62 protein-coding genes and 1 tRNA gene are annotated in these 55,803 nt (G+C 42.6%); 6 read left to right on the top strand and 57 right to left on the bottom strand.

Features of this window, described 5'->3' with window-relative positions; genetic code table 11:
- From ACEYV4_RS01880 to recX, 7 genes are all read right to left on the bottom strand, one after another.
- A partial coding sequence (locus ACEYV4_RS01880) for a galactofuranosyltransferase (RefSeq protein ID WP_373841747.1) occupies window positions 1-906 on the bottom strand: 906 nt, incomplete at its 3' end.
- Between the two features lie 5 nt (window positions 907-911).
- Window positions 912-1,460 carry a chain-length determining protein gene (locus ACEYV4_RS01875; protein WP_373841746.1) on the bottom strand — a complete coding sequence of 183 codons (549 nt, stop codon included), beginning with the start codon at window positions 1,458-1,460 and terminating at the stop codon, window positions 912-914.
- 86 nt (window positions 1,461-1,546) lie between these two features.
- Complete coding sequence (locus tag ACEYV4_RS01870) at window positions 1,547-2,743, bottom strand: hypothetical protein (RefSeq protein ID WP_373841745.1); 1,197 nt, start codon at window positions 2,741-2,743, stop codon at window positions 1,547-1,549.
- A gap of 32 nt (window positions 2,744-2,775) precedes the next feature.
- A complete protein-coding gene (locus tag ACEYV4_RS01865) occupies window positions 2,776-3,708 on the bottom strand; it encodes a glycosyltransferase family 2 protein (protein WP_373841744.1) in 933 nt (310 codons plus the stop codon).
- Window positions 3,709-3,724: 16 nt separating this feature from the next.
- Complete coding sequence (locus ACEYV4_RS01860) at window positions 3,725-4,483, bottom strand: DUF4422 domain-containing protein (protein ID WP_373841743.1); 759 nt, start codon at window positions 4,481-4,483, stop codon at window positions 3,725-3,727.
- Window positions 4,484-4,495: 12 nt separating this feature from the next.
- On the bottom strand, window positions 4,496-5,149 hold the full coding sequence (locus ACEYV4_RS01855) for a sugar transferase (RefSeq protein ID WP_373841742.1): 654 nt from the start codon (window positions 5,147-5,149) through the stop codon (window positions 4,496-4,498).
- Between the two features lie 63 nt (window positions 5,150-5,212).
- Complete coding sequence (gene recX, locus ACEYV4_RS01850; protein WP_373841741.1) at window positions 5,213-6,013, bottom strand: recombination regulator RecX; 801 nt, start codon at window positions 6,011-6,013, stop codon at window positions 5,213-5,215.
- Window positions 6,014-6,115: 102 nt separating this feature from the next.
- Between recX and ACEYV4_RS01845 the strand changes: the two genes are divergently transcribed.
- Together ACEYV4_RS01845 and ACEYV4_RS01840 are read left to right on the top strand one after the other, a co-directional pair.
- Window positions 6,116-6,328, top strand: coding sequence for a hypothetical protein (locus ACEYV4_RS01845; RefSeq protein WP_373841740.1), 213 nt, complete (start codon window positions 6,116-6,118; stop codon window positions 6,326-6,328).
- Between the two features lie 25 nt (window positions 6,329-6,353).
- On the top strand, window positions 6,354-6,593 hold the full coding sequence (locus ACEYV4_RS01840; RefSeq protein WP_373841739.1) for a DUF2922 domain-containing protein: 240 nt from the start codon (window positions 6,354-6,356) through the stop codon (window positions 6,591-6,593).
- 72 nt (window positions 6,594-6,665) lie between these two features.
- Here ACEYV4_RS01840 and ACEYV4_RS01835 read toward each other — a convergent pair whose 3' ends face one another.
- From ACEYV4_RS01835 to map, 3 genes are all read right to left on the bottom strand, one after another.
- A complete protein-coding gene (locus ACEYV4_RS01835; RefSeq protein ID WP_373841738.1) occupies window positions 6,666-7,556 on the bottom strand; it encodes a YihY/virulence factor BrkB family protein in 891 nt (296 codons plus the stop codon).
- Between the two features lie 136 nt (window positions 7,557-7,692).
- Window positions 7,693-9,204, bottom strand: a complete 1,512-nt coding sequence (yjeM, locus tag ACEYV4_RS01830; protein WP_373841737.1) for a glutamate/gamma-aminobutyrate family transporter YjeM — start codon at window positions 9,202-9,204, stop codon at window positions 7,693-7,695.
- Between the two features lie 384 nt (window positions 9,205-9,588).
- Window positions 9,589-10,443 carry a type I methionyl aminopeptidase gene (map, locus tag ACEYV4_RS01825; RefSeq protein WP_373841736.1) on the bottom strand — a complete coding sequence of 285 codons (855 nt, stop codon included), beginning with the start codon at window positions 10,441-10,443 and terminating at the stop codon, window positions 9,589-9,591.
- 131 nt (window positions 10,444-10,574) lie between these two features.
- Here map and ACEYV4_RS01820 point away from each other — a divergent pair, with 131 nt between their 5' ends.
- Window positions 10,575-11,030 (top strand): flavodoxin, encoded by a 456-nt coding sequence (locus ACEYV4_RS01820; RefSeq protein ID WP_373841735.1) that lies wholly within the window; start codon window positions 10,575-10,577, stop codon window positions 11,028-11,030.
- Window positions 11,023-11,460: a GtrA family protein gene (locus tag ACEYV4_RS01815; protein ID WP_373841734.1), complete on the top strand. Its 438-nt coding sequence runs from the start codon at window positions 11,023-11,025 to the stop codon at window positions 11,458-11,460. The genes ACEYV4_RS01820 and ACEYV4_RS01815 overlap by 8 nt, the downstream gene beginning before the upstream one ends.
- Window positions 11,461-11,492: 32 nt before the next feature.
- Here the strand turns inward: ACEYV4_RS01815 and wecB are convergent, their stop codons facing one another.
- From wecB to ACEYV4_RS01795, 4 genes are all read right to left on the bottom strand, one after another.
- Window positions 11,493-12,623, bottom strand: coding sequence for a non-hydrolyzing UDP-N-acetylglucosamine 2-epimerase (gene wecB / locus ACEYV4_RS01810; protein ID WP_373841733.1), 1,131 nt, complete (start codon window positions 12,621-12,623; stop codon window positions 11,493-11,495).
- A 97-nt stretch (window positions 12,624-12,720) separates the two neighbouring features.
- Window positions 12,721-12,793 (bottom strand) — tRNA-Arg (locus tag ACEYV4_RS01805).
- A gap of 58 nt (window positions 12,794-12,851) precedes the next feature.
- Window positions 12,852-14,159: a DEAD/DEAH box helicase gene (locus ACEYV4_RS01800; protein WP_373841732.1), complete on the bottom strand. Its 1,308-nt coding sequence runs from the start codon at window positions 14,157-14,159 to the stop codon at window positions 12,852-12,854.
- A 12-nt stretch (window positions 14,160-14,171) separates the two neighbouring features.
- Window positions 14,172-15,191 (bottom strand): Gfo/Idh/MocA family protein, encoded by a 1,020-nt coding sequence (locus tag ACEYV4_RS01795; protein ID WP_373841731.1) that lies wholly within the window; start codon window positions 15,189-15,191, stop codon window positions 14,172-14,174.
- A 161-nt stretch (window positions 15,192-15,352) separates the two neighbouring features.
- Between ACEYV4_RS01795 and ACEYV4_RS01790 the strand changes: the two genes are divergently transcribed.
- The gene (locus tag ACEYV4_RS01790; protein WP_373841730.1) at window positions 15,353-15,715 is read left to right on the top strand and encodes a DUF4828 domain-containing protein; all 363 of its coding nucleotides are present in this window, start codon (window positions 15,353-15,355) and stop codon (window positions 15,713-15,715) included.
- 36 nt (window positions 15,716-15,751) lie between these two features.
- Here the strand turns inward: ACEYV4_RS01790 and ACEYV4_RS01785 are convergent, their stop codons facing one another.
- The 12 genes from ACEYV4_RS01785 to ACEYV4_RS01730 form a co-directional block, all read right to left on the bottom strand.
- Window positions 15,752-16,327, bottom strand: a complete 576-nt coding sequence (locus ACEYV4_RS01785; protein ID WP_373841729.1) for a TIGR00730 family Rossman fold protein — start codon at window positions 16,325-16,327, stop codon at window positions 15,752-15,754.
- Window positions 16,320-17,249, bottom strand: a complete 930-nt coding sequence (locus ACEYV4_RS01780; protein ID WP_373841728.1) for a malate dehydrogenase — start codon at window positions 17,247-17,249, stop codon at window positions 16,320-16,322. Before ACEYV4_RS01780 ends, ACEYV4_RS01785 begins: the two co-directional genes overlap by 8 nt.
- An 88-nt stretch (window positions 17,250-17,337) precedes the next feature.
- Window positions 17,338-18,873 carry a glutamate--cysteine ligase gene (locus ACEYV4_RS01775; RefSeq protein ID WP_373841727.1) on the bottom strand — a complete coding sequence of 512 codons (1,536 nt, stop codon included), beginning with the start codon at window positions 18,871-18,873 and terminating at the stop codon, window positions 17,338-17,340.
- Between the two features lie 91 nt (window positions 18,874-18,964).
- The gene (locus ACEYV4_RS01770) at window positions 18,965-19,777 is read right to left on the bottom strand and encodes an EAL domain-containing protein (RefSeq protein WP_373841726.1); all 813 of its coding nucleotides are present in this window, start codon (window positions 19,775-19,777) and stop codon (window positions 18,965-18,967) included.
- On the bottom strand, window positions 19,770-21,077 hold the full coding sequence (locus ACEYV4_RS01765; protein WP_373841748.1) for a glycosyltransferase family 2 protein: 1,308 nt from the start codon (window positions 21,075-21,077) through the stop codon (window positions 19,770-19,772). Before ACEYV4_RS01765 ends, ACEYV4_RS01770 begins: the two co-directional genes overlap by 8 nt.
- A gap of 15 nt (window positions 21,078-21,092) precedes the next feature.
- Entirely contained in the window at window positions 21,093-21,599 is a 507-nt protein-coding gene (locus tag ACEYV4_RS01760; RefSeq protein WP_373841725.1) for an ABC transporter permease, read from the bottom strand.
- A 104-nt stretch (window positions 21,600-21,703) separates the two neighbouring features.
- Window positions 21,704-22,372: a type 1 glutamine amidotransferase gene (locus tag ACEYV4_RS01755; RefSeq protein ID WP_373841724.1), complete on the bottom strand. Its 669-nt coding sequence runs from the start codon at window positions 22,370-22,372 to the stop codon at window positions 21,704-21,706.
- Between the two features lie 116 nt (window positions 22,373-22,488).
- Window positions 22,489-22,794: an MGMT family protein gene (locus tag ACEYV4_RS01750; RefSeq protein WP_373841723.1), complete on the bottom strand. Its 306-nt coding sequence runs from the start codon at window positions 22,792-22,794 to the stop codon at window positions 22,489-22,491.
- Window positions 22,787-23,164, bottom strand: a complete 378-nt coding sequence (locus ACEYV4_RS01745) for a hypothetical protein (RefSeq protein WP_373841722.1) — start codon at window positions 23,162-23,164, stop codon at window positions 22,787-22,789. Before ACEYV4_RS01745 ends, ACEYV4_RS01750 begins: the two co-directional genes overlap by 8 nt.
- Before the next feature lie 63 nt (window positions 23,165-23,227).
- On the bottom strand, window positions 23,228-24,166 hold the full coding sequence (locus ACEYV4_RS01740) for a nucleoside hydrolase (protein WP_373841721.1): 939 nt from the start codon (window positions 24,164-24,166) through the stop codon (window positions 23,228-23,230).
- Between the two features lie 105 nt (window positions 24,167-24,271).
- Entirely contained in the window at window positions 24,272-25,375 is a 1,104-nt protein-coding gene (locus tag ACEYV4_RS01735) for an AAA family ATPase (RefSeq protein WP_373841720.1), read from the bottom strand.
- A gap of 591 nt (window positions 25,376-25,966) precedes the next feature.
- Window positions 25,967-27,124, bottom strand: a complete 1,158-nt coding sequence (locus tag ACEYV4_RS01730) for a CPBP family intramembrane glutamic endopeptidase (RefSeq protein WP_373841719.1) — start codon at window positions 27,122-27,124, stop codon at window positions 25,967-25,969.
- A gap of 465 nt (window positions 27,125-27,589) precedes the next feature.
- Between ACEYV4_RS01730 and ACEYV4_RS01725 the strand changes: the two genes are divergently transcribed.
- Window positions 27,590-28,336: a sulfite exporter TauE/SafE family protein gene (locus tag ACEYV4_RS01725; RefSeq protein ID WP_373841718.1), complete on the top strand. Its 747-nt coding sequence runs from the start codon at window positions 27,590-27,592 to the stop codon at window positions 28,334-28,336.
- Window positions 28,337-28,434: 98 nt separating this feature from the next.
- Here the strand turns inward: ACEYV4_RS01725 and ACEYV4_RS01720 are convergent, their stop codons facing one another.
- From ACEYV4_RS01720 to rplR, 31 genes are all read right to left on the bottom strand, one after another.
- Window positions 28,435-28,995 (bottom strand): TetR/AcrR family transcriptional regulator, encoded by a 561-nt coding sequence (locus ACEYV4_RS01720; RefSeq protein WP_373841717.1) that lies wholly within the window; start codon window positions 28,993-28,995, stop codon window positions 28,435-28,437.
- Window positions 28,988-30,310, bottom strand: a complete 1,323-nt coding sequence (locus tag ACEYV4_RS01715; protein WP_373841716.1) for a hypothetical protein — start codon at window positions 30,308-30,310, stop codon at window positions 28,988-28,990. The genes ACEYV4_RS01720 and ACEYV4_RS01715 overlap by 8 nt, the downstream gene beginning before the upstream one ends.
- Window positions 30,311-31,048: 738 nt before the next feature.
- Complete coding sequence (gene rlmD, locus ACEYV4_RS01710) at window positions 31,049-32,425, bottom strand: 23S rRNA (uracil(1939)-C(5))-methyltransferase RlmD (RefSeq protein WP_373841715.1); 1,377 nt, start codon at window positions 32,423-32,425, stop codon at window positions 31,049-31,051.
- Window positions 32,426-32,679: 254 nt separating this feature from the next.
- On the bottom strand, window positions 32,680-33,687 hold the full coding sequence (locus tag ACEYV4_RS01705; protein WP_373841714.1) for a diacylglycerol kinase: 1,008 nt from the start codon (window positions 33,685-33,687) through the stop codon (window positions 32,680-32,682).
- A 15-nt stretch (window positions 33,688-33,702) separates the two neighbouring features.
- Window positions 33,703-35,127: an Asp-tRNA(Asn)/Glu-tRNA(Gln) amidotransferase subunit GatB gene (gene gatB / locus ACEYV4_RS01700; RefSeq protein ID WP_373841713.1), complete on the bottom strand. Its 1,425-nt coding sequence runs from the start codon at window positions 35,125-35,127 to the stop codon at window positions 33,703-33,705.
- Between the two features lies 1 nt (window position 35,128).
- Window positions 35,129-36,601, bottom strand: a complete 1,473-nt coding sequence (gene gatA, locus ACEYV4_RS01695) for an Asp-tRNA(Asn)/Glu-tRNA(Gln) amidotransferase subunit GatA (RefSeq protein WP_373841712.1) — start codon at window positions 36,599-36,601, stop codon at window positions 35,129-35,131.
- On the bottom strand, window positions 36,601-36,918 hold the full coding sequence (gatC, locus tag ACEYV4_RS01690; protein ID WP_373841711.1) for an Asp-tRNA(Asn)/Glu-tRNA(Gln) amidotransferase subunit GatC: 318 nt from the start codon (window positions 36,916-36,918) through the stop codon (window positions 36,601-36,603). Before gatC ends, gatA begins: the two co-directional genes overlap by 1 nt.
- 136 nt (window positions 36,919-37,054) lie before the next feature.
- On the bottom strand, window positions 37,055-38,170 hold the full coding sequence (locus tag ACEYV4_RS01685) for a CamS family sex pheromone protein (RefSeq protein ID WP_373841710.1): 1,116 nt from the start codon (window positions 38,168-38,170) through the stop codon (window positions 37,055-37,057).
- 3 nt (window positions 38,171-38,173) lie between these two features.
- Entirely contained in the window at window positions 38,174-40,216 is a 2,043-nt protein-coding gene (gene ligA / locus ACEYV4_RS01680; RefSeq protein WP_373841709.1) for an NAD-dependent DNA ligase LigA, read from the bottom strand.
- A 17-nt stretch (window positions 40,217-40,233) separates the two neighbouring features.
- Window positions 40,234-42,498: a DNA helicase PcrA gene (gene pcrA / locus ACEYV4_RS01675; RefSeq protein ID WP_373841708.1), complete on the bottom strand. Its 2,265-nt coding sequence runs from the start codon at window positions 42,496-42,498 to the stop codon at window positions 40,234-40,236.
- 131 nt (window positions 42,499-42,629) lie between these two features.
- Entirely contained in the window at window positions 42,630-43,802 is a 1,173-nt protein-coding gene (locus ACEYV4_RS01670) for an ATP-grasp domain-containing protein (RefSeq protein ID WP_373841707.1), read from the bottom strand.
- A 16-nt stretch (window positions 43,803-43,818) separates the two neighbouring features.
- Complete coding sequence (locus ACEYV4_RS01665) at window positions 43,819-44,394, bottom strand: xanthine phosphoribosyltransferase (RefSeq protein ID WP_373841706.1); 576 nt, start codon at window positions 44,392-44,394, stop codon at window positions 43,819-43,821.
- A gap of 20 nt (window positions 44,395-44,414) precedes the next feature.
- Window positions 44,415-45,041 (bottom strand): glucosaminidase domain-containing protein, encoded by a 627-nt coding sequence (locus ACEYV4_RS01660; RefSeq protein WP_373841705.1) that lies wholly within the window; start codon window positions 45,039-45,041, stop codon window positions 44,415-44,417.
- Between the two features lie 171 nt (window positions 45,042-45,212).
- Complete coding sequence (rpsI, locus tag ACEYV4_RS01655) at window positions 45,213-45,614, bottom strand: 30S ribosomal protein S9 (protein WP_373841704.1); 402 nt, start codon at window positions 45,612-45,614, stop codon at window positions 45,213-45,215.
- Between the two features lie 7 nt (window positions 45,615-45,621).
- On the bottom strand, window positions 45,622-46,065 hold the full coding sequence (rplM, locus tag ACEYV4_RS01650) for a 50S ribosomal protein L13 (RefSeq protein WP_373841703.1): 444 nt from the start codon (window positions 46,063-46,065) through the stop codon (window positions 45,622-45,624).
- A gap of 109 nt (window positions 46,066-46,174) precedes the next feature.
- Window positions 46,175-46,930 carry a tRNA pseudouridine(38-40) synthase TruA gene (gene truA, locus ACEYV4_RS01645; RefSeq protein ID WP_373841702.1) on the bottom strand — a complete coding sequence of 252 codons (756 nt, stop codon included), beginning with the start codon at window positions 46,928-46,930 and terminating at the stop codon, window positions 46,175-46,177.
- Window positions 46,917-47,738: an energy-coupling factor transporter transmembrane protein EcfT gene (locus ACEYV4_RS01640; protein WP_373841701.1), complete on the bottom strand. Its 822-nt coding sequence runs from the start codon at window positions 47,736-47,738 to the stop codon at window positions 46,917-46,919. The genes truA and ACEYV4_RS01640 overlap by 14 nt, the downstream gene beginning before the upstream one ends.
- Window positions 47,731-48,594 (bottom strand): energy-coupling factor transporter ATPase, encoded by an 864-nt coding sequence (locus ACEYV4_RS01635; RefSeq protein WP_373841700.1) that lies wholly within the window; start codon window positions 48,592-48,594, stop codon window positions 47,731-47,733. Before ACEYV4_RS01635 ends, ACEYV4_RS01640 begins: the two co-directional genes overlap by 8 nt.
- The gene (locus ACEYV4_RS01630; RefSeq protein ID WP_373841699.1) at window positions 48,570-49,397 is read right to left on the bottom strand and encodes an energy-coupling factor transporter ATPase; all 828 of its coding nucleotides are present in this window, start codon (window positions 49,395-49,397) and stop codon (window positions 48,570-48,572) included. The genes ACEYV4_RS01635 and ACEYV4_RS01630 overlap by 25 nt, the downstream gene beginning before the upstream one ends.
- Before the next feature lie 217 nt (window positions 49,398-49,614).
- The gene (gene rplQ / locus ACEYV4_RS01625; protein ID WP_373841698.1) at window positions 49,615-49,998 is read right to left on the bottom strand and encodes a 50S ribosomal protein L17; all 384 of its coding nucleotides are present in this window, start codon (window positions 49,996-49,998) and stop codon (window positions 49,615-49,617) included.
- Window positions 49,999-50,030: 32 nt separating this feature from the next.
- Window positions 50,031-50,975 (bottom strand): DNA-directed RNA polymerase subunit alpha, encoded by a 945-nt coding sequence (locus tag ACEYV4_RS01620; RefSeq protein WP_373841697.1) that lies wholly within the window; start codon window positions 50,973-50,975, stop codon window positions 50,031-50,033.
- A gap of 82 nt (window positions 50,976-51,057) precedes the next feature.
- Window positions 51,058-51,447, bottom strand: a complete 390-nt coding sequence (rpsK, locus tag ACEYV4_RS01615) for a 30S ribosomal protein S11 (RefSeq protein ID WP_373841696.1) — start codon at window positions 51,445-51,447, stop codon at window positions 51,058-51,060.
- A gap of 25 nt (window positions 51,448-51,472) precedes the next feature.
- The gene (rpsM, locus tag ACEYV4_RS01610; RefSeq protein ID WP_373841695.1) at window positions 51,473-51,853 is read right to left on the bottom strand and encodes a 30S ribosomal protein S13; all 381 of its coding nucleotides are present in this window, start codon (window positions 51,851-51,853) and stop codon (window positions 51,473-51,475) included.
- Between the two features lie 30 nt (window positions 51,854-51,883).
- Window positions 51,884-52,003: a 50S ribosomal protein L36 gene (gene rpmJ / locus ACEYV4_RS01605; RefSeq protein WP_003714521.1), complete on the bottom strand. Its 120-nt coding sequence runs from the start codon at window positions 52,001-52,003 to the stop codon at window positions 51,884-51,886.
- A gap of 43 nt (window positions 52,004-52,046) precedes the next feature.
- Window positions 52,047-52,265, bottom strand: a complete 219-nt coding sequence (infA, locus tag ACEYV4_RS01600; RefSeq protein WP_003664537.1) for a translation initiation factor IF-1 — start codon at window positions 52,263-52,265, stop codon at window positions 52,047-52,049.
- Window positions 52,266-52,398: 133 nt separating this feature from the next.
- Window positions 52,399-53,055, bottom strand: a complete 657-nt coding sequence (locus ACEYV4_RS01595) for an adenylate kinase (RefSeq protein WP_373841694.1) — start codon at window positions 53,053-53,055, stop codon at window positions 52,399-52,401.
- On the bottom strand, window positions 53,052-54,371 hold the full coding sequence (gene secY, locus ACEYV4_RS01590; RefSeq protein WP_373841693.1) for a preprotein translocase subunit SecY: 1,320 nt from the start codon (window positions 54,369-54,371) through the stop codon (window positions 53,052-53,054). Before secY ends, ACEYV4_RS01595 begins: the two co-directional genes overlap by 4 nt.
- Window position 54,372: 1 nt before the next feature.
- Window positions 54,373-54,807: a 50S ribosomal protein L15 gene (gene rplO / locus ACEYV4_RS01585; protein WP_373841692.1), complete on the bottom strand. Its 435-nt coding sequence runs from the start codon at window positions 54,805-54,807 to the stop codon at window positions 54,373-54,375.
- 32 nt (window positions 54,808-54,839) lie between these two features.
- The gene (gene rpmD, locus ACEYV4_RS01580) at window positions 54,840-55,022 is read right to left on the bottom strand and encodes a 50S ribosomal protein L30 (RefSeq protein WP_047767366.1); all 183 of its coding nucleotides are present in this window, start codon (window positions 55,020-55,022) and stop codon (window positions 54,840-54,842) included.
- 14 nt (window positions 55,023-55,036) lie between these two features.
- On the bottom strand, window positions 55,037-55,546 hold the full coding sequence (gene rpsE, locus ACEYV4_RS01575) for a 30S ribosomal protein S5 (protein ID WP_373841691.1): 510 nt from the start codon (window positions 55,544-55,546) through the stop codon (window positions 55,037-55,039).
- Between the two features lie 22 nt (window positions 55,547-55,568).
- Window positions 55,569-55,803 (bottom strand): 50S ribosomal protein L18 (rplR, locus tag ACEYV4_RS01570; RefSeq protein WP_373841690.1); only part of this gene is annotated, 235 nt, incomplete at its 5' end.

Genomic DNA, 55,803 nt, shown 5'->3' with positions numbered 1-55,803 from the left:
CAATTGCTGATCAAGATTTTCTAAACTATCAACTGCAATTCCTAACTGATTTTGAACAATAAATGACGCTTGCGCAGCTTGTTTCCAAATCATCACTGGTAAACCACTGCTTAAATATAAGGAAACTTTATGTGGATCGTTATAACGCATATAATTGCCAAATTTTCCACCACAGGTATCTAAAACGTCACCATCCCAAACCAAGCCAAAATCCTGTGTCAAATGTTTGGGTAATTCCTCTGGGGTAAACTGGCCAAGATACTCGACTCCCCGATGATAATGAGCCTTAGGATGAGAACCAAAAATCTGAAGTTTACCTTTCGCTAATTCTAGCTTATCCAAAAATGCTGATTTATTAAGGTTACCAGCGTAGCAAATTTGTTGTCGATAAGCAGTATCGGTATTAATTTTCTGCGGATTATGGTAATCAAAAACCTCTAATGAAATCATTGGTACTGTTACACCATTAGCACGCAACCACGTGGCCATCTTATCATTATGAACAATCAAACCATCAGCACTATTAAAAAGGGCTCGTTCCCCTCGCCAATAGTCAGAATCATTCGTAAAAAGACGTAATGATTCAACATCATGGATTACAAAAAACAGTTTTTTTGTATTATTTTTTAACTTAGGTACTAGTTTCTTCATCAAAAAACTAGAATACGTCGGATATTGAAAAAGTAATTCATCAAATTTATTAGGTAAATGGCTAAATAAATGAGGAATCGTCCAATAATAATCTTTTAGCTTCTGAACTTTGGAATGAACCTGAAACCGTTGATGAACGACTTGAAAGCCTTCTTGAGCAAGAAAATAATCAATGTCTGTCTTTGCCTTAGGTCCAGCATTATTTTTATCAGTACCATTATATTCATTAACGGTAAAAACAATTTTTTTCATCATAACACCTATTTAATAAAGTTCTTAATTGTGACCCCAATAAATGAAATAATCAATCCAAGCAGGCCCCCTAATGCAATGCCAACCACCGCATACTTCTTAGTACTAGGATGAGTCGAACTGCTAGCGTCACTCACGGTTGCCTTTTGCAGCATAGTTACCTTTCCAGAACCCGGTTGAAGTTTTGGCAGCTTTTGTTGCATTGCCCGAGCAGTACCATTAACAATGGCTACTGAATCCTTAGCAGAACTCGTCTCAGCTTTTAAATCCATTACTAATGATTGAGGGGTTATTTTAGCATTAATAGCACTTTTAATATCGCTTGTTGAATACTTAGATCGTAAAGACTTAGACAAATTATGTCGAGTAGCAGCAGCAATAGTGCCATTCTCAGCAATATCTTTATAGGTTGGCATTAAATTGACATCTTCATTAACCAAGGAATCTTGATTATTGCTTTGATTGGCACGATATTCCTTAACAATGTTATGAGAAATAACGATACTACGTGTTGCGGTATAGGTAGTTGTCTTCTTATGTTTAGCTTCTAATCCCATACCCACACCGCCAATCAGCGCAAAAATTATAATGATTAAAATGCTCCTACCAAAAGTATGCATAAATTTATTTAACGTATAAGTTTTCAATGTTGCTCCTCCAATTTTATTTCTCTTCGTTGTAGATAACAATTAGCAAATATGGCTAATAGAAATGGATCATAACCAAAATCAAATAACCGTTGTTCAACAACAGCACTAATAGTCACAATTACCATAACACTAGCTAGTGCAAAGTCATGGTTAGCGATCGACCGCCATGAAATAACAGTCATGGTTATAACTACTAGCAATAATACTATTGCTCCATAAAGAATAAGAGTCCGTACAAACGATGAATCAACATAAAAATAATTAGCATCATTCACCGTTGCAAACTTTGCACCATAACCTAACCCATTTTCATGCATTCTTTGGCCAAACAAAGTCAATGAATGCTGCATTAATCCGGTATGTCCATAGTACAGCCTACCTGATAAAAGGCTATTAACGTGTTCTAGGAAGTTGTTCCCTGGTTTATATAAATAAGTAATTAGAAGAATCACGTATGCAAGTACTGAAGGAACCATCCAATAGAACGATGCTAATTTTCTACATAAATTGTTCTTTTTTTGAGCATATTGGCCAATAATCATTACTGGAATTAAAAGAATTAACGAGTAAGAACTCAAACGAGCATTGCAAAATTTGCTTAGAGCATAAGCAATCATGATAAAGACAACATAACTTTGCCACCCGATCCTCTTAAAATACAAATAACAATAAGCTATTACTAAATATAAAACATGAGCGGCAAAATCGGTAGGGTAAATAATGCCAAATGAACGGCGAATAAGGCCGTTTCCACGGTGAAAAATCAAGTCTTTGGTTAACCCTACTAATGACGTAAAAAAGATAAAGGACAATAAAATCGTGCCAAGAACCAAATACAGGTATATTATTCGTCGAAAGTCAACATTTCGTGCCCCTAAAATAAAGATACCCATAGGCAACAAAATGTATTCACCAGACGTCCGCCAAGTAATTCCTAGCAATGCTAAAACGAGTAAGTTAAATAATAATGTTCGTTTATTTAGACGGTCTAATAAAAAGATCTTACATAATACCATTGCCAATGGAATAAATGATAATTCATGCAAAAAATTACTTGGAAAATAATCTATATACGTCGATGTTTGAAAAAAAGCAATTACAAAATAAAAGGAGAACGCGATTTCATAGATAGTTGGACCATCTAACCGCACTTCCCCTATTCTTTTGCCTTTGTTCATTAAAGATGTCAATTTTTTCTCCCCTGTAGCAAAGTGTTACCAAACTACTTTTTCTCTTTCACAATGTAAATTGGTCGCTTCTTCACTTGCATATAGATTCGACCAATGTAACGACCTACGATACCGAGGCCTAATAACTGAACTCCACCTAAGAAAAGCATAATGCAGACTAGTGAGGCCCAACCAACGGTGCTACTACCCGGATCAACGAAATAACGCACAATCACAACAATTAAACCGATTACCGCAATAAAGGCAGTGATACCACCAATCCAGGTAGCAATTGCCAAGGGAGCTTCAGAGAAATCGGTAATCCCGTCGATAGCATACCGGAAAAGTTTCCAAGTAGACCAATCCGTTGTCCCGGCAACCCGTTCCACATTCCGGTACGGTAGGTATTTAGTCTTAAAGCCGACCCAGTTAAAGATTCCTTTTGAAAAACGATTGTATTCCTTAAGAGAAAGGACAGCATTAACCATTTGCCGGGTCATCATCCGGTAATCACGCGCTCCTGAGACAATTTTCGTATCCGAAATTCGGTTAATAACATTATAAAATTGATCACTAAGGAAGGACTTAAATTTAGCTTCTCCCCTGCGATCAGTCCGTCGCATCCCTACACAATCATACTCACCCGTGGCAATATACTTATACATGATTGGCAAGTATTCAGGAGGGTCCTGAAGATCAACATCCATGACAACGACATAGTCACCCGTGGCTGCTTCCAAGCCGGCATAAAGGCCTGCTTCCTTGCCAAAGTTTCGGGAAAAGGAAACGTAATGAACTCGTTTCGGCGCAGCTTGGTGAAGTTTCCGTAGTTCAGCTAGGGTCTTATCCTTGGAGCCATCATTGATAAACCAGTATTCAATTTCAAGAGACATCTTCTGTACAACTTTTTCTACTGCCGGATAAAAAAGTGGGATTGCTTCCTGCTCGTTATAGCAAGGAACAACAATTGATAATTTCTTTACCATTTTATCCCCCCATTTGCTAGTGACCAATGACCTTCCGCTTCAAGAAGTTACCACCCTTCTTAAGCCAATTAGTATGTTCCATGAAAACATAGTTAACTTCAGTCGTTGAATATTCGGGATGTTGGTCTAGCCAAACATCTAATAAAGGTTCACTAAGGAAACCATAAACTCGTTGTTCGTAGGTTGAATAATTGCTGATGTCAATTCGTTGTTCCACTTCACCTAAAACAGCAAACAACCATTTACAATATTCGTTAAGCGGTTCCCGTTTCATAATAAACATATTGAACATATGTGCCCAGGTTCGTCCCATCACCTTTTGATAAGATGACAAATACTCAGGATACTTTTGAGTAATCACCTGCCCTAACACCTCAAGTGGTTTATGCTTGTGAGAATGTAAGTAATGGGATTCAATTGTTTCAATGTAGTAGCGCCGCTTGGGAGGCAAAATAATATCATGATTTTTTAAGAGCGCTACCGCCTGCGACCGTGACAAAACATCGTCCAAGGACTTTTTATGGTTCAAACTAAGGTAACGACGGTAATGTACCAATCCCATGGCATCAAGGTCCAGATTCTTCCATCCCCAGTAGATCGCCGTCAATTCATTATAGTAAGGATTCTTTTTAGAAATGTTATTTCCCGTATTGTCTCCTTGAAAGCTATGATTGACGTTCGGGTGGATCGCCTTACCAACAAAAACCGGTAAATACAAATTATCCTTTGGCATTGCATAATTCTTATGCGCCGCAACAAGTACTTTTACTTCCACTGCTCTTCTCCTTTAGTATGCACCATTGGGCTTAATCATAATTTTGACAGTCTCAAACATAATTTTTAAATCAAGCCAAATAGACCGTTCTTGGATGTAAGTCAAATCGAGCTCAACCATTTCAGCAAAGTCAACGTCGTTTCGACCACCCACCTGCCACATTCCAGTAGCACCAGGTTTAACCATCAAGCGTTGCTTATCATAATCGGTATATTCCGCGACCTCACTGACCAGTGGCGGTCGGGGACCCACAATACTCATCGACCCACCGATCACGTTCACTAGTTGGGGTAGTTCATCCAAGCTATACTTACGAATTACGCGACCGACCCTGGTAATCCGGGGGTCATTTTTCATTTTAAACATTGCCCCATTGACTTCATTCTTTGCTCTTAGCTTTTCAAGTAGTTCGTCCGCATTAGTTACCATCGACCGGAATTTAAACATCCTGAAGTGCCGACCATCCTTACCTACCCGAATCTGCGAATAGAAAACGGGGCCAGTAGGATCATCGACTTTAATGCAAATTGCAACGATTAGAAAAACGGGGCTCAAAATTACAATGGCAATTAAAGCAGCGATAATGTCAAATAATCGTTTAATTGTGCGATAAGCATACTGATGATTCAGCTTCTGCTCATCAACATAAATTTTTTTATTTTCCATTGTTCATTCTCTTTAGTCTTAAAATTTAACCATATCTTATATATAATAACAAGATTTCTCTCATTAGGGAAGATTTTCCTCATGCTCATCCAACCAAGCTTGAACTCGATCAAGGTCAAAGCCCCGACGATACATTCCCTGCTTAAAGTGCTGAACACGCTGGTAGCCACGATAACGTCGATAATGATGCCAAAGCTTGGCGGCCTGGTGAGCCAATAATTTATCCTGGCGTTGCGGATCAGCTGCCGGTTCAATGCTGGCCTTAATTTGGTCAAACATGGTACTGGCATAGCCCTTAGTCATTAAGCCCTGACGAACTTTTTCTTCTTGTCGACGCTGTGGTTGGTTACGATAACGCCTAAACAGCTTTTGTGCTAATTTAGTTGCGTTAGCTTCCTGCCGTTCTGGTGTAAATTGGGCTAAAGCTGCTGCAATATCATTTTCACCGACCCGTTTTTGTCGTAAGTACTGGCGAATCCTTTGAGGGCCCTTCAAGCTAGTAACCATTGCCGTTCGCACGTAGCTTGCCGCATATTCATGATCATCAACTAAGTGCTGGGCACGTAATTTTTGCAAAATCGGTACGACGAATTGCTCCGGCGTCCCAAGATCATGCATTTTTTCAATGACTTCATGTTCTGTTCGTAACCGGTGAGCCAGATAATCCAGTACCTTTGAATAGGCACGGGCCTGTTGGTCGGCCGTCGTAATAGCAGCAACCTGGGCTTGGGTCACTTCCATCCCCCGCATCAAGCGAAATTGAACTAAGACACTTTCGGCGACTGGGAAAGCGTAGTGGCCATCAAGATAAATATTATAGCGCCTCTGCCGTTTCTGCGCTTCAATTTTAGAAATTTTTGCCATTTCTTAATTTCCCCTTTACTTTTATCACGCCCATTCGTCTGTATAAGTGTAAGCAGTGGCCACCGCTTAACAAATCAAACTTACTAAAGGAGCGTGCTCAATATGGGTATGGTACGTAAATTTAAGTCTTCTAAGGTCCAATTAACAATGATTGGTGACCAACATCCGAAGGGAATCAACCGTCTCTTCAATAATGTCATCGAACACGTTAATGATGACCAATTGACTAACTTAGCAAAAGCCATCGAAATCTTGACCAGCGAAAAGTGTGATGGTTTCAACATCATCGACACCGAACACGTCACGAACGACTAAACCTAGTAAAGGAAGGTAATCTAATATGAAATCACTCAACATGACATTTAAAGGTGCCACTGGCAAGAAACACTTACTAAAGCTCAGTTACGCCAATGATAATCTCGATGCAAAGACTGTCCGCCAGGCCATGGATCAAATTGCCTCTGCTGGCATGTTCGTCAAGGATAATGAACAACTCTATTTAACCCCTGTCGCAGCAAAATACGTCGATACTGTTTCCAACGTACTATTCAACGATGAAGAAACGGCCCCACAAGCATAATTAATTGTTATTCCTCCGTTAAACTAAAGGCGAGGCTGGTGAGAAGAAATTTCTCACCAGCCTTTTTAGTAATTAATCTGGCCGGTGCTTTTTATCTTTGGAGGGATACTTACCACGGCTCATGACCTGCCAGAAGTGCTCCCGTTCACGCAGCTGGCCTTCATGAGCCTCCTGCAAGGTAGCATTGAGGACCGCCCCAAACATGATGACATAACCGGAAAAATCCAGCCAGACCATCATGGCGATGAAAGCTCCAATGGTCTTATAGGAAATTACACTATGACGAAAGATCACTGCATAAAAAGAAAAGAGTCGCGATAAACCCATCCACAGCAGGGTAGCTAAAAAGGCACCAGCAATGGCGTACCGCAACCGCACCTGGGCGTTGGGAACAAAGTAATAAAGCAGGATTAAAGCCACAAATAAGACCGTAAAAGTTACCGGCCAGCGAAGTGAACTAAATAGGTAAATATACTTACGTGGGAAATGAAAGACTGGTTGGGCTCCCTTTAGAAGCTGCTCACCAATTCCGTAAATAAAAACGATCCCAAAAATGATCATCAAAACGACAATCATCCAGATGAAAGAAATCGCCCGGTTACTGACTGGATTCTGATTGCGTGCCACCCCATAGGTTAGGTTAACACTACGTTGAAAGGCAGCGATCCCCTGACTAGTCGACCAAAGAGCTATTAAAGCCCCCGTCGTCAGTAAGCCACCATTTCCCTGCTTCAGGAAGTCATAAATGAAGGGCTGGATAAAACGATAGACCGCATCCGGAATTGCCGTTTGCAAGTAAGACAGAACTGTCCGGGCATTTAATCCGACCATGGGCAGCAAGTTGCCGACCACCAGCACTGCCGGAAAAATCGACAGTAAGGTATAGTAAGCTAGTACCGCTGCTGAACTTGAAAGCTGAGCCATTTGGAAGTGACGCAGCAATAGCAGCATAAATTTTTTCATTTTACTTGGCTCTTCCGTCGTCCTGACCCCCTGTTAATATAGGATTAATTATACCAGACTGACGCGAAAAAATAAGACCCGCTAACAATTTGTTAACGAGTCTTAATGGTCATAAGATAATTTCACCTTAATTTAATTACTTTTGCGTAATGTGGTGACGCTTGGAAGATGCCTGATAGAAGATCCAGGCAATCAATGCAAAGAAGACAGGACCAGCAATTGTCCAGAAGGCCGTCTGCCAATCGTGTTCCAACATTGGTTGAATGAAGGTAAATAGGATCCCAATGATCAGGATAATTTCAACAAACCATACCAGAACATCTGTCCAGAAGCGGTTCTTGAAGACTTCAAATGGCCGCTTCAAATCCTTACGACGTTTAAAGAATGGGAAGGCACCGACTAAGAATAGGTATGGGAAACAGGTTGAAACGTTGGCCATATCGGTCAGAATGGTGTAGAACTTCTGAGCAGCGGAACCACCGAAGGCTACCAGGAAGATGATGATGGAAACGATCGTCACCTGTAGCCACATAGCATTAGCAGGCATTCCCGCCTTATTCAACTTAGTCAGTTTCTTTGGCCATAATTCTGGGTTAGAACCTAGGATAAAGGCCTTGATTGGTGAGTACATCAGAACGAACAGAGCACCTAAGAACCCAAGAGCCTGAGAGAAGGCCACGATCCGGGTCATAGCAGCACCCCAGGCAAGGGCAGTGGCATGAGAAAGTCCTAAGGCCAAGCCAAGCTTAACCCCTAAAATGTTAAAGAGAACATAGGTAGCGTTCCCTAGGTTAGTTGTGGAAACTGCAAAATCATGGTTGTAGTTAGCAAACCAACCAGCCATCAGGATCATGACAACATAAGCACCAATGGTAAAGATTGAAGCAATGATCAGGCCACGAGGGAATGTTCGTTCAGGATTCTTCATAGAATCAGTAACGGAACCCAAGGATTCCATCCCACCGTAAGCGAAGATCGCATAAACAATAAACGAAATAATAGCAATTGGTGTCTGAAACTGTGGGTTAGGTGACATGATCAAACTCTTAGCACCATGGAACGGTTGGGCCAAGGCACCACGATTGGCGATTAACACAATAATTGCAGCAATCAGGTAAATAATGTTGACAATCACGGTGAAGATCCCCCCGAGGGAACCAACCCGGGCAATCGCGGTCATCCCACGGGAACTGAAGTAAGTACATAAAATCATTAAGATAATTCCAAGGACCCCAATGACTTCCGTCGAACTTAAGCCCATGAAATGCCATTGTTGGGTAGTATCCTTACCAAAGATCAATGCGGAAAAGGTAATCCAAATCCGTGAAGCCGTGGAAACCATCCAGACAATCCAGGATGCTAACCAAACGAAGGTTCCAATAAAGGCCAGACGTTCACCGATTGAGCCAGCCAGCCAGGAGTAAATACCACCCTTGGCATCCTTAAAGGCAGACCCATATTCGGCCATCATTAAGCCACACGGGAAGAAGAAACAAATTCCCGCTAAGGCATACCAGATAATACTACCGTAACCCATTTGCAAGTAAGCGTTTGAAACATTACCGAAACCGAAGATAGCGGTAATGATCATCGTCACAAGGCCAAAGGTAGTAATCATCTTTTTATTATTACTACTTTGCTCATCCAATGTAATAAGCCTCCAAATATTTAAATTCTTAAATAAAAATAAGAATTCATTTAATAATTTAAGTATAATCCTTTATTTAAAAAATAAAAGACTTCTTGGCTAATTCTAATATTATTCTAACGCAAAATATACACTCAGCTATGCATATTTCTTTTCTTTTATGCATATTAAACGGTATTTAAGCATTTTATACATTATATTGTTTTCTATTACCACATTTAGAGTGCTTTGTCCCGGCAATATTTATGCTGAATATTTTGTTTAAAAATGAGAAAATACACTATAACTTGATTTTATTTTGCTATTTAGCAATGCTAAATTTAAAAAAAGCAGCTTGAACACAGAATCATTCTGTACTCAAGCTGTTAACTACTCTTTGATTATTTACTTAAATTGTTGGGCAATCTTACGAGCGATGGTGCCATAATGATCTAAGTACTTGGCATAATTATCATCGTAAAGATACTTAGCATCAGCCTTAGGATCCTGAGAAGTCAGAATCTTTGGCCCATCATTAGTGATGACCAGGGTGTGTTCATATTGACAAGACCAGCCACCATCAGCAGTCTTAGCTAACCAGCCACTTGGATCGGACGTATCGGCTTCCCAAGTCCCGGTGTTGATCATTGGTTCCACGGTGATGGTCATGCCATTGCGAAGACGCAGGCCCTGACCGTGTTCACCATAATGTGGAACCATTGGATCTTCATGCATTGTTGGCTGAATGCCATGGCCAACAAATTCCCGAACATCACCGTAACCATTTTCATCTTCAGTGTAGTGCTGAATAACGGCACCAATATCACCGATTCGGTTACCAGGAACACACTGGTCAATTCCCATGAAAAGGGCCTTCTTAGTAACATCCATCAGCTTAGCAATCTCTGGTTTAACTTCACCAACTGCATAGGACCAGCAAGAATCGGAGAAGAAACCGTCGACACTAACAACGGTATCAACCTTGACGAGGTCACCCTTCTTCAAAATTAATTTTTTACGTGGGAAGCCGTGGCAGATCTCATCATTAACACTGACGCAGGTAGCGTACTTATAACCTTCAAAGCCGATCTGTTCGGCCTTGGCACCGGCAGCCTTGAAGTACTTGCGGGCAAATTCTTCAATCTTCCAACTAGACATTCCTGGCCGGATAAATTCACGAATACCGAGGTGCATACCAGCAAGGGCTGCTCCAGACTTCTCCATCGCTTCAATTTCACGCGGTGATTTTAATGTAATCATTCTAAATGATATCTCCTTTTCTTGACATATCTACCTTTCATAGTATACCACTTGTTCCCCGGTCCTGACGAAACCATGCTATACTATGAAATTGAACTAAATTAATGATAATTATATTGGAGGAAATCAAAATGAAAGCACTCGTGGTTTATGCAACGATTACCGGTAATAATGAGGACGTTGCCGATATTATCACCGACGCTCTCGAAGATAACAACGTTGACGTTGACGAAACCGAAATTACGATGGCCGACCCGGCTGACTTTGAAAATGTCGACATCTGTGTTGTCTGCCCATATACGTACGATGAAGGTGCACTGCCCGACGAAGGTCTTGACTTTTACGACGACCTTAAAGCCGAAAAGTTAACTGGCAAGGTTTACGGAGTGGCCGGCTCCGGAGACACCTACTATGGTGATGACTTCTGTGTAGCCGTCGACAAATTTGGTGAGGTTTTCGCTAAGACTGGAGCCACAAAGGGTGCAGAAAATGTTCATGTTAATCTGGCACCGGATCAAGATGACATCAAAAAACTTGATGCTTTCACCAAGCAACTCGTAAAAAAGGCGGCTCAAATTAATGATTAAACTCATTAAAAGATACCGCTCCATCATTGCCTACCTTTTTTGGGGTGTGGTTACTACCATCGTTAATCTGGGAGTTTTCCAATTCCTTAGTTCTGGTGTCCATTGGAACTATCAATTAGCGAATGTTATCGCCTGGTTTCTTTCGGTCCTGGTCGCCTACTTCACCAATAAGGTCTGGGTCTTTGGCTCACACTACTCGACCGTCAAGGCCTTCCTCAAAGAGTTCTTCTGGTTTTACTTTTATCGGGCGCTAACCCTGGTGATGGATGTGGCGATTATGTATGTCGGAGTTACGCTCCTCAAGTACAACTCACCTATCCAACAGTTCATCGTCAAGATTATTGATAACGTGGTCGTCGTGATTGCCAACTATATTTTCTCGAAGTGGTTAATTTTCCATGACAACCGAAAAATCGTTAATAAAAAATAAGGAGTTTGTGAATCGTATTTTTCACAAGCTCTTTATTTTTGACTTAAATACTGATCGATAATCTTTAAGATCTGTTCACTAGCATGACCATCGCCAAAGGGGTTTGGAGCATTTGCAATTTTTCGATAAGCACGATGATTATGCAAGAGTTCAAAGACCGCCTGTTGAATAGTTGTCGGGGCCGTACCAACAATTCTAACAATCCCTAAGTCAACTGCTTCTGGTCGTTCCGTTTTCTCACGCAAGAGTAGTACCGGCTTATGCAAGGCTGGTGCCTCTTCTTGAATTGTTCCTGAATCGGTAATAATCAGGGTACTTCGGGCCGCCAGATTCAAGAAATCACGGTGCGGCAATGGCTGAACTAGGTGAATTCGTTCCTGGTCTCCTAAAAGGCTGTTAGCTAAGTTCATGATTTCGGGATTGTTAGCTACCGGATAAATCAGCTCGACATCGGGATTAGTCTGAACAATGTCTCGCATCGTTCGAAAGACACGCCGCATTGGCGCCCCAATGCTTTCGGGACGTTGCATTGTCAGGATAATCACCCGGTGATCCGCCGGTAATTGATCTAACAGGGAACTATGAAAATCATTCGATAGGCAGGCCCGGACAGCATCGATTGAGGTGTTACCAGTAACATAAATTTGCTGAGCTGGATGGTGTTCTGCTAACAGGTTATTCCGAGCCTTGGTCGTAGGGGCAAAATAAAGATCGGCCAGGTCATCGGTCAATCGACGGTGCATCTCATCGGGAAATGGCAGGAATTTATCATAGGTTCGCAGCCCCGCCTCAACGTGGCCTAACGGCAAGTGACGATAAAAACTAACCAGACTAGCAGCTAGACTCGTCGTGGCATCCCCGACCACCAATAGCATGTCTGGCTGACTGGCTTTCATAACATTATTAAGGTTATGGAGGAGACGACTGAGTTGCTCAACTAGGTCATATTCTGGTGCATCAGCTACATCAAGGTTAAAGTCCGGCTGGATGTGTAAGCGCTCAATTGCTTGCCAAAGCTGCGAACGGTGCTGTTGCTGGGCCGTTGTTACAATTGATAATTGCCACTTAGCCGGATCGACCCGCATTAGCTTAATAATCGGAATCAATTTCAAGGCTTCCGCCCGGGTCCCGAATAGCAACATGATTTTGTATGGTGCCTGCACGTTAAATAATCTCCTTCCTTAATTGGCTAATTTCTATTTTATAACAAAAGAGTCGCAACATAAGGCCGCGACTCTTTTGTTATCACCAATTTTACAATGATCCCATCCGGACTTGAACCGGAATCGACCGCTTAGGAGGCGGATGTACTATCCAATTATACTATGGGACCAAACAAGAATATTATCGCATTTTCCAAGACATTGGTAAAGACGATAATATTCATTTTTTTACTTACTAGCATTTTTATGCCGGTGTCTGAATCGAATTCCCTTATTCTTGCGGTTCTTCTTATGGCGACGGCGCTTCTTCGGCTTAGTAAAGCTTGCCAACGTCTTATGCACTCGTTTATGAAGATTTCCTTCATCATGCTGCTCTACTTGCAGATGATGGCTAAATTTACGCTTGAGCGAGACGGTCCGCTTGCCCTGAACCGGTCTCTGATCGGTTAGCTGGTCATGATTAATATACATATGCGTTAGTTTAACACCGGTTTCCTTAATAACCTTCTTCAGGTCGCGGATATCGTGATCATCCCCAAGACTTAAAACAACTCCTGGTTCACCTTGCCGACCGGTTCGACCAGCCCGGTGAATATAAGTATTGGTCTTTTGGGGAAGATCAAAGTTAACTACGCCGGGTAACTTAGGAATATCTAATCCCCGTGCCGCCAGGTCGGTTGTTAATAGGAGCTTAATCTGTCGCTTGCGGAAAAGTCGCATTGCCTTCGCACGCTGGGTCTGTTTCTGGCGGCCACCCAAGGTACCAATTTTGACATGTTCATGGCGTAACCGGCTCGCCGCATAATTTAAAGTCCGAATACTGTTGAAAAAGACCAGCGCCCGAAAATCTTTGATACTAACCAGGCGCCGCAATGTTGCCGTCTTTTGTTGGCTTGTTCGCGCAATCAGGTAACCATGCTTAACTGGTCCACGAGAATGATCGGTATCCCGAACATCAAAGGTAACAATGTCACGGCCAAACAGCACATCAAGGTCTTTAAATACTGGTGATACGGTTGCCGAGAAAAAGGCCAATTGGGTACTCAATGGAGTGGCGCGTTCAATATCCTCAACCACTGCTTGAGTATCATCCTGGAGTAAATCATCGGCTTCATCAATCACCAAGGTCTGTAAATGTTTTAGCTTCAAATGACGGTTGTCCAACATATGAAGGATCCGACCCGGTGTTCCGACTACCACGTCTGGATGTTCATGCAATTTTTTAACTTGACGGCGTAAATTAGCACCGCCAGTCAACGATTGAACCTTTACGCCAATAATGGTCGCCCATTCGCGCATCACCCGAGCAGTCTGTAAAGCTAATTCCTGGGATGGTGACAAAACTAAAATTTGTGTTCCGGCACCAGGCGTGACTCTTGGCAGGAGTGGCAAGGTAAAGGCTAAGGTTTTCCCTGAACCCGTGGGAGCAATCCCCAGCACAGACTTGCCTGCTTGTAGCGCATCAGCAACCGCTGACTGGATAGCGGTTGGTTCCTGGTAACGTTTATCAAAGTGTTCCTGAAATTGTTTGATCAATTAAATATCACCCTATTCTTCATCTTTATCGGCTGGGAACTTTAGATCAGCAGATTGCCGTAGTGAATACATCACGGAGTTAACTGTTCGAGCCAGGTCTAACCAGTGCTGGTACTTCTTCACTTCTTCCTCATCTTCAGGATTATTAAAGAGATCGGCAAAATCATTCATTTCATCAGTCATTGAATTCTTAGCCACTGGTGCATCTAAAACGTGAGCTTGTTTATTGGCATCGTAATAGGTGACCTTCTTAGTATCAAAGATGCTATCAAACACCAGGGTATCCTTGAGACCATATACTTCAGAATCAAGGTGAGAGTTAGCTGTCTTACCGAAGTTCAATGTTACTGAGAAGTCCTTATAATTCAACAAGGCAACTCCCTTGGCATCAACGCCGGTCTTGGCCAAAGTTGGGAAGTAAAGGACGGAAGCCGGTTGACCGAATAGAGTCACGGCACCATAAACAGCATACACACCGAGATCCATCAATGCCCCACCGGCAAACTTCAGGGTAAAAATGTTTGGATAAGGTTTGTCATCGGCTAAAACCTTGTCATAACGGGAAGAATATTTCATCACAGTAATTGTCCCACCCTGACAATGATTCTTCTTCATTTCGTTAAACTTAGCCAAAGCCTGTTTATAAAGTGGTGTGTGAATATGCCGTGCTGCTTCTACTAACCGGGCCTTTGGGTGAGCAGCCAGCAAGGATTCAATGGCTTCAAACTGGCTAGGATTAACGAACGCTGGCTTTTCGACAATGATGAATTTATCATTTTCAATCGCCAGCCGAACCTGCTGATAGTGAATACTATTCGGTGAAGCAATGTAAACTACGTCAAAATCGCCATCTTCAAAGAATTTATGGAGATCATCATAGTATTCGGTTGCCCCATACGGCCTACCATATTCTTTGGCCCGCGCCATTGTCCGTGAATAAACGGCTGTCAACTGGTACTTACCGGTTGTCTTAGCGGCGTCTAACATCTGATCAGTAATAATGTGAGTTCCAATAATTCCAAGCTTAAGCATTTTTTCGTCTCCCTTTACGCAGATTATTTTGCTTACACTTAATTCTAACAATTATTTCGTGATTTTAACAGAATTGAAATCTTCTCATAATAGAAATGTGTGTATAATATTGGTGACGTTAGGAATTATCACATAATTAATAATAAGGAGACTGAGGAAATATGAAAAAAAAGGGAATGTTGCTTTTTGGTGCGGGACTCATGGCTGGGCTCAGCAGTACTTTTGGGTTCAGTCATGCTAAGAAAAGCAACAATTCGACCGCGTTGCCAATTTTTTACACTGGTACTTGGCAATATTATGATAAGGAACGCGACCGATCCCATAAAATTACCATTTCTCCTGATTTAAAATTGGTCATCGACAACCAACCGATTCCGGCTACTGTTCAGCAAATCAAAGCTGACAAGTTGGTTTTTCTCGATAAGTTCGGCTACCATATTACTATTCGTGCTAATGAAAAACGCCCCGTCTCTTTAACAGACGAGGCTGATGATCAAATTTACACTATTCAACCGCTACAATAATCCGTGCGCCAACCTGTGGCGCTTTTTCTTTTTAAATTATTTTGACTGATACTGGCGACGCAATGGGGCGTGGTAGTGATTCATAAAATCAAGGATCTGGTCAAAATCAGTACCAAAATAAAGGCTATCAACATAGCGCTGTTCCAGGAAACCGGCTTGATTCATTTTAACTAGCAGGCCTTGTAAGTGGTCATAATAGCCGTCGAAGTTGTAAAAAGCAACTGGCTTAGGATTGTTACCTAAAGTCATCCAGGATGCTGCTTGACTAATCTCTTCTAGAGTACCCAAACCACCAGGTAGAGCCAGCATTCCATCTGCCAAGTTCATCATTGTTTTCTTTCGTGTATCCATATCTGGAACCACTTGCAGGTCGGTCAATTGGTCAAAGCCGACACCACGACCAGCTAATTGCTTAGTGATCACACCATAAACATTGCCTTGGTGCTCCAATACACCTCGAGCAACGGCGCCCATTAAGCCATAGCGGCCGCCACCATAGACGAGGTCGATCCCCTTACTGGCCATCTTAACGCCAAGCTGTTTAGCAACTTGTTCATAGTGAGGGTTTTGTCCATCACGGGCCCCACAGTATACTGCTAATTTCTTAATCATTTATCTTATCCATCCTTTGCAATGCCGCTATTTGCTGTTTAATCGTCGTAGCGGCGGTTTTAACTCCGGCCCTTTCAACCGGATAAAGTTTCAATAATAAAAGATTGCCAATTCCTTGCCGACCAATTAAAGCCGGAAAACTAACATAAGTTGAATATTGAGGTTGGTAAATTGCCACCGGTAAGCCTAGTTGCTCATTAGTCATGATGGCATTAATAATCCGCTGTGTCCAAACGCAGGCAGCGTGCGCATCATAGCCCATTCCATGGAGTGTATACCAATTACTGAGGTCGGCATTAATCTTAAGCTGCTGAACATCCAAGTGGTGACCATTAATGGTTGCATCCAGGGGTTGACCATTAACCCGCACCGTCGACCAGGCAAAGACCTGCTGACCATCATGCTGGCCATAAACAAAGCCAGCCACGTTGGCCGGTGATAATTTAGCCGCCGTTGCAATGGTGCGGTGTAAGCGAGCGGTCTCTAAGACAGTCCCAATTCCCAATACTTGTTTAGTTGGCAATTTTACTTGTTGTTGTAAATAAGCCGTGATGGCCTCATTAGGGTTTGCCAGGTTAATGATAATCCCGGTAAACCCGCTCTGGTGTAATTGGGGAGCAATCTGATTCACCATTGTGTGATTAATTGTGAGTTCAGCCATTAAATTCTGCTGGCGACGCTGACTGTCCCCTGCTGCAATCACCACTACCTGAGCATCCGCAAGAGCCAAATAGTCCTGAATAATAATCCGTGGCTGATTAGTCAAGGCCGTTGCCGCATCATTTAAATCACTTTGTAACCCTAATGCAAGTTGGTTATCACGGTCAATGAGTACTAGTTCGTCCACCGCCATAGTCACTAATAATTGATGGGCCAATAGACGACCAATATGACCTAAGCCAATAATTCCAATTTTACGCATCTTTAACCCTCTTTTTATTTCCCAGGAAATAAAAAGGCACCGCGATTACTAATCACCACGGTGCCTTTATTCCTGCTTATATTAAACACTACTGTTTCTCCTGAAACGCTCGTGCCTCCGGAAATGCTTTGAGAACAAACTCCCGAACATTTTGATTAGTAAAATCCAATTGTTCGTTAGGCTGGTAAATTTCTTGATGATCTTTGACTTGTAAAATCACCTTATCATCTTCTAGATGTATTAATATACCCAGCTCAATGGCAGCCCGAATTAAACGTTGAACGTCATCAGAATAGGTGTCGCTAATTGCTTGCAACGGGTGGTGATAACCAATATCGGCAGTATAACGGTCATTAGCAATCTTCAACCCATACGATAGAAGATTGCCATTTTCAATTTGATCAGCTAATTGGCCACTGATCGTCAAAGTAGGATCATCAATTCGGCGTTGAGCAAAAGTCAGGGCAAGCCGATATTCTCTTGGCGCATTAAAGTCAGCCACGAAGGTTTGCAATTCGACCATCAATTCATTTGCCGCCGTCTTCATCCAATCGGCTTCCTCTTGTGGCTTTTGTAAGGCTACTTCATTATTACGTTTACGAGCCTCAACCAGGTGGTGAGCTAGGTTATCTGGTAATGGTGATACCAGACTATCTAACAATAACAGCTCCAAGAAATTAAGCGTATCATCACTGATTCCCGTTCGTGACAGCGGATCAAGATCAAAATTCCGAAATTCAATGTAGTTAATACCTTTTTTAAGCAAACCCAATAAGTCATTATTGTCATGATTGTGGCGACGCATCCGAACCGGGCCAAAAAATTCTTTTAAATTATAAAATGAACCATTGTCAATGTAATTTTGCAGTTCTTGGAAATGTTCTTCTAATGAACTGTAGGTGACCTGTTCGGTAGCCAGGTTGTCATCCCCATAGTTACTGCACCGCAAGCTCCGGACCGGTAATTTCAAATCATTTGGGAAGCTATGAGGCATATCCTCAGTAACTGGACTGGCACCAAAGAGGTAAGTGAATAACCATTGATAAAGATAGAAGCGCTGCGCTAACTTAAAGTAGAGGTGGTTCTGGAAATCGGTCAGGCTATCATAACGATCCTGGTAAAAGTGCTTATACAATTCCTTGATAAGGTGATTGTTAAGGCTGACATTGACATGGACATCGCCCAAGATTTCCTGGGCAATCCCGTATTTTTTGCCCAAATAATCATGCCGTGCTTGTGCCCAAGGCTTGGTAAAGTCAGTTTTTAAAAATTCAAGGTCATTTTGGTAAAGTGGTGCTGGAGCCATACTCAATGGCCATAATCGCTCATCACTATGCAAATGGGCAATCATGATTTGCTCTAGCATCTTTAAATGCTGAACAGCCCGCTTACTCCCTACAAGTGGTGCCGTTTCAAAATCAATCATGTCATCAGTATAGCCTGAATTCAAATATAAGTTATACTGCCGAGAACGCAGACTAGCCGGATATGGATAGCGGCTCGCCCGTCCATTCGTCAATACCCGGTGTTTTTTTACTTCTAGCCCAAAACGACAGGCAAACATTTGGGCATTCAATGCCGGTTCCTTTAATGCCGCCTTAATCGCATCGTATTTTTCAGTCATCGCCTTCACACCCCCATCTTTTAATCTCGCAATTAACTCTAACACTTTTGGGACATAATGAGCAAGATTTTAATCAAATTCACCCGTTCTTTTAGTTGCCATTTGAGTGACTAATGTCTCGTGGATGATCATAAAAATAACCTTGTCGATACGGAATCTTCAATTGATCAGCTAATTGATCTTGTTGTGATTCTTCAACTTGTTCCAAAATCATTTGAAGATGGTACTGGGCCGCTTGCTTCTGCCAACCACCCAGGGTTACATCAATCCAATGATCATGCGATTTATTGAAAGCACTGGCCTTAAACTTAAGGTATTGGACATTGGGAAGAAACTTCCGCAAAACTTGATAAGTTCGTAATGAAGAATCAATATCTTCAATAATCACGGAAACACCTAAGTCGGCAATGACTTTTAATTGATGATTCAAACGATGTTGCTTAAAATAACTGCTCTGCAAAATTTCTTTGGCTCCTAATTCAAACCTGAGCTGTCGTTTACCCAGTACGTTTTGAGCCCAATTGATAAAATGATCCATTCGAAAATCCAAAACTTGGCTAACAGTCACGTTCAAAGTAATAAATTTAATTGAAGGCTCCAAATGAGGTACCAGTTCATGGATAACCATAATTACCCGACTAAGTGGAAAATCAGTTACGTGTTCTGGTAAATGCCACTGATGGGTTTGTGAATCATATTCCCGCAAAAGTAGAGCATACCCGACTACCCGTGAGTTTTGATCACAAATTGACTGGACAAAATAGCGATATCGTTGCTCCAGGTCATCACCTGTGTCAATCCCCCGTTTGCGATGGTAACGAATATATGCTTCGATACAGCAAGCAATTGCCACCAAGGTAAAAATGACAAAAATCCACCATAAGAAAATTGCTAAACTACGCATTACCATTTCCCCTTCTCTTTGGACTACTCCAGGTCCCACTGCCATGGCCTAAAATTGTTTTCACGGCTCGAACGAAAGTAGTCACGATGGTCAATGGGTTAACAATCCAAGTAAAAAGTAAGTAAAGCGGTGAGAAAAAGAGGTAACGAAGCTTGGTGCCATTTAAATCAAGGATCAAGGCCGCCAATACCTGAATAATTCCCGCAATTAATTGAAAATTGATGAAGATCATACTCATGGCAATCCCGTGCCAGACACGTTCATAATTACCCATAATGGCAAAATGCAACATCAGCAGGACAAAGATAATACTGGTAATCCAAAAGAAGAAAGACCAGATAATCGAAAGGGTCGTGTCAACAAGCATTGGAATTACATAACGAAAGCGCCACGGGTGAAAAAGCACTTTGGTGAAGTTGGTTAACCAAACCTCGGTTCCCCCTTGAGCCCACCGTTTACGTTGTTTGTAGAGGTCACGAAAAGTCTCGGGAACATTCATATGAAAGACAATATCGGGAGCAAATTTTGGTGTCATATTCATAAAGGTATGGTCCCAAGCAATACTAATATCTTCAGTCGCCCGATCTTGTCGAAAGCCACCAACACTAATTAAATAATCACGACGGTACATGGTATTAGCACCACTATAAGCATACATGGTATTATTAACCGCCGTCTGACTACGCTTGATAATACCGACGATACTAGAGAATTCCACGGTTTGGGACTTACCCCAAAGTGTAGAACGATTGAAGACATCCATGTTAGCAGTAATCGCCGCATAGTTAAGCCCCTGTGGACTCTCAAAATAGCGCATGTACTTGGTTAAGGCATCACGTTCCGGAATAGTATCGGCATCATTACTAAGAATGTATTTCCCCTTGGCAAAAAACATCCCAATGTTGAAGGCATGGGCCTTACCTTGATTGTCGGCGATTCGAATAACCCGTAATTTAGCATAGCGTTTCTGCAAACGCGCTAAAATTGCGGGTGTCGAGTCGGTACTACCATCATCCATCACCAATACCTCGTAGTTATGGTAATGCAATTCATTTAAAAGATAGTTAAGGGTGTCTTCAATTACTACTTCCTCGTTATGAGCCGGAACCATAATAGTAACGAAAGGTTCTCGTTCCAATTTACCATCTGGTGCTAGTTCATCATGACGGCGAAAAATAGTATAAGAAACAGCTCCCCAGAACCAAAACATGGCTCCCAAGATTGGATAAATACAAAGAATTAAATTAATTACTAATAAAAAGGTCAGCCACGGAGAAGTCGTGCCAAAGGCCTCATTCATAATTTCCGAAACCAATTACTTCGCCTTCTTCTCAATAATCGTTTTTAATTGGTTCTTAGTCAGATTTTGTTCTGGCTGAACCACGTAGTAACGAACTGCATGCCGCTTTTTAGCTGGTCCAAAACGTTTAGTCATGAAATTCTCAGCAGCGTCAATCTTACGTTGATTCTCGTCCAGGTCAATCATTGGCCATTTTTCAACTAAACCATGGCGGCGTTGGTTTTGAATAAAGCCAACCGCCAAGCAAAAGACCGCAATCATCCCCAGGGCAAATGTTAGGAAAACAATCAAAAAATCGATTTCTTGAAAGCCTTCCCAATAACGCCAAAAGAAAAAACCGTGGCGCCCATGCGTTAGGTGAGCCCGGTAAGTCATTATCGTCACATAACAGGGAATAATAAAGATCAGCCAACACAACAATGCCACTAACACCTGACGAATTTTTAACCACCAATGGCCACGCTCAAAAAAGTCATCGTAGAAATTGCGGTGTCCCATCCTATGTTCTTCCTGTTTATCCATTATTAATTCCTCTTCATTTTAAAACTACAGGCCCTATTTTAGCACAACTAAAAAGGATAGTTGTTGCAGTACAGTATTTTTAGCAATAACTATCCATTAAATGACTATTTATTAATGTAATCTAATAGCTTAAACATTACTTGTTGGTTTTCCTTCGGCACGCCATGAGCAATAATCTCTTGTGGTGTTTGATGAAGGTCATTATGAATCAATGAATATTGGTTGTCATTAATTGCCATTTCACGCACATTGTCAATTTGTGGTTCAAAATGAAATTGCAAACCAATCACATTGTCACCGAGCAGGAAGCCCTGGTTTTTCACTAAGTCAGATGAAAAAAGCAGTTGGGCTTGATTTGGTACCTGAAACATCTCTTCATGCCAGTGCAAGGCCTCTAACTGATTAGGGATCCCTGGAATAGCTTTACTTTGCAAATAAACCGGGGCCCAACCAACTTCCTTATGTGGGGCTTTACCAATCTGACAGCCTAACGTCTTTGCAATCTGTTGAGCACCAAAGCAAGCTCCAAAGATGGGCTTATGTTGGTCCAAGAGTTGACGGATCAGTGCCCGTTCCTGTTTAATCCAATCTAAATCATCATTAGGACTCATTGGCCCACCAAGGATAACGAGCAAGTCAGTTTCATCTGCAGTCGGCAAGTTACCAAATTGATAAGGATGGTAAACATAAAATTCGGCATGGTGCAGATGGGCCCAGTTTTGGATAGAACCTGGTCCTTCGTTAGGAGTGTGTTGTAATACATTAATTCGCATAGTAGTCCCTTTCCATCAACGGCAATGTTGAAATAGGTATCGCCTGCAAGTACCTAAGTTGAACCCTATTTTAACATGATCTTGATATCAATTAATAATTTCCCGGGAAATATTAATTAACCCTGCCATCGGCAACGTTTAATATCAACGTGATCACTATCTCTAAATGGGACTCCTTCACTAATTAACATCGGACGCTGATCAAGCCAACCAGGAACCAGACGACCAGTGGCTGTCACAACCCGATGACAAGGATATTTCCCATATTTACTAGCATTATGCATAATCCGGCCTACCAAGCGGGCATCGTGTGGTCGACCAACTATTGCCGCAATCTGTCCATAGGTAGCAACTTTCCCCAATGGGATTTTTGCCACCACGCCTAAAACATCAGTGATTAACTGTCGGTTCATCTTAGTCATTATGATCCTCCCGTGGAGCAGGATGAGCAATCTGCAGGAGATGAATTTCTGCAGGAGTGGCAATCCCGTCATTATAACGGCGAGCACAGTAGCGCAGCTGTCGGATCGGCAACCATTGCTTTCCTACCAGAGTTTGTACTAGACGAGGTGCCGCATCTGGCCCATATCCCTTGCCCGGCCGGGCACGATCCAGACGCCAACTCGGCCGAGTAATCAAGCGAGCATGGGGTGTCCGTTCGTGCCAACGGGCTTCATAACGCCAGCCTTGTTTTTGCCAGGTGTATTTGACCTGGTAATAACCAACTTTAACTTGATTACTTACCCGTGCCCCAGCCGGAATCGGCCATGGCGCCGTTTGTCGTAGTCCCATCTGCTCACTTCCCTGTCCATATAAAATAACACTCGATTTAGTTAACCGAGTGTTTAATGTTTATTATTCAAGATGGGCTGACTTCGCTAGGTCATCCATCGTTTGGAAGAAGGCGTCCTTATCTGCCTTAGTAACCAAAGTTAGTGGCCGACCAGTAGCTGTCTTATAAGTCCGACCAGCAGCCCGTCCCTTGGTTTCCACGGCTGCCTTAACCGGTGTTGACTCCACTAATTGGGGATAAAGACTAGATAGGGTTGTTAATACATCCCACAGATAATACGTCGAATCTGCCTCATCTGCTAATACCAAAGAATAACCCTGACCGATCAAGTCAATGGCCGGGTATTTGCGTAATCGTGCCCAGTGCAAACGAAGATCCTTGGTTAAAGGAATTTCTTCGGTACTCTCTAGACCAACCATCTGAATCTTGAGGTGTGAAGCAAAGACCGTCTTGACCGCCTCCGGATCCCAAAAGGCGTTCCATTCGGCAGTACCATCAAAGCCCATTTCATTAACATTACCGTGGCCATCAAGACAACCACCCATCCAATAAAGGCGTTCGATGTGATCTTGAATGCTAGGATCAATTCGTAAAGCACGAGCAAGGTCGGTCAGTGGCCCCGTCATAATCAAGGTAACGGGTCCGTCCGCTTGTTTAATCTTATCAATCATGTCTAAATGAGCAGGCTTGGCAGCTTGCTTTGTTTTAATCGTGCCGTGTTCATTCAATATTGGAAAAGCATCGAAAGAAAACGAACTCAAGCGCCAATTAGACGGAAATTGATGGTGTGCTCGAGAATTCGATTTGGCAACTTCCAATGGATCATGGCGACGGTTGAAACGATCAATAATCTTTCGTGAAGCCTCCACTGCAGGATTAACGTAACAATCGGCATCGGTAACCGCAACACCGAGTAGCTTAATATTTGGTACCTGAAGTAATAAGAGCAATGAAACCAGGTCATCAACGTTGCCATCATGGTCAAAGTAAACATTCTTCATGGTGATCTTCTCCTCCTTAATTTGAGAAAAGTATAGCACAAATGACAAACAGTTGACTGAATATTTTTAACTGTCATTCGGTAAGTGATGATCACAACGAAATAATCAATTTTCGATCAAATATTGGCCATCCTCAATTACAAACTTTTTAAACAAGGGCAAAGCAAACTTAAGATGTCCATACCCGGCCGGAGCAATAATTTGACTGTCAATCAATCGTCGACGATAGACTCCGATATACCCAGGATTTCGCTTTAATTTTTTCCCAAGATAAGCTACCGAAACCGGATATTGGTCGGCCCGAGCGGCAGCGATGACAAATTGTTGGTCAACCGGTGAGAGTTCTTCCATCATTTTACTATAGGCATTTCTGCTTAATTGAGCTTGGTATTGCGGAAGAATTTGATCAACTGTTTGATTGGTTATTCGCTTACCAGGACTTTGCCACAAAAGGTAACCCATTAATTGAAAAGCATAAGCATAGCCGTCAACCAATTGGGCTACCCTTCTAACCACTTCCGGTTTAATATTTGGATCGCGTTTAGTAAGTTCATATTGGTACTGAGCGCGAATATCAAAGAAATTAAGTGGAGATAAGTTTACTCGACCACTCCGCAATAAGAAAGTAAGAACATGGTTATTTTGAAGTTCTTGAACATTCTTAGGAAGACCAGTCATGATAATCGAAATGGGCAATCCTTCACTAATTAGGACTTGGTAAACTGATGCTAATTCCACCATACCAGGGACATCTTGAGCTTCATCAATCATTACTAAAACATTTTGCTGATGTTCTTTTAAAATCTTTAGCATTTTCTCTAAAAGAATCTGGTAATTAGTCGTTGACTGCACTCGCGAAGAAGAATGATCAAATGAAATTCCACCAATTGAAAATTGAACTCCCGAAATCTGATCAAGCAATTTTTGGAGAGGTGTAGCTGCTTTTTGATAAAGCAAGTCAACTAACCTGCCAATCATATTATTACCGATGATTAGGTGCAATACTAACCAATTATCATCTTGGCTAATTTGTTTACCGACCTCATTCATAAAAACTGTTTTGCCTACTCCCCGCGTACCGTAAATAAGTGTAGTTCGATAAGGAGTATTAAGGTCTTTAATGCTAGCTACTAGTTTTTGAAGAATTTCACTACGATTTAGTAAAACCGTTGGTTGAATGCCAAAGCTAGGATTAAATGGATTTTGCACCGATAGTCCTCCTTTATATCTTTTTATATCTCAAATATTATTTTATATCTTTTTATATCTTAGTGCAAAATTGCAATCACAATTCTGATAAAATCTCACAACTACAATGAAAAACCGTTGATAATACAAATTACGACGATACTAAAAATGTCCGAGGTCCTTAAACAGCACAATGCTTATAACATCATATGATATAATCATTGTGCGAGAAGTTTTATGGGCGATGGCTGTTTCCTCGAAATGAGGTGGTTCCGATGAACTATTCTTCAGAAAGGATTACAGCCCATGAGCGTCTACCAGGCACTCATGCTAACGTTAATTTGCAACTTTTATTGTTGCATTACTAACTTTTATTTTCACATTTTGTGCATAATAAAAGACCGTCCAGTTAATTTTGGCAGGTTGCGGACGATCTTTTATTAGATAAAAAGTAACCAAGCCACCGCCTTTGAAGCGGCTCGCTTTTTTGTTTACATTTGTATTTTACCATCAGTGATAGTTACGAGCAAATTGAATACTTTAGAATCAATGAATTCTTCGGAAATTTCATTGTTTTTTATGCTTTTGATTTCCCCAGAATCTTTCATTATGTCATTCTCTATATATTAATAGTCCTGCGTGATCTTCCATTACTTGATGCCTTTTACCAAACATCATCCAGGTCAGCAGTACCAGCATCAAAACGGCCAAATTAATAACTGACTGATAATCATTTAAAGTAATGTTACCACTCAATGACGAGTTCCCGGTAACACTATACGAAAGCAAATCCATTGCAAAATGAATTACGATAATAAGTTCTAAGTGACCCGAATATAAGAATAATAACGAAAAGAAAATGCCCGATACTGCGGTAAAGCAAAATTGATAAATAGTTAAAGCTAACCCTTGTCCTGTTAGATTAAAGAAATGAAACAGGCCGAAAAGAAATGAACTACCAATAATAGCAAGTGGTATTCTTAATCTTAATTTTCTAACAAAATACAATAATAAGGTCAAAATACCAAAGCGGCATAACATTTCTTCGCCGATTCCTGCTTCCATTGCTCCTAACAGCAATTTCCAAAATCGCAGTGAACTTAATTTAGTCCAAGTATTGATATTCACTAAATTGCTATATATAAACAAGATAATTAATACAACGAATACCGATGCCACCAAAACATTACCCTTAGAATGGTTCTTAATTAATAAGATTGGATCTCCAAAGTTCCAAGATTGCATTGCCCTTGTTAAACTAATCGAATATGCAATTGCACCAATTAGACCGGTTGAAAAGAATGCTCCAAACCAGGGATTGGTAGAAGTAGTTATTCCAAAATAACTTGACGGTGCAATCGCTATCTGGAAGAAGTAAATAATCCAAAATAGTCTTAAATAATTATTTTTAATTGGGGTTATAAATTGTTGAACATATGGTAAAAATGATATCGAATACCAAATTAAAATGCACAAGCCAACTATCGGAGCAACCCTAAAAGGTGTGATGAGTGTCAATAAAGTTCCTGCAGTATATGAAAAAACAAATGGTTCAAATAGTATTTGAACGTTTATATTTACCCTACGAGTTGTTCCTGATAGGCTGAAACATCCACCGGCTAAACATACTCCCAAGATAATTATTGAGAAAATACCTACAACAATTTTCAATGGTTGTATTGGTTGAATAAAAAGACTGATGACCTGGATCCCAATTAAGATTATCATTTGCAGAATATAGCAGTGCTTAATATATCTATCAAATTCCATGATGACCATACCTTATTTTTTACCCTTAATTATACAAAACTGTGAAAAGCCAAAAACATAGATAAGAAGAACTATCGAACATTTAAGTATTAATTACTACTGCTAAATTCTGACTTTATGAAATTGCTTTGCAATCAAGCTCTCTGCTATTTATCTTGCATATTTAAGAGGGCATTATGTCTTCTTCTCTTTCAATATCACTTTCTTAATAGCACTCAAGCTTTTACTAAATATACCATTTTAACCAACTAAAAAATCACCATCTTCCAGCGCTACATAGAGTTCACATTCAAAGATGGTGAAGCAATTAAGATTGAAATGTGAATTGTAAATTTCACAATAAATACTAATCTACACGATCTTTACAAGCAATCCTTGTTTTCCTATAATAAAAATTGATTTAATAGAAATCGGTATGTGCAGGCGTATCCGAAACAAAATTGTGCCGTTGAGAAAGGATTTACTATGCTCTCAATGGCTTTTTTAGTACTGATGAGTTTATTTGCCGGAATTTTAACCGGCATTATTGGGATGGCGTCTTTGACCCTCTATCCGGTTCTGGTTTCAATCGGCGTTCCGGCTATTTCAGCAAATGCAACAATCACGGTGGCAACGGTTGGTGCGGGGATTGGTACCACAATGGCTTCGCTAAGGGAATTACATCACCACTGGAAAATAGCTTTCACCGCTGCTTTGCTTTGTACTAGTGGAAGTATTATCGGTGCGCTAATCCTTATTCATAGCAGCAACGCTAGTTTTAAAAAAGTCGTTCCATTGTTTATTTTTGCAGCTGGAATAATGTTGCTTTGCCCTAGCAAGTCAAGTTCTAATCCCGGTCAGCAAAGGGGCCTGATAACAACTATCTTAGGTTGGCTTGGGATTGTTCTAATTGGTCTTTATAACGGCTATTTTGGCGCAGCTTCGGGTCTACTAATGATCGCGGTTCTTTCCAAAATTGTGGGCGGAAAATACGTAACTTATAACGCCATCAGGAATTTCTCTTCGTTTTGTAGCAACGTTGTGTCAGCTATTATGTTTATCATTATGCTAAAGATCCAATGGAACCTCATCATCCCATTACTCATTGGACTATTTATTGGTGGTTATATCGGCCCTGTAATTGCCCGGCGTATTCCCGAAAAACTCATCAAAACGTCTGTCGGAATTATTGCACTTATTCTAGCTGGTATCTTAGCCTGGCAAGCATATTAAAAATCACCATCTTTCAATGCTACATGGAGTTCACATTCAAAGACGGTGAGATGATTAAAGTTAAGATGTGATTGTTACATTTGTTATCCAACTCAATTTTACTTTTTCATATTATCCAGCCATTCAAAAGTACCTTCCATCATCCTGGAAAAGCTTTCATTCGAATTAAGTTGCGGATTATTAAACCAACCATTAATATTATTATAAATATCCCCAACTAAAAGATCACGAAAAATTCGACTCGCCAACAATCGTTGCTTCCCCTCCTGATAAGTTGACTTGATTAAAATGTTAAAAAGCTTACGTAAATGTTCAAAGCTCGCCTGACTTAACAGTTTGGGGTCGTTACGTATTAAGTTGAGGGTAAATCGCGCCAAGTCTGGATTATCTAAAGCTTGCTGTCGAATTGTTAAAATAAATGTCGTTATTGCTTTTCGGCCTTGTTTACCGAACACCTGCTCTTTACAGGCATCAATTATCTGTTGAACAATCGTAACTACAATAGCCTGATTTAATTCGCTTTGGTTTTTAAAATAAAAATATAAAGCTTGAGAATGAATACCCAATTTATGACTAATGGTTGAGAAAGACATTTTTTCTTGTTGCTGAATAATACTAATACCCGTTTGAATAATTAACTTTTGATTTAAGCTAGTCATCTTTTTCCTCCCTGTGAATTATCTGAGCCGTCCGTAAGATAAAACCTGTTGCCCAAAGGACCAGAATAATTTGAGTAAACAACAGCGGTTGAATAAACTTGGTCGTAGTTTCATGAAACGTAAAATCTGCCAATATACCGAAAAGGCCAGCTTGCCGTACAAAGCAGAGCAAGCTAAGCCAGAGGATTAACTGGGTAGTTAGCCCGCCAATCGACATCAATCGATATGAGACCATATAAGAATTATGGACGTTGCCTTGAGCATCATAAGCACAAATTGCAGCCTGATTTTGCACAAAAGCAAAGGCTCGAACGAGGAAGATGCCAATAAAGTAAGTATAAATATTCAAAGTTAACAGCATTCCCAAAATGATACCAACTAATTCAATCATAAAGGGAGTAAATGGTAATTGATTGGCGAGCCAATTGACCATTTTCTTTCCCAGAAGAAAGGCCAGAATATAAGAAACAAGGATCCAAGCATAAACCTTAATCCCAAAAATCACGCCAAGATAGAGGGCACTAAAAATTGCACAGAAGTCTGCACAAATACCAAAAATCATTAGGCGCATTCTTAAGCCTTTAGAAATATTGGTTTGATGTGGCCGGTTTGAAATAATCGCCATAATTATGGCAATTAAAATCACAGCTAACAGTTCAATTCCTAGCAAGACTGGTTGCCCTTGACCTAGGCTGCGCCCAATTCGGACTAGAAGGACCGACCCAAAAAGCAAGAAGAACAACACAACGTTAAACGGGTTTAATTTGACTTCACTTTTACTTGGTTTGCGAAGCGGATCATAGTAAAAGCCCACCACACCTAAAGATGCAAAAAGCAAAACTGTTGCAAAGGCAATTACAGGTTGATTTTTCCCAGTTAAAATAATCATGCCTATCATTAACAAAACTGCAAGTAATAATAACCATGAATTGTTTCTTTGTTGATTTTTAGATTGGCGATGCGTTAAATTAAACTGTTTTTGTACTGAAGGAAAAAAGGCAGCGCCAATTCCAACGAACATTCCCGAAAGATCCCAAATCATGGAATTCAGAGTGCCAAACAAACCAACAATTAATCCAAAAACGGCCGCTCCTAATCCGATCCAACCAAATAAGTTATCATGCTGCTCATTACCACGAATCGAAAATAACGCAGTTCTTCTAAAAGAATAGAACAGTGCAAACGGCAACGCATTGACGACTATATCACCTCTTCGTGAGCTAAGCATAAGATACAATAAAAAAGGAACTAAATTAATGGCAAAGCCGCCAATATTTAACAAGAGCTGATTATGTAATTTAAAATATTCGCGCATTTCTGGAACCCCTATTACTATTATTTACACTATGTAAATAATAGTTACATGTTGATAAAAAATCAAATTAGCAAAAGTATCATTTCTGATGGTGACAAATCTGATTTAATTGCGAGAAGCCATTTATTAACATAAAAAACGTATTAAGCTCCTTTATAATATTGCTTAATGACAAATATCGGTTCAAGGTTAATTTTCTTACTTGAAAAACAATTAATCGAAAAATCACCATCTGCCAACGCTAAATGGAATTCACGTTTTTAAAGATAGTGAAGTGATTAAAGTCAACACGTAAATCACTAATTTCACAATAAATACTTATCGGCAGATTTACTATTTTCTTTACCAAACAATGAAAATTACTAAGTGTGGTTTAGCAACCATGCTTTTCTTTTTTGCTAAACATAGTTGATTATACAATTCTCCTCAATAAAGCATATTCAACAAGACAAAATTCAATTTTTGTTTTGTTACAATAACTTAGTCCTTTCAACTGTTAAACTAAAATTCAACCATTTTGATACCCGCATCAATTCTACCGTATCATCCTTTATCGCTACTTTCAGTGTATCAATCCACTCAATTCTCAAAAACGGACACTTGTATACTCAACTTGTGAAAAAGGACATTGAACACTCGAACCTCTGTCCCGAAAAGCAAAAAGTGTACTAATTCCAATCGTATGAAATTAGTACACTTTCAATCTATTCAGAATGCCTTCATACCGGCATTTCCAACCTATTTTCCTGTCCGTTCCAGCACCGTCACGCTCTCCACATGTGTCGTCTGGGGAAACTGGTCAACCGGTTGAATTGGTTTGGTAACATGGTAACCCTGATCGGCAAAACGTTGGATGTCTCGTACTAGGGTTGCGGGGTTGCAAGATACGTAGACGACCTTCTGTGGCCTCATCTTACCAGTAGCCTCAATTAAAGAAGCAGCCAAGCCCTTACGTGGTGGATCGACGATGACCACATCCGGCTTAAGCCCCTGAGCCTGCCATTTAGCAAATTGGTCCTCGGCTTTACCAACATAGAAGCGGGCATTTTTGATTCCGTTATGTTTGGCATTTCGCTTGGCATCGCGGATAGCTGCGGGCACGATTTCAACCCCATAGACTTGTTTGGCATGTTTAGCCACGGCCAAGGAAATCGTTCCAATCCCGCAATAGGCATCGATAACCGTCTGGCTTCCATCTAAGCCAGCACTATCAATTGCTATTTGGTAAAGGCGCTCGGTCTGTTGGGGATTAATCTGGTAGAAAGATAATGGTGAGATTACGAAGTTGATACCGAGCAATTGGTCATGAATCTCCGGCGCACCCCAGAGTGTTTTGTCTTTAGTACCAAGTAAGCGGTTAGTCTTCTTATCATTAATATTCTGCACAATGCTCTTGACTTCCGGTACCCCGGCAACGATGCCAGCAACGATCTGATCTGCCATCGGTAAGCGGTGGGTATTGGTGACCAGGGCAACCATTACCTCATGACTGTAGTAGCCGCGGCGAACCATCACCGTCCGGATGCATCCCTTCCCGGTCCGTTCGTCATACGGGGTAATATGGTACTTACGCAAAAGATCACGAACCACCACGATGGCTTGATCAATTTTCGGGTCCTGGATATAGAAGTCTTCGATCGGTACTAGGGTATGACTCCCCCGCTTGTAAAAGCCAGTTTCAAGCTGGCCCCGCACCATCTTGACCGGCACCTGGGCCTTATTCCGATAGTGATATGGTTTTGCCATCCCCAACGTTGGCAGAACTTCAATCTTATCCAGGTGGGCCTTCTCCAACAATTCCTTAATCTGGTGCTGCTTAAATTTTAGTTGCGCCGCATACTTGAGATGACCCAGTGGTGCAATGCCGGTTTGGATATAGGTCTTATTCTTCACCGCCACCCGATCGGGACTCTTAGTTTGCCACTTCATTACCCGACCCCAGGCAAAGTTGCGAGTAACCTTGGTAACCTTAATTGTCACCTGTTCCCCTGGTAAGGCATTAGGTACAAACACCGGGAAGTCATCGACCTTAACGACCCCGTTACCTTGGTATGTTAGGTCGGCAACCGTCCCCTGGTAATCATTATTCTTATGTACTGGTACTTGAACCTTCATTGGTCGCATTCCCTCCGTGATTTAAAACTAACTTTTATTATAGCAGATCAATTAAAATAGTCTCCATTATTCCACATTCCACACGGATAGTTCCTATTAGAACGGAATAATGGAGGCTTTAATTATTAACACACTTTGGTCATTTCATGAAACAACAGTCTCCTCCGATCAGCATAGTTTAAGTAATTATTTTTGTACTTTAGCTAACAAAAACCGCACCGATATTGCTATCAGTACGGAATAATGCAGAATCTTTATTTGTGATCCTTATGGTTAATCTTGTCGACTCCTTCAACGAAGTCTTTTTCAACCCGCTTGAAGTCAGCCGATTCGGTAATCGCATCATCCGGAATTTCGTCGAGATTGGCAATTACTTCCAGGTGTTGCTTCAAATCATGAAACTTCATCGGTGCATCCCCGCCGTATTCGCCATCCAGATTAATCATCATTCGGTCATCTGGATCCAACGGGGTAATCGAAACGTTAGCCGCCTTCGCATAGATAATTCCTGGATCACCAATATGTTTCCCCTGCAAGGCCTTCGCCATCAGGGTCATCATATCGATCAGACTACTCTTCTTAACGATGATCATTGTAAAATTACCATCATCCAAAGAGGCATCCGGAACGATCTGCTCAAAGCCACCCACCGAATTGGTGAGGGCAAGAAAGATTGTTGAAGCTTCGCCCTGGTATTCGTGGTCGTCATACTTAACGTCCACGTTGACCGGCTTGATCCGTGGCAGGAGTTCAGCTCCCTTGGCAAAGTAGGCCGCATAACCGAAGAGTGACTTCATCTGTGAAGGCACATCGTAAGTTAGCTCAGTTAGCGTGCCCCCGGCGGCAATATTCATGAAGTAATTCTCACCAGCCTGACCAATATCAATCTTGAATTTTTTATTCTTCTTCAAGATTAACTTAGCGGCCGCAATCGGATCATCACGGGGAATTCGCAGGGCCCGGGCGTAATCATTGGTCGTCCCAGCTGGAATGATGGCCATCGTTGGCCGGTGCGGCAGGTCAGCGATCCCGTTGACCACCTCGTTTAAGGTGCCATCACCACCAGCAGCGACAATCAGGTCAAAGCCTTCCTTAGCTGCCCGCCGCGCTTCATTCTTAGCCGAATCCGGTGCTGGCGTGGTTGCAAAGGCCGAGGTTTCATAGCCTGCCTGTTCATAAACTGACAGAATATCCACCAGGTAATTACGCATTGTCTCACGGCCAGAAGTCGGGTTATAGATCACTCGTGCTCGTTTTCGCATGACAATCCTCCTAACTTACATATTGGTCAGTGATTGCTTCAACAACTTGGTAACGATCTGCGGGTTGGCCTTCCCATGGGTCTGCTTCATGATCTGGCCCATCAGGTAACCAAAGGCCCGGTTCTTACCATTCTGGTAGTCTTCAACGGATTGCTGGTTGTTAGCCAAGGTGTCATTAACAATTGGCTGCAATTGGGCTGGATCAGATATTTGAACCAGGCCGTGTTCCTTGGCATAAGCACTTGGCTTTTCACCATTCATGATTCCCTTGAAGACTTTCTTAGCCATCTTGGAAGAAATTGTTCCATCGTCAATCAGCTTAACCATCCCGGCCAAGTGGTCAGGAGTCAGCTTAGTTTGTGGCAGGTCCAGGTGTTTATCATTCAGGTAAGAGTTAACATCGTTCATCAGGTAGTTAGCAACCCGCTTTGGATCGCCACCATCCTTGACGGCCGCCTCAAAGAAGTCGGACATTTCCTTGGTCTGTGTCAGAACCATGGCATCGTAATCGGTCAATCCCAGGTCATCAACATAGTGCTGACGCCGTTCACCCGGCATTTCTGGCATCTCGGACTTGATTTCGTTGATCCAGTCATCACTAACATTGAGGTCCGGAATATCTGGTTCTGGGAAGTAACGGTAATCATCGGCACCTTCCTTAGAACGCATGGCAACCGTAGTGCCGGTCGGTTCATCATATCGCCGCGTTTCCTGGGCAATATGACCACCAGACAACAGAATGTTTTGGTGACGTTTCTCTTCGAAGGACAGGGCCTTGTGAACGTAGTTAAAACTGTTGATGTTCTTCATTTCAGTCTTAGTACCGAACTTATCAGAACCAACCGGCCGAATGGAGATGTTAGTGTCGACACGCATCGATCCTTCTTCCATCTTCACATCAGAAATTCCAGTAAACTGGATCCGTTGCCGAAGAGCTTCCAGGTAAGCCACGGCTTCGTCTGGTGAAGAAATATCTGGTTTAGAAACAATTTCAATCAGTGGCGTTCCCTGCCGGTTGAGGTCAACATAAGAATACTTACTGGTGTGGGTGTTCTTACCAGCATCCTCTTCAATGTGCAGTTCTTCGATCCCAATCTTTTTCTTCTTGCCGTTAACTTCGATTTCAATCCAGCCATCATGGGCAATCGGCGTATCAGACTGGGTAATCTGGTAAGCTTTCGGGTTGTCCGGATAGAAATAGTTCTTTCGGTCAAAGTGCATGTGGTGGGCAATCTGGGCGTGCAAGGCTAAGCCAGCCATGATTCCGTCACGAACCACCCCTTTATTCAGGGTTGGCAACGTTCCGGGGTATCCCCAATCAATCACATTAGTATTTTCATTAGGCTGGTCACCGTATTCTACCGGTGAGGGACTATAAATTTTGGAATTAGTCTTTAATTCCACGTGGACTTCGAGCCCAATCGTAGTTTGAAAGTTCATCTTAGTTTTGACCCCCTAACTTCGGTGCTTTCTTGTGAAAGTCAGTGGTTTGTTCAAAGACGTAACCAGCGTTGTAGATCGTCTGTTCATCAAATGGCTTCCCAATGATTTGCAGGCCAACTGGCATTCCGTTTTTGGCAGAGAAACCAGCCGGAACGGACATCGATGGTAGGCCGGCCATGTTAACTGGTACGGTCAGGACATCGTTCATGTACATCTTCTTTGGATCGTCAACTTTTGAACCAATCTTGAAGGCCGTTGAAGCATCCGTAGCCCCAAGGATCAGGTCATGGTTCTTGAAGACATCATCAAAGTCTTGAGCAATCAAACGCCGAACCTTCGCAGCCTTGTTGAAGTAAGCATCATAGAAACCAGCAGACAGGGAGAAGGTTCCTAACATGATCCGTCGTTTAACTTCTTCACCAAAGCCTTCAGTCCGAGAACGGACGTAAACATCTTCCAGGTTCTTAACATCCTTGGCCCGATAACCATAACGAATCCCGTCATACCGTTGCAGGTTTGAACTAGCTTCAGAGGAAGCCAAAATATAGTAAGCTGAAACACCATACTTGGTATGTGGCAGGGTAACTTCATCAATGATTGCACCGAGAGACTCAAGGTGATCTAGAGCTGCCTTGATAACATCGTGAACATCATCGTCTAAGTCATCAAAGTATTCCTTTGGTACGGCAATCCGTAACCCCTTAACACTAGTGCTGTCATTCAAGTTGGCAGCCCAATCAGGAACCTCCTTCAAAGAAGAGGTCATGTCATGAGGATCATTACCAGCAATTAAGGCGGTCAGATAGGCATTGTCTTTAACGGTCCGGGTCAACCAGCCAACCTGGTCAAAACTTGAACCAAAGGCAATGATTCCCCACCGGGAAACTCGACCATAGGTAGGCTTCATCCCAACAACACTATTAAATGATGCTGGCATCCGAATCGAACCACCAGTATCAGTACCCAAGGCACCTAAGACATCACCCGCGGCCACGGCAGCAGCAGAGCCACCTGAAGAACCACCGGGTACCCGAGTCAGATCCCATGGGTTATGGGTGGTAAAGAAGGCGGAGTTTTCCGTTGAAGAACCCATGGCAAATTCATCCAGGTTGGTCTTTCCTACATTGATAAAACCAGCCTTGTTCAGTCGTTCAATCACCGTTGCATCATAAACTGGGTTGAAGTTAGCCAGGATCTTGGAAGCGGCCGTGGTCTTCAAGCCCTTAGTCAAAATATTATCCTTGACTGCCAAAGGAACCCCGGCAACTAATTGTTGGTCCGCAATTCCCTTTTGGTCAATTTCTTGGGCCCGCTTCAAAGCGGCATCTTCGTTTAAGGTCAAAAAGGCCTTAACCTGATCATCATTACTTTTAATGTGATCAAAGGTTTCTTTAGTCAGTTCGGTGGCACTGATCTTTTTATTGACCAAGTCACTATGTAACTGGGTCAGATCGGTTTGATAAAAATCCATTATTCGCCGTCCTCACTTTCATCAATGATTGCTGGAACTCTAATATAACCGTCATCAGTGTCCGGTGCATTCTTTAGGATCGCTTCTCGTTCTTCCTTTGAAGATCTAACAGCCCGATCCTCACGCATGACGTTAACCCGATCAGTGGCCGAGGTCATTGGTTTAACGTCCTCGGTATCAACTGCCTTGAGGTCTTCAAACATGTCAATAATGCTTCCTAATTGAGTGGTAAACTTGCCAAGCTCTTCCTTAGGAAACTCTAGCTTGGCTAGTTCAGCAACGTGTTGTACTTGTTGCTCAGTGATTTTACTGGCCATTCTCTCTACCTCTTTTCCAGTATTTTGTTTACATACATTCATTAATTTTAGCACAGAATACTGGTAATTTTCAGCAAAGACAGTCATTAACAAACAATCAGCCCGTCAATCGACGAGCTGATTGTTACTAAATATATTAATATGACGTCAAAACATGTGTCTGGAAGGTATCAGATCCACTATTCCGGTAAACAATCGCCTGCATCTGGGAATCAGATTGAATTCGAATGTCAATTGGAACCCCGTGTGGTAAGTACTTCTTGGCCGCCCGAGCAATATATTGGGTGAAACTGGTGATTTCAGACTGACTGTAGAATTGAGTAGTAACGGTAATGTGCATCCCGTTCAACTGACCATTCTTGTACTGAGCCTGGGCAGTAACCCCACTCAGGTTCGGGAAGAAGCTCTGAATCTGGCTCTTAAAGTTTGAGAAACTGTCATTATCGGTCTGATTAGCACTGTTGGTAGAATTCGTACCGGAGGCCTTTGGCAGAACCATCGTCTTGTAATTTAACTTATGCCAATTGCTTAGCGTATCACCATTGTTCTTGCTATAAGCGAAGAAACTTCCACCAACCAGGCTATCATCCGGTGCCTGCTTGTAGAGGGCAATTACGATTGGCACATCGCCAACACCTGGTTTTTGTCGAACTCGCTTGAGAACCTTGGCAGCAGCGATTCTTCCTTGCTGCTCAACTTCCGCATCACTGATCTTCTTAGTAAAGTTCGGGCCACCAGTCTTCTTCTGATAATTGTACTCGGAGTTGATCCCAATTCCAATTGTCATTCCCTTAAGCTTCATTGAGTTGCCACTTTCTGTCATATAGTCCTGCTCCTCAATCTGCTGAACATAGACTGGATTAGGATCGCTCTTCTTACCTTGAGCAGGGTTTAAACCATTCGGATTATTCTTCGTCTTTCGCCCCAACCAAGCCTCTAGGGTATTGGTATTCAGGTACTGTCCCTCTTGGAAGATATAACTCTTAGGTGAAAAGACCTGTTTAGAAACCTCGGTCAACCCATTTTCAAAACTCTTCAGGTTATATTGGTTATCATTTTGGGAAACATTAATTCCACGGGCCTTACTGGTCTTATACCGACCATTTTGGATGACTCCCTGGTAGGCACCACTACTCGTCCCAGTCGTCGTGTAGTTTTTCGACGATTTATTGCCAAAGCCACACGAGGCCAATACAAAGGTACTCATCAAGATAACCGTGGCCGTTGTTAACTTCTTTAATTTTGCATTCACGATTTACTTATCCTCCTGCATTGCCTGACGAAACCGGTCTTCGTCCCAGACCGTAATTCCGAGATCCTGGGCCTTAGTCAGCTTGCTTCCCGCCTTCGCCCCAGCAATGACAATATTAGTTTTCTTTGAAACACTTCCGGTAACCTTAGCCCCATGGTCTTCTAGCCATTGCTTGGCCTCACCACGGGTCATCTCTGCCAGTTTTCCGGTCAAAACGACCCGCCGGCCATTCCACGGACTATCAGTATCAACACTTGTTGTACTAGGCCCTTGGTAGGTAAAGTTCACACCAACGGACCGCAATTCTTCAATTAAGTCCGTTACCTGTGAATTAGCAAAATAGGTATGAACACTCTCACCAATAATAGGGCCAATGCCATCCACGCTGGCAACCTCATCAGCCGAGGCCGCCATCAGGTGGTCAAGATCACCAAAATGGGCCATAATCTGCCGCGCTGCCTTAGCGCCGACATGACGAATGCCTAAGCCAAATAACAGGCGTTCGACAGAATTATTACGACTATTATCAATTGATGTCAATAGGTTAGTCGCCGATTTATTCCCAAATTTATCTAAAGTTAATAATTGGTCGTGAGTAAGGTGATATAAGTCAGCCACGTCACGCACCATTTTCTTATCCCAAAGTTGCTGAATAATCTTCGGACCGAGGCCGTCGATATTCATCGCATTTCGAGAAGCAAAGTGCGCTAACCCTTCCTTGAGCTGAGCGGGGCACATCGGGTTAATACACCGCAAGGCTACTTCATCGTCAAGGTGAACTAGCTTAGCCCCACAGACCGGACAAGTAGTCGGAATGACGTATTGCTGACTGTTGGCTGGCCGCTTCTTAAGGTCAACACGGGAAATTTCAGGAATAATGTCACCGGCCTTGTGCAGGTAAACAGTATCACCGAGCCGAATATCTTTTTCCCGCAAGTAATCAGGGTTGTGAAGTGAGGCCCGACTCACTGTGGTTCCTGCTAATTGGACCGGATCCATTACAGCCGTTGGGGTAACATTGCCGGTACGGCCAACTGTCCAAACGATCTTTCGAACAATAGTAGCTTGTTCTTCCGGTGGAAACTTATACGCAATCTCCCACCGTGGTACCTTAACCGTATTCCCCAATGCCGTTTCAGTGGCAAGGTCATTAACCTTTTCCACAATCCCATCAATTCCATACGATAACTGATCGCGTTTAGCTGTGTACTCAGCGATGTAATCAGCAATCTCTTTTTTAGAGTGAACTACTCGGTTGGTCGGATTGACGGTGAAGCCGAGTTCGCGCATTCGGTCTAATGATTCGGCCTGAGTTGTCACTCCTAGTTTTTGATACTCTGGCACGTAATACATAAAAGTAGCCAGGTCGCGCTTAGCTGTTACTTGCGGATCAAGCTGACGTAGACTACCAGCCGCCGCATTCCGAGGATTAGCAAAGACGGGTTGACCTGCCGCTTCACGCTCCTGATTTAATTTAACGAAGGACGCCTTGGGCATATAGCATTCACCACGAAATTCGAGGCTTAATGGTTCTGGCAGCTCATGAGGGACGGACTTGATCGTCATTACATTAGCGGTCACGTCCTCGCCAATCGTCCCGTTGCCCCGGGTCGAGCCCTGGACGAGTTTACCATCTTCATAGACCAACGATAACGATAGACCATCAATCTTTAACTCTAAGTTGTATTCCGGTTCTACTGTCACGTCACCGTTATCCTGTTGACGCTGGTTAAAATCCATTAATTCATCGACTGAGAAAACATCCCCCATCGACAACATCGGAATTGCGTGACGGACCTTGGTCAATTGGGTTGTCACTTGGCCCCCGACCCGTTGTGTTGGTGAGTCGGGAGTCTTTAATTCAGGAAACTTAGCCTCCAGCTCCACCAATCGTTGGTAGGCCCGGTCATAAACATAATCCTCAACCGTCGGATTATCCTGTTCGTAGTATTCTTTTCCCCACTGGGTTAGTTGCTTACGCAGGGGCCCAATCTCTTGTTTAGCCGCAGCTAGACTGAGCTGACTAACCGGTGTTTGCTGATCCATTTTTTATGACCCCTTCCTTAACTTACCTTAGTTATTGGGGCAAAACTCGCAAGTAACCGTTTGACACCTTCTTGTGGAAAAGCGATGTCTAATTCCATATCGGTGCCGGTCCCACTGACTTTGACAACGGTTCCTTGTCCCCATTTCTTATGAGTAACCTTATCACCGGTCTTCCAGCTAACCTTATCGGCTCCGGTTCCGGTATTAGTCACTGGCGCTTTCTTTCTGCCAGCATCTCGGTAATGATGACGGTGATGATAAGTTGTAGCGGTAGCGGAGGTCTTACCGAATGGCAATTGTCGTTCACTCAATTTGTCATCATCATTGCTATTTTCATATTGTAGCAGGTCGGGATTGATTTCTTTAACAAAACGGGATGGTTGGTTCCGTTGAATTCGACCATATAACAACCGAGAATAAGCATTGGTCAGGTAAAGTTTCTTCTTGGCCCGGGTAATACCAACGTAGGCCAACCGCCGTTCCTCTTCCAATTCATCATCTTCCAAGACAGCCCGAGAAAGCGGGAAGATCCCTTCTTCCATACCAACTAAGAAGACAATTGGAAATTCTAGTCCCTTCGCCGCGTGCAAGGTCATTAAGGTTACGGCTGGAGCCTGTTCATCAACATCATCTTGGTCGGAAACTAAGGCTAAATCCGCTAAGAAATTGGTAATCTTTTGGATATTATCATCATTATCATCTTTGTGTTGCTGGTCGTATTCCTGCGTTACCGACTTGAATTCATCAAGGTTTTCCTGACGAGCCTGAGATTCCAGACTATTAGCTTTTCTGAGCATCTTGTTGTAACCACTGAGTTCCAAGATTTGGTCAGTCAAATCGGTCAGGTTTAAGAACTCGGCTTGCTTAGTTAATTTTTTCATCAAATCACCAAATGCGGCGATCTTGTTCCGCGTTCGGGTTGTGATTTGGGTGGCCGTATCGACGTTTTCAGCGGCTTCTAGCATGGACCAGTGGTAACCCTGGGCAAATTCCCGCAGGTGATCAACACTCGTCATTCCGATTCCCCGCTTAGGCGTATTAACGACCCGCTCAAAACTCATCGAATCTTGGGGGTTCGCGATCAATGTCAGGTAAGCCAACACATCACGAATTTCTTTTCGGTCATAGAATTTATGTCCACCGACCATCGTGTAAGGCACACTGGATTTTAAGAAAGTCTCTTCAATTACCCGCGACTGCGCATTGGTCCGGTAAAGGATCGCAAAATCGTTATAGTGATAGCCATGCTTTTGCCGTTCTTCATTGATTTTGGCAACAATAAATTGGGCTTCGTCATGCTCACTTTGGGCCCGGTAATAGGAAATCTTCTCTCCCTTACCATTTTCAGTCCACAGCTTTTTCTTCTTTCGGTTAACGTTATTAGCAATCACGTCATTAGCGGCATCCAAGATTGTTTGGGTAGACCGGTAATTTTGTTCCAGCATTACCGTCTTGGCCTGGGGATAATCATGCTCAAAGTTTAAGATATTGTTCATGTTGGCACCTCGCCAACCATAGATACTCTGGTCGGCATCCCCGACAACGCAGATATTTTGGTATTTTCGCGCCAATAGGTTCACTAATCGGTATTGAGCATCATTAGTATCCTGGTATTCATCCACGTGAATGTAATGAAACTTGTCTTGATAAAATTCAAGGGTTTCCTGGTCGGACTCAAAGAGCTCAATTGTCTTCATAATCAGGTCATCAAAGTCAAGGGCCTGGTTAGCCGTCAATTCCTGCTGATAAAGTTTATATGCCCGCGCTACCATGTTTTCAAACGGCGAACTGGCCTTGTCACTGTACTGAGCAGGAGTTAGCAGAGCATTTTTAGCATTTGAGATTGCACTGAGAATGCTACGGGGATCAAACTTCTTGGTATCAATATTGAGTTCCGCACAGATCCGTTTCATTAACGTCCGTTGCTCACTGGTATCGGCAATCGTAAAGGCTCGATTATAGCCAATTTTCTCGATATCTCGCCGTAGAATCCGCACACAGAGAGCATGGAAGGTTGAAACCCAGACATCACGAGCACTTTCCCCAAGTAATTTGCCGACCCGTTCTTGCATTTCCTTAGCAGCCTTATTGGTAAAGGTAATCGCCAGAATGTTCCATGGCAACACTCCGTTATGTTCAATTAGGTAGGCTACCCGGTGAGTCAGTACCCGAGTCTTACCGGAACCTGCACCGGCCATGACAAGCAGGGGCCCTTCCGTGGTTTTAACCGCTAATGCCTGCTTATCATTCATTCCCTCTAAAAGCTCTTGACTATTATTCACGCCGTTACCGTCCTCTCTAAAAAATGATCGGCTAATATTATACCAAATAATCAGCAATGATGTTATCTATCTATTCGTGAATTGAAAAGCAAAAAAGCAGTGGCTCATCTGTCACTGCTTAAATATTGAAATCATTCCTGCTGGTTAGACTGCCCGTTATCTTTCTTTTCGGTAACCGGTTCTTGCCAGACTTCCGTATCATCTACTTGATTTTCCAGGTCAACTAGGTTCGTACTGCCGGTTACCCAAACGAAGCCCAGAATACTTTGGTCGTCTCCCTCTTCATCATTGAAGAAACGAAACTGCCAATTATTTTTCAATAACCACTGCCGTTGAATGGCAACCTGTTGGTACTTACGAACAACCATCAACAGTCCAGTTTGTAAAGGCTGAATCAGGTGCAACGGCATCCCGACCGTTGCTCGAACCTGCTCTTCATATTGGTCAACATTAGTTGTCGTATCATAAACGTTAGCAATGGAGGTCAAACCTAGTTCAATATTCTTAACATAAAGGGTCCCAGTTCCCGTAACGTAAAAATTAATTGAAAAGATTCCCCGATATTGCAAAGAATTAGCAACACTTTTTACGATCCGTTGCATTTCCTTCAACAAGTCATCTTGAACCTCTGCCGGAGCAGCAACGGAGATCAACTGACGATTGGCATTAAAGTGCAATTTAGCTAATGGAAAGATCTCGGTATCCTGGCCATCAGTCGCAGCAGTTAACGTATATTCACTGGTATGATCAATCCATGATTCCAACAGGTAGGTTCCAGTATCAATGAAATCGGCTGCCCTAGTGATATCGGACTGACGCTTAATAATCATCGACTGTTCACCTAATCCCCGCTGAATTGGTTTTAGGAGGGCTGGGTAACCGATCGAGTCAATTGATTGATAGACATCATCAAGGCTAACGACGGTCACGTACGGAGCAATATTAATATTAACCTGGTCCAAAAAGGCCCGTTCCATTAATCGGTCTTGAACAATTTCCAAACCATTAATTCCCTGCGGAACAATAGCATACTGACTGAGATAGCGAAGAACTCGCGAATCAACACTAGGGGTCTGATAGATAACAGCATCACAACTCTGTCCAAACTGGGTTAACTTAATCTTATCGTTATAAGCACCGATGATCGTTTCATCAGCCATCTTAGTGATTGCCGGTTGGGCATGGTCATCATATACCACTACGTTAAAGCCAGCCTTCTTTGCCGCCGCAATCAATGCTCCCCCATTCCGATTAACGGCAATAATACCCAAAGTACTTCCCGGGTAAATAGCAGTTCTACTCATACATAAACTCCCCTTATTAATTGTCCATAAATTCAATTGAGTTATTTGCCAAAGACTTGATTCGGGCCAATGATTCCAGACGGATTCCCCGGTCCTTAAGTTCTTTAGCACCCGGTTGGAAGCTCTTTTCAATCACAATACCGGCACCAGCAACAGTCACGCCAGCCTGATCAGCGATTTCTAACATTCCTTCAACTGCCTGACCATTTGCCAGGAAGTCGTCAATTAACAACACTTTATCTTTCGGCGAAACATATTTCTTAGAGATTGAAATTCGGTTAGTAGTTTTTTTAGTGTAAGAATAAACGTCAGCCACGTACATATCGTGGTTAAGGGTTAAACTCTTGTGCTTTCGTGCAAAAATTACCGGCACTTTCATCGCTAAACCAGTCATGACCGCTGGTGCAATGCCAGAAGATTCTACGGTCCAAACCTTGGTGATGCCCTCATCCTTAAACAACTTGGCAAATTCTTGACCAATATGCAACATCAAGACAGGATCCACCTGGTGGTTCAGAAAAGCATCAACTTTCAGAACATTACCAGGCAGCACGGTTCCGTATTCCCTTATTTTTTCGTTTAATTCACGCATTAATTCTTACCCCTTTTTAATTATTTATCATAATTATATAACTTATAGGCCTTAATTACCGAAATTAATTTTTGGGCATAGTTAGGATCTGTCGCATAGCCGGAATCTTGCAAAGCCTTAGCTGCTTCCTGATAATTAGCTGCTTTAACAACTCGATCATAATTTTGCTGGTTAGTATCTGTTCCATTCATCATCAACCTAGTATGGTCTTTAATTGAATCACTCCAACTGTCATAAACACGAAAACGACCCTTCGTGACAATCCACTTGCCATTGATGTATTCCTTAGTAGTCAACTCTCGAGAATTAGGGCCGGTTCCCTTGATTCCAAATAAGTTATGATACTGGGAAGCCAGCCTACTAGTCCCCCATTGTGATTCAAGAATTGCCTGAGCAATCGTGATCGAAGCATAAACATGGTAAGTATTCTGCATTGCCTGAGCTTCCGGGGCCACCTGGGTAATGAAACGCTGCTTGGCTTGCCGGTCATGCTTTTGCATTTGTTGCTCAATTCGCTGTTGATTCCAAATTCGATAAAAGTGGTGACCAATATATACACCTAAGAAAACGGCAATTACTACTAAGATCCAGACAAGTGTCCGTGTTTTTGAGTTTCTTTTTTTCTTCCTGTTGCTCCGTTTTGCCAAAAGAAGGCCTCCTTTATCCTACTAATTTTTTATTGTAGCAAAGAACCTCTTATTTGACGCCACTTTTAAAAAAAATTAAAAATCTTGTCAAAATAAATCAATACTAAATCTAACAAAAAAAGCACCAGTCCTTGCTGGTGCTTTTGATATTGAAAGCGATAATCGGAAATATTAACGCTTACTGAATTGAGCAGCCTTACGAGCCTTCTTCAGACCTGGCTTACGACGTTCCTTCATCCGAGGGTCACGAGTCAAAAGACCGGCCTTCTTCAGAGCGTCACGGAAGTCAGGGTCAACGCTGAGTAATGCACGGGCAATTCCGTGACGAACAGCGCCACATTGACCGGAGAAGCCACCACCATTGATGTTCGCAATAACATCATATTGACCGTTAGTCTTGGTAACGTCAAATGGTTGGTTAACGATAGCACGTAAGTTGGCAAATGGAATGTAGTCTTCAATTGCCTTGCCGTTCATCGTAATCTTACCTGAACCTGGTACTAAGCGAACACGTGCGGTTGCATCCTTACGCCGACCAGTACCACTGTATTGTACTTGTTGAGCCAATTCCATTCCCTCCTTAAATTAAGTTCGTGATGTCAAGTGTTTCAGGCTTTTGAGCAGCATGACTATGGTCTTCACCAGCGTAAACATGCAGCTTTAAGCCCATCTTATGACCAAGAGAGTTGTGTGGAAGCATACCCTTAATGGCAGTTTCTAACAGCTTTTCTGGTTCCTTAGCACGAAAGTCACCAGCAGTCCGTGACTTCAAACCACCAGGGTAGTCTGAGTGACGGTAATACATCTTCTTAGATGCTTTCTTACCAGTTAACTTAACTTGTGCGGCGTTGATAACGATGACGTTGTCACCAGTGTCAACGTGTGGAGTAAATGTTGGCTTGTTCTTACCACGCAGAATTGATGCGACGACGGTTGCCAGACGACCCATTGGGACGTTCTTAGCATCGACAACGTACCACTTGCGATCAACTTCACCAGGTTTTGCGATGTATGTCGTTCTCACGATTAAGTCCTCCAATTTTGTTTTTCTTTTACATATAATAGTGTACCGAGTTATTAGATGGAAAAGAAATACCAAGCATTAGTATACCTTTTTCTCCCTTGATCGTCAATCATTTTCCATAATCTACTGAAACAAGGTATAAGCCACTTGCCGGAGCAGTCATTCGCGCTTCAGTTCGGTCTTTGGCTGCTAGGACTCGTTTAACATCCGATACTGGTCGTTGATTACTACCAACTTCAAGTAAAAAAGCCACCATGATTCGAATTTGATTATAAAGAAAACCATTACCAGTAAATTCAAAAACAACCTCGTTATTAGTTTTGTCCCGACGAATGGTAATTGCATAAACCGTTCGTACATTACTCTTGGCCTGACTCCCTGAAGCAACAAAACTGGTAAAGTCATGCTCACCAATAAAATCATGAGCGGCTTGACGCATTTTATTAATATCAAGCGGGTATTTAAAGTGGGCAGTGTAGTTACGCTTAAAGGGATTGACAAATTCTCCTTGATCGACCCGGTAACGATAGGTCTTGCGATGAGCACTATACCGGGCATGAAAACTACTATCCACCAATTCTGCTTTCTTTACCAGAATATCGAGTGGCAATAAACTGTTCAGGGCCTTACGCATTGACTCATTAGTCAGGTGATAAGGAAGGTCAAAATGTGCCACCTGGTTAAGAGCATGTACACCGGCATCAGTTCGTCCAGAACCAATTACCGGAATTGGTGGATCCGGATGTTTAGCAATCTTATTTACCGCATTTTTCAAGGTTTGCTCCACTGTTCGCTTGTGCGGTTGAATTTGAAAACCAAAAAAATTTGTGCCGTCGTAAGCAAAAGTAATTTTATAACGATACAAACGCAAAAGCACCTCCTCTGATTAGAAATAAGACACAAGTGACCATTACCATGATCAACAGAGTAATCGTGTCTTGATACCGCCAATGCAGTTGCCGATAATGGGTTCGGGGAGCATCAGGATCGTAACCCCGGGCTTCCATGGCTGTAGCTAGGTCTTCGGCTCGCTTAAAAGAATTGACGAAGAGTGGAATTAGTACTGGAATCAAATGGCGAGCCCGCTGAAGAAGGCCTCCCTGATGAAAGTTCATCCCCCGGGAGCGTTGGGCATTGGTGATCTTGCCTGCTTCATCCATGATCGTCGGGATAAAGCGCAGGGCAATTGAAAGCATCAAAGTCAGTTGGTTCACCGGCACTTTTATAATCTTCAACGGTTGCATATACCAATCCAAGCCATCAGCAATTCGCAATGTCGGTGTAGTAGCGGTTAAGACCGTTGATGCCGTGATAATTACCATGAAACGATAAAAGATGATCAGTGAGTTGATTAGGCCATCATGCGTGATTGACATAATGCCCCAGTGCCAATACATCTTGCCCCCGCTACTAAAAAGAATCTGAAAGGCAACGGTAATAATAATAACCCAGGCAAGCGGTCGGATCCCCTGCCAATACTGATTAAAACCAACTCGACTAAGCAAAATTGCCACCAGAAGGCCAGCAAGAAGCCACAAACTGGTGCCAAGACTATTGGCAAAGAAAACTAAGATTACGTACCAAATACACATTAAAAGCTTCATCCGCGGATCAAGGCGGTGCAATGGTGAATTAACTGGGACATAGGAGCCAAAGACGATCTTATTATTCAATCTGCCGCCCCCTTAACCGGGTTACCAATTGGTCAGCCAAGGCTGTCATGCTCATTGTCGGCGGTAAAGTAACTCCGGCCCTACCTAGCTGGTGATTAATTTGAACCGCCGCTGGCATGTTCAGATGATTGGCCACCAGAAAATTAGGATCTGCAAAAATGACTTGTGGTGGGGCCGCCTTTACCAAGTGGCCATGATTCATAACCACCACTTGGTCAGCATATTGTGCAACTTGATCCATCTGGTGGGTGATTAGCAAGATTGTTGTCCCCTGGGCATGCAAGTGGGCAATATTAGTCATCAATTGGTGAGTAGCCATCGCGTCTAGACCAGCCGTTGGTTCATCTAAAATTAAAATTGCTGGTCGCATTGCAAGGACTCCGGCGATTGCCACCCGGCGCATTTGTCCACCTGATAATGAAAACGGTGACCGTGATTTTAGTGTCTGAGGCAAGCCTACTAGGTCAAGCGCATCATGAACTGCTTGCTTGACCTTTGCCGCTGACCAGCCGAGGTTAGTTGGACCGAAGGCGATATCAGTTTCCACATTCTCCGCAAAAAGCTGTTGCTCAGGAAATTGGAAAACATAGCCGACATGCCGACGCAGGCGACTCAATTCCTGGGCTGAAGAACTTGCTCCAACCACAACCGACCCAACACGAATTGTTCCCTTCGTTGGGCGAATCAAGCCATCAATCAATGAAACTAAAGTCGACTTACCACTGCCAGTATGACCAACAATTCCAACGTAACTACCTGCTTTAATTGTCAGCTTAACCTGGTCCAAGGCCTGGCGGGTAGAGAAGTCCGAATAGCTAAAACTAACATCTTTTATTTCAATTGCTGGCTTAACCATTCAACCATCTCCTTCACCGTAAAATATCGGAGCGGCACAGAAATTCCCCGTTCAACTAACTGCTGACGAAGAGCTTGACCAGCCGGGACGCCGACTCCAATTTTTTGTAATAACGGCACATCTTGCAGAACCTCAGCCGTGGATCCTTGACGAATTATTTTACCACTCTCTAGTACTACCAAGCGATCGGCAATTGCCATTTCATTTGGATCATGAGTAATCGAGATAATAGTGAATTGCCGGCGGGTGCGGAGTCGTTGCAAAAGTGAAAGAACCAATTGTCGACCAGCTGGATCTAACATGCTTGTCGCCTCATCCAAAATAATCACTTGTGGACGTAGCGCTAGAATTCCGGCAATCGCTACTCGCTGCTTCTGGCCACCCGAAAGCATTGCGGGTTCACTGGTAGTTAATGCTTCCATTCCTACTTCCGCAAGTGCTTGTTGAATCCTAGAATGCATCTTTTCACGCGGCACCTGTCGATTCTCTAGGCCAAAGGCAACGTCATCAGCCACCGTAGCTCCTACAAATTGATTGTCAGGATTCTGAAAGACAATTCCTACCTGCTGATGGACCTTAGTTAGATTTTCTTCAGTAACCGGGAGTGAACCAATGGTGATTTGACCATGTTGGGGTACTAAAAGGCCATCGATCAGACGAACTATAGTGCTTTTACCACTACCATTCCGACCAATTAAGGCCGTCCATTTACCAGCCGGAAAGCTAAGATCGACCCCATCGAGAATCGGGCTCTCAGCATTAGGATATTGAAATTGAATATCTTTAAGCGTCACCGCATCCACGATTTGCTGTCCCTTCTTTTAATAGTCTAATACCATTATTTTAGCAAAAAAATGTGTTTGAAACAGCAAAATTGCTTTAAACTAAAAAATCACTTACCACCGGGGTGCGCAGGGTTTCTGCATTCGAACTAGACTAGGGATTGCTCCCACCATCGTAACGCTCTATACCACCGATGATAGTGATTCTTTATTACGTATTTAGTTTTCGCCTGACTAACTAGTCAACGAGTTCCAAAATAACCATTGGTGCACCGTCACCACGACGAGGCATCGTCTTCAAAATTCGTGTATAGCCACCTTTACGGTCGGCATACTTTGGTGCTATTTCTTCAAACAAGTGTTGAAGTGCAGATTGAATCCGAATGTTGTCGCCATCTTCCTTTACATCAGCAACAACGTTCCGCATAAATGCAGCAGCCTTACGACGGGAATTAAGATCGCCATGCTTGGCAAGTGTAATCATCTTGTCAGCAGTCTTACGAACTTCCTTTGCCCGTGATTCAGTCGTGGTAATTTGACCATTAACAATTAAATCAGTAGTTAAATCACGTAATAAAGCTTTACGTTGTGAACTAGTACGTCCTAATTTACGGTAACTCATAAAGTGGTTCCCTCCTTTGCAAGTGGTGTTTATTAATCATCCTGGCGGAATGAAAGGCCAAGATCACTTAACTTAAGCTTAATTTCTTCTAGTGACTTCTGACCAAGGTTCCGAACCTTCATCATGTCCGGAACAGTTCGATCAGTCAATTCCTTCACGGTGTTAATGCCGGCCCGCTTTAAACAGTTATAAGAACGAACGGAGAGATCCAACTCTTCGATTGTCATTTCCAGCATCTTTTCCTTGTGGGTTTCTTCCTTCTCAACCATCACTTGAGCATTCTGAGCTTCCTCAGTCATGTCAACAAACATCTTCAAATGTTCAGTTAAGATCTTAGCACCCAAACTCACCGCTTCGGTTGGTGTCAATGAACCGTCAGTCCAAACATCCAAAGTCAACTTATCATAATCGTTACGTTGACCAACCCGTGCATTTTCGACAGTGTAGTTTACACGTTCAATTGGGGTATAGATGGAGTCAATTGGTAAAACACCAATGGCCAGATCATCCATCCGGGCCTTGTTATCATTAGCAGAAAGGTAACCACGACCTTTATCAGCTGTCATCTTAATGTGTAACTCAGCACCATCAGCAACAGTCGCAATATGGAGATCAGGGTTTAAAACCGTGACGTCACCATCACCTTGAATATCACCAGCGGTTGCTTCAGCAGGCCCCTTAACATCAAGCTCAAGATCCTTTTGATCTTCAGAATTAATCTTTAAGGAAACCTTCTTAAGATTTAAGATAATTTGGGTTACATCTTCAGTAACCCCTTTGACAGTGCTAAATTCATGTAAAACCCCATCGATTTGCATGCTGGTAATTGCTGCACCCGGAAGTGAAGCCAGCAGCACACGACGTAATGAATTACCAAGAGTGGTTCCATAACCACGCTCAAGTGGTTCTACAACAAACTTGCCGTAGTTATCAGTCTCTTCAACTTTGTGAATGTTTGGCTTTTCAAATTCGATCATTCTATCCCCGTACCCCTTTCAAAACGTGGTTCGCATTTGAGACGAAAAGGCAATTGATGAAAAACAAGTCCAACAATGTCAATTAAACACGACGACGCTTTGGAGGACGAGAACCATTATGTGGAACTGGCGTTACATCCCGAATGGCAGTAACTTCTAGACCAGTTGCTTGTAGGGCACGAATAGCAGATTCACGACCAGAACCTGGACCCTTAACTTCAACTTCAACAGTCTTCATACCATGTTCCATTGCTTGCTTAGCAGCAGCTTCTGATGCCATTTGAGCGGCAAATGGGGTGGACTTCCGTGAACCCTTAAAGCCTAAAACACCGGCTGATGACCAAGCAACAGCATTACCTTGAACATCGGTAATCATGATCAAAGTATTGTTAAACGTTGAGTGAATGTGTGCGACACCAGTTTCAACGTTCTTTTTTGCACGACGCTTACGCGTACCTCTTTTGGTTGCCATAAACTAACTAACCTCCTTCTCTAGATTATTTTGGTGAGTTACTGATCTTCTTACCAGCAATTGCAACGGCCTTACCCTTACGAGTCCGGGCGTTGTTCTTCGTATGCTGACCACGAACTGGCAGACCACGACGATGACGCATCCCACGGTAAGAACCCATTTCTTCTAGCCGCTTGATGTTCATAGAAACTTCACGTCGCAAGTCACCTTCAACTTCAATTTGGTCAACTTGTGCACGAATCTTTTCCTCTTGATCTGGAGTCAGATCACGAACACGAACATCTTCTGAGACGCCAGCCTTTTCTAGGATCTTCTGTGCACGGGAATTACCAATACCGTAAATATATGTTAAGCCGATTACAATTCGCTTGTCACGTGGTAAATCGACACCTGCAATACGAGCCATTTAATTACACCTCCATTCTAATTATTTTAATTACTTACCTTGACGCTGCTTGTGCTTAGGGTTAGCAGAGCAAATAACCATAACACGCCCATGACGCTTAACGATCTTGCAGTGCTCACACATCCGCTTGACTGATGGTCTTACTTTCATTATTAAATCCTCCTAGAGAGTTATTTCTGTTACAATTACTACTTTACTTAAACCGGAAAGTAATCCGACCCTTAGTCAGATCATATGGAGACATTTCAACCTTTACCCGGTCACCTGGTAGGATCTTGATATAGTGCATCCGGATCTTACCAGAAACGTGAGCTAAAATTTCCGCACCATTTTCCAGTTCAACTTTAAACATTGCATTAGGCAAAGTTTCAGTAACTTTACCTTCTACTTCGATTACATCGGCTTTTGCCACGAAATGGTTCCTCCTTGCCTAATCAAGAAAATTACGTAAAAACGGTGGAAAGTGCTGCCACTTCCCACTGTCAGCTAGATAAACCTTGCTTAGTTTAGCATAACTAACTGCACTTCGCAAGGTATAACCCCAATTAAAGGCTAGTGAGCACTTTCTTGACATCGACATAGACCTGGTCAATATCCTGTTGACCATCGATCGTGTGCAAAATACCTTGCTTTTGGTAGTAATCTACCAGTGGTGTATTTAACTTGATGTTAACATTCAGACGATTTTTAACCGTTGCCGGTTTATCATCTTCACGTTGGTAGAATTCGTGGCCGCCACAAACATCACAAGTTCCAGCCACCTTGGTTGGATTATAAATCTTGTGGTAAGTTGCTCCACACTTGCGACAGATATACCGACCGCTTAACCGTTGAACCAATACTTCAGGCTTTACATGAATATTGATAACAGCATCTAACTTGCGATCACTCTCTGCTAACATCTTATCCAGTGCCTCAGCCTGGTTAAGGTTTCGTGGAAAACCATCTAACATGAAGCCTTTACTAGTATCATCTTGTGCTAATCGTTCCTTAACGACACCATTAGTAACTTCGTCCGGAACTAATTCACCTTTATCGATGTACTTCTTAGCTTCAAGTCCCATTGGTGTTTCGTTCTTGATTGCCGCACGGAAGATGTCCCCCGTTGAAATATGGGGAATATCAAAATCTTCTACAATCTTTTGTGCTTGCGTACCTTTACCAGCACCTGGCAAGCCCATTAAGACAAGATTCATACTCATTTGCCATTTCCTCCTTCAGGTTCACGAATAAATCCGATATATTCACGCTTCATTGTCAAACCATTTAATTGCCGAACAACATCCAACGCAATTTGAACAATAATTAGCAGGCTAGTCCCACCAAGACCAATTGATTGACTAAGGTTCCAAATATTGCTGGCAACCAATGGGATCAATGAAATCAAGCCTAGAAAAAGAGAACCAACCGTACTTAAGCGCATCAATAATGCTGAAACGTAATCCTGCGTTCCTCTTCCAGGACGAATACCGGAAATATAGCTTCCTTGCTTCTGAAGATTTTCAGCAAGCTTTTCGGGATTAACCTGAACAAAGGCGTAGAAAAAGGTAAAGACAACAATCAACAGAATATAAAGAGTGATTCCTGGCCCAGATTGCATATTAAAGATAGTTGATAGAACCTGATACCAAGTATCACCGCCATGACTCTGCTGGAACGCCATTAATATTGTTTGTGGCGTTGAAATAAATGAACCAGCAAAGATAACTGGAATAACTCCAGAAACATTAATCTTAAGTGGTAGATAACTACTTGATGGTGAAGTGGTTGTCCGACGAGTATACTGAATTGGCAGCCGTCGTTCGGCTTGTTGAACCCAAGTAACAAAGGCTACAATAATAATTAGAGCAATTGCTACTAAGACAATAAATCCGATCCCCATCCAAAGAGCAGAACCAGATTCACCAACAATTTGATCGTCCCAGAGTTGCCGAATTCCACTCGGCATCTGTGCAACAATCCCGGCAAAAATGATAACAGAAACCCCGTTACCAAGGCCACGTTCCGTAATCATATCACCCATCCAAGTAGCAAACATGGTACCTGCAGTTAAGATCAAACCAATCGTTAAATAAGTCTGAGCATTAGGATGATTAACCAAGTGGATCGAACTTAATGCATTAAAACCGGCAGTAATTCCGATTGACTGGATAAAGCCCAAAACAATCGTTAACCACCGGGTTGCCTGATTCAACTTTCGCCGTCCGACTTCACCCTGTTTACTCCATTCAACAAACCGCGGAACAATATCCATTTGCAGCAGTTGAACAACAATTTGGGCAGTGATGTATGGTGAAACTCCCATCGCAAATAACGAATAGTTTTCCAGGCCACCACCACTAAACGTATTGAGGATCGATGCTAACCCTGTCGAGGAAATATTCTGTAAAGCTGCAGCATTAACTCCGGGAACAGTGATTGCCGCCCCAATCCGATAGACGATTAACACAAACAAGGTAAAAAAGATTTTCTTACGAATATCTTTAACCTTGAATGCATTTTTGACGGCTGTGAACAAATTACATCACCTCAGTTTTACCGCCGGCAGCTTCAATTGCAGAAACTGCAGAAGCGGAAAACTTATTAGCCTTAACAGTTAACTTCTTCTCAAGCTTACCACTGCCAAGAATCTTAATACCACTCTTCAGGTTCTTAACCAAACCACTCTCAACAAGAACTTGTGGGGTAACTTCAGTTCCATCATCGAACTTGTTCAGTGCTGCTAAGTTAACAATGGCATATTCTTTCCGATTGATGTTAGTAAATCCACGCTTTGGAATTTGCCGGTAAAGTGGCATCTGGCCACCTTCAAAGCCCAAACGAGTCTTACCATGAGCCTTTTGACCCTTTGTACCACGGCCAGAAGTAAAACCATGACCGGATGAAAGGCCACGACCCTTACGAAGACGGTTTGAACGAGAACCTGCAGCAGGTTTCAATTCATTTAACTTCATTTAGTAGGCACCTCCTTATTATTTAATTGTAATTACTTAACTTCTTCAATTGAAACTAAGTGTGCAACCTTGAAAATTTGACCACGTGTTGCGGCATTGTCCGGCAAAATGTTAGAACTACCGATCTTACCAAGGCCCAATGCTTTAACTGTCTTTCGTTGGGTTGGTTCACGGTGGGCAACACTGTGGATTAAGGTAACTTTAACTTTAGCCATAATTAGTGCCCTCCTTAATCTGCTAAGTGGTCAACTGAAACGCCACGAAGTTGAGCAACTTCTTCAGCGCTCTTTAATTGCTTCAAACCTTCAAACGTTGCACGAACAACGTTAATAGGAGTATTTGAACCAAGACGCTTTGAAGTAACATCGGCGATCCCAGCAAGATCCATTACGTTCCGTACCGCACCACCGGCGGTAACTCCAGAACCTTCAACGGCTGGCTTAAGTAAGATCTTGCCACCGCCATAATTACCAATTACTTCGTGGGGAATCGTCGTTCCAACGATCGGTACAGCAATCAAGCTCTTTTCAGCAGCAGCTTGAGCCTTCCGAATGGCTTCTGGAACTTCTTGTGCCTTACCAGTACCGAAACCAACGTGACCCTTACGATCACCAACGATAACTAAGGCAGCAAAACGCATCCGACGACCACCTTTAACAACCTTGGTAATCCGGTTGATGGCAACAACTTGATCGTCTAAGTCCAACTTTGCTGGATCAATGAATTCTGATGATGTCATTGCAGGTTATTCCTCCTTCTCTTTAGAATTTAAGTCCGTTTTCACGAGCAGCGTCAGCTAAAGCTTCAACACGGCCATGGTAAAGATAACCACCACGGTCAAAGACAACATTAGAAATGTTCTTTGCAGCAGCACGTTTGGCGATTAATGCACCAACACCACTAGCTTGCTCAGTCTTTGTCTTACCACTAACTTCACTGTCCATTGTGGAGGCACTTGCGAGCGTCACACCCTTTACGTCATCAATTAATTGAGCG

The organism is Limosilactobacillus sp. (assembly GCF_041859915.1).
Lineage (GTDB): Bacteria > Bacillota > Bacilli > Lactobacillales > Lactobacillaceae > Limosilactobacillus.
The sequence above is the reverse complement of the archived record's forward strand: the minus strand, read 5'-3'. Positions and strand labels throughout refer to the sequence as shown.

Coding starts and splice junctions, on each gene's coding strand:
- ACEYV4_RS01840 (WP_373841739.1), top strand. CDS start 6,354: ATGAAATCACTCAACATGACATTTAAAGGTGCCACTGGCAAGAAACAC.
- ACEYV4_RS01785 (WP_373841729.1), bottom strand. CDS start 16,327: ATGATTAAGAAATTAGCAGTATACTGTGGGGCCCGTGATGGACAAAAC.
- gatA (WP_373841712.1), bottom strand. CDS start 36,601: ATGGATTTTTATCAAACCGATCTGACCCAGTTACATAGTGACTTGGTC.
- ACEYV4_RS01865 (WP_373841744.1), bottom strand. CDS start 3,708: ATGGTAAAGAAATTATCAATTGTTGTTCCTTGCTATAACGAGCAGGAA.
- ACEYV4_RS01595 (WP_373841694.1), bottom strand. CDS start 53,055: ATGAGTATGAATCTTGTCTTAATGGGCTTGCCAGGTGCTGGTAAAGGT.
- ACEYV4_RS01720 (WP_373841717.1), bottom strand. CDS start 28,995: ATGACTAGCTTAAATCAAAAGTTAATTATTCAAACGGGTATTAGTATT.
- recX (WP_373841741.1), bottom strand. CDS start 6,013: ATGGCAAAAATTTCTAAAATTGAAGCGCAGAAACGGCAGAGGCGCTAT.
- ACEYV4_RS01765 (WP_373841748.1), bottom strand. CDS start 21,077: ATGAATGAGGCCTTTGGCACGACTTCTCCGTGGCTGACCTTTTTATTA.
- map (WP_373841736.1), bottom strand. CDS start 10,443: ATGATTACATTAAAATCACCGCGTGAAATTGAAGCGATGGAGAAGTCT.
- ACEYV4_RS01855 (WP_373841742.1), bottom strand. CDS start 5,149: ATGGAAAATAAAAAAATTTATGTTGATGAGCAGAAGCTGAATCATCAG.
- ACEYV4_RS01730 (WP_373841719.1), bottom strand. CDS start 27,124: ATGGAATTTGATAGATATATTAAGCACTGCTATATTCTGCAAATGATA.
- ligA (WP_373841709.1), bottom strand. CDS start 40,216: ATGGATCAGCAAACACCGGTTAGTCAGCTCAGTCTAGCTGCGGCTAAA.
- rpsI (WP_373841704.1), bottom strand. CDS start 45,614: ATGGAATTGGCTCAACAAGTACAATACAGTGGTACTGGTCGGCGTAAG.
- ACEYV4_RS01745 (WP_373841722.1), bottom strand. CDS start 23,164: ATGGGACTACGACAAACGGCGCCATGGCCGATTCCGGCTGGGGCACGG.
- ACEYV4_RS01790 (WP_373841730.1), top strand. CDS start 15,353: ATGAAAAAAAAGGGAATGTTGCTTTTTGGTGCGGGACTCATGGCTGGG.
- ACEYV4_RS01670 (WP_373841707.1), bottom strand. CDS start 43,802: ATGAGTAGAACTGCTATTTACCCGGGAAGTACTTTGGGTATTATTGCC.
- ACEYV4_RS01715 (WP_373841716.1), bottom strand. CDS start 30,310: ATGCGCGAATATTTTAAATTACATAATCAGCTCTTGTTAAATATTGGC.
- ACEYV4_RS01635 (WP_373841700.1), bottom strand. CDS start 48,594: ATGGTTAAGCCAGCAATTGAAATAAAAGATGTTAGTTTTAGCTATTCG.
- gatC (WP_373841711.1), bottom strand. CDS start 36,918: ATGGCCAGTAAAATCACTGAGCAACAAGTACAACACGTTGCTGAACTA.
- rpsK (WP_373841696.1), bottom strand. CDS start 51,447: ATGGCAACCAAAAGAGGTACGCGTAAGCGTCGTGCAAAAAAGAACGTT.
- ACEYV4_RS01780 (WP_373841728.1), bottom strand. CDS start 17,249: ATGCGTAAAATTGGAATTATTGGCTTAGGTCATATTGGTCGTCTATTG.
- ACEYV4_RS01795 (WP_373841731.1), bottom strand. CDS start 15,191: ATGCTTAAGCTTGGAATTATTGGAACTCACATTATTACTGATCAGATG.
- rpmJ (WP_003714521.1), bottom strand. CDS start 52,003: ATGAAAGTAAGACCATCAGTCAAGCGGATGTGTGAGCACTGCAAGATC.
- ACEYV4_RS01760 (WP_373841725.1), bottom strand. CDS start 21,599: ATGGATAAACAGGAAGAACATAGGATGGGACACCGCAATTTCTACGAT.
- rpsE (WP_373841691.1), bottom strand. CDS start 55,546: ATGACATCATCAGAATTCATTGATCCAGCAAAGTTGGACTTAGACGAT.
- rplQ (WP_373841698.1), bottom strand. CDS start 49,998: ATGAGTTACCGTAAATTAGGACGTACTAGTTCACAACGTAAAGCTTTA.
- ACEYV4_RS01815 (WP_373841734.1), top strand. CDS start 11,023: ATGATTAAACTCATTAAAAGATACCGCTCCATCATTGCCTACCTTTTT.
- ACEYV4_RS01705 (WP_373841714.1), bottom strand. CDS start 33,687: ATGCGAAAACGAGCACGAGTGATCTATAACCCGACTTCTGGCCGTGAG.
- ACEYV4_RS01725 (WP_373841718.1), top strand. CDS start 27,590: ATGCTCTCAATGGCTTTTTTAGTACTGATGAGTTTATTTGCCGGAATT.
- rlmD (WP_373841715.1), bottom strand. CDS start 32,425: ATGAAGGTTCAAGTACCAGTACATAAGAATAATGATTACCAGGGGACG.
- ACEYV4_RS01875 (WP_373841746.1), bottom strand. CDS start 1,460: ATGGGATTAGAAGCTAAACATAAGAAGACAACTACCTATACCGCAACA.
- ACEYV4_RS01620 (WP_373841697.1), bottom strand. CDS start 50,975: ATGATCGAATTTGAAAAGCCAAACATTCACAAAGTTGAAGAGACTGAT.
- rplO (WP_373841692.1), bottom strand. CDS start 54,807: ATGAAGTTAAATGAATTGAAACCTGCTGCAGGTTCTCGTTCAAACCGT.
- ACEYV4_RS01775 (WP_373841727.1), bottom strand. CDS start 18,873: ATGACTGAAAAATACGATGCGATTAAGGCGGCATTAAAGGAACCGGCA.
- ACEYV4_RS01665 (WP_373841706.1), bottom strand. CDS start 44,394: ATGCGTGAATTAAACGAAAAAATAAGGGAATACGGAACCGTGCTGCCT.
- ACEYV4_RS01750 (WP_373841723.1), bottom strand. CDS start 22,794: ATGACTAAGATGAACCGACAGTTAATCACTGATGTTTTAGGCGTGGTG.
- rpsM (WP_373841695.1), bottom strand. CDS start 51,853: ATGGCTCGTATTGCAGGTGTCGATTTACCACGTGACAAGCGAATTGTA.
- gatB (WP_373841713.1), bottom strand. CDS start 35,127: ATGAACTTTCAAACTACGATTGGGCTCGAAGTCCACGTGGAATTAAAG.
- ACEYV4_RS01835 (WP_373841738.1), bottom strand. CDS start 7,556: ATGAAAAAATTTATGCTGCTATTGCTGCGTCACTTCCAAATGGCTCAG.
- ACEYV4_RS01770 (WP_373841726.1), bottom strand. CDS start 19,777: ATGCGTAGTTTAGCAATTTTCTTATGGTGGATTTTTGTCATTTTTACC.
- rpmD (WP_047767366.1), bottom strand. CDS start 55,022: ATGGCTAAAGTTAAAGTTACCTTAATCCACAGTGTTGCCCACCGTGAA.
- ACEYV4_RS01820 (WP_373841735.1), top strand. CDS start 10,575: ATGAAAGCACTCGTGGTTTATGCAACGATTACCGGTAATAATGAGGAC.
- ACEYV4_RS01845 (WP_373841740.1), top strand. CDS start 6,116: ATGGGTATGGTACGTAAATTTAAGTCTTCTAAGGTCCAATTAACAATG.
- ACEYV4_RS01755 (WP_373841724.1), bottom strand. CDS start 22,372: ATGCGAATTAATGTATTACAACACACTCCTAACGAAGGACCAGGTTCT.
- ACEYV4_RS01740 (WP_373841721.1), bottom strand. CDS start 24,166: ATGAAGAATGTTTACTTTGACCATGATGGCAACGTTGATGACCTGGTT.